Here is a 57,671-nt window from a genome sequence, read left to right as displayed (position 1 = left end):
CGAGAACAGATCGGCCGCCGGGGTCGGCGGCCCGCCCGTGGCCCGCTCCGGCGCCAGATACCCCGCCGTGCCGACCAGCACGGACGTCAGCGTGTACCGCGTCTCTCCCGCGTCCGGCTGCACCGAGATGCCGTAGTCGGTGAGCAGGACCCGGCCGTACGGCGACCCGGTGCGGTCCGGCGCCAGCAGGATGTTCGCCGGTTTCACATCCCGGTGCATCACGCCCCGCTCGTGCCCGGCGGTCAGCGCGTCCAGCACCGCGAGCCCGATCCGGGCGCCCTCCGCGGGGCCCAGCGGGCCGCGCCGGGTGACCAGGTCGCGCAGGTCGACCGCGCCGGGCACGTACTCCATGACGATCCACGGCAGCCCGTCGTGCTCCAGCACGTCGTGCACGGTCACCACATGCGGATGGCCACGCAGCCCCGCCGCGTGCCGGGCCTCCGCACGAGCGCGCGCCACCCGCGCCTCCCGCTCGTGCCCCGCCTCCGCCGGGTCACGGAACACGATCTCCTTGAGCGCGACCTCGCACGCCAGTCTCTGGTCGTGCGCGAGCCACACATGGCCCATACCGCCGCTGCCCAGCTGGTTCAGCAGCAGATAGCGGCCGGCGATGACCCGGCCCACTCCCGACGTCGGTGATCCTGAAGGCATCCGCTGACTCCCGGGTTCTGCGGGGTGCTACGTGGTGGCGCCGGAGGCGGGCGGGCCGGTGACCGGGGCGCGGCTCTCCGGGGTGCTGATCGCGGCCGCGCCGGCGACCGGAGCACTGCCTGCCGGTTCACCGGTCACCGGCTCGCTTGTCGCCGGTTCGCTGGTGGCGGGCGCGCTGCTGGTGGCCGGGGCGCTGGGCGGGGGTGCGCTGGTGGTCACCGGGGGAGCGCTGCTGGTCGCCGGGGGTGGGGCGCTGGGTGGTTCCGGGGGCGCACTCGTCAGGGGCGGGGGCTGGCTGCTCGGCGGAGGAGCGGCGGGCGGCGGCGTGCTCGTGGCAGGCGGCTGGGAACTGGTCGGCGGGCTCGACTCAGGCGCCGGAGAACTGGGCGTCGTACCGGACGACGGCGGCGAAGACGATGATCCCGAGCTGCCACCGGGCGATGAGGGCGGCATGCTGCCAGGCCCGTCGGTCGACGGGGAGGACCCGGATGCCGGGGGAGAGGTCGACCCACCGGCCCCACCCGGCCCGTCGGACCCGCCGGAGCCTCCCGACTCAGCCCCGTCCACACTCAGCACCACATACTCCCCGAACCTCAGCTCGGTCCCCGCGGGCGGATCCGACGCCGTGACCCGCGCACCGTCCGGCGGCAGTCCCGTCCCGTCGAAGGCGACCGCCAGCCCCTTGTCGGCCAGCCGCCGGCTCGCCTCGCCGAAGGTCGTCCCGGCGACGTCCGGCACCGCCCTCCGCTCCCGTGTGTCGAAGGCGCGGTCCTTCTCGCCCGCCGTGCCGATCGGACGGTTGATGCCCCGGCCGGGATCCGCCACGTCGACGAGGGCGATCCGCTCCAGCGCACGCGGCGCCGGCCGCACCGCCACGACGGCGGAACGGTCGAATCCGGCCCACTGCTCATTCCCGTCCTCGAACTCGACGGAAATCCGACTGCTGTCCCCATCAAAAGGCCGCAACGGATTTCCGCATGAGCACTTGACGGCGGGCTGCCCCCGCGAATCCACGAGAACCGCGATTCCCGCCTGGAGCAATGAGTCGAAGGGGACGGCCTTTCCCTTCTTGTAGTCATGGTTCTTCACGAGAGTGTCGTGACGCAGCAGAACTGGTGTGAGCCGGTCCAGATAGGCCGGAATCCCGTCCGTCGTGATGCCGAGCGCCCGCGCCCACGCCCGCGCCTTCTGCTCATTCGCGGGATCAGTGAGAAACCGTTCGAGTTTCTCGGCATCACAGATCGTCGGCTGCTTCGAACCCCCGTACAGCCCAGGCGTGTCGCCCTGCTGAAGGCTGCCCCGGGCCGACTGCGAACGTATCTGTGCGTCGCGCCCCAGCCCGCTGCCCTCGTCGAAGAAAGGAGCGAGCGACGGAACTCCCGCCGCGACCGCTTTCACCACGCGCAACGGCGTATCCGCGTCGCACGCGCTCAAAGACAGAACGAAAATCAACAGGACGGCAATCCTGCGCAAAGTCATCACCGCTCCCCCCGGCGGTTCCCCCTATGCGCTTCATGCTACTGAACGAAATGCCGGTCAGTGTCCCCGTGCGTTCAATGAGGCCAAATAGGCGTTGTACGCCTCGAGTTCCTTGTCGCCGTCCCGGTCGGCCGCCCGGTCCTTGCGCCGCGCCTGCCGCTGCTCACTGCTGTGCCACTGGAACAACAACGCGAGCAGCACCAGCACCGACGGGATCTCACTGAACGCCCAGGCGATTCCGCCGGCCGCGTTCTGGTCGGAGAGCGCGTCGATAGCGAGGGAGGCGGGCGGGTTCTTGAACGTCTCGACCATCGGCGTGGACGCCATCATCAACGCGATACCGAAGAACGCGTGGAACGGCATGCCCGCGAACAGCTCCAGCATCCGCATCAGATAACCGGGCCGGTTGGGTCCCGGGTCGACGCCGATGATCGGCCAGAAGAAGACGACCCCCGCGGCCAGGAAGTGCACCATCATCGCGATGTGCCCCGTCTTGGACCCCATCAGGAAGTCGAAGAGCGGCGTGAAGTACAGCGCGTACAGGCTCGCGATGAACAGCGGAATGGTGAAGGCCGGGTGCGTGATGATCTGCATGTACCGGCTGTGCAGCAGCGCCAGCAGCAGCTCGCGCGGCCCCTTGCGGCCCTTGCCGGCGACGGGCAGCGCCCGCAGCGCGAGCGTGATCGGGGCGCCGAGCAGGATCAGGATCGGCGACAGCATGCTGATCACCATGTGCTGCACCATGTGCACGCTGAACATCACCATGCCGTAGTCGTTCAGCTTGGTGCACATCACGAGCGCGATGGTCAGCACACCGGCGACGTACGAGATCGTCCGCCCCACCGGCCAGCTGTCACCGCGCTGCCGCAGCCGCACGACGCCGTACGCATACAGCGCGAGCCCCACCAGACAGGCGACGAGGAAGAACGGGTCGGCCGACCACTGAAGACCCCGCCCCAGCGTGAACGGCGGCAGATCCATGGTCATGCCGTGCCCGCTGTGATCCATTCCGACGGCTCCTGATTCGTGGGGGTTGTGCGTGTCTGTCCGCACACAGACTAGAACTGCCCCCGGCCGCTGCTGCGGCCGGGGGCAGACTCTTCAGTTCGCCACTACCTGAGCTAAAGCACGCACTCGGCTTCTTCGTAGCGCTCTGCGGGAACCGTCTTCAGCGTCTCGACGGCCTCCGCCAACGGCACCATCTCAATGTCGGTCCCACGAAGCGCCGTCATCTTCCCGAACTCCCCGCGGTGCACAGCCTCCACCGCATGCCACCCGAACCGAGTGGCGAGCACACGGTCGTACGCGGTCGGCGTCCCCCCGCGCTGCACATGCCCGAGAATCACCGGCCGGGCTTCCTTCCCCAGCCGCTCCTCCAGCTCGATCGACAGCTGACGGGCGATCCCGGCGAAGCGCTTATGGCCGTAGATGTCCTCGCCGCCCTCGTCGAAGGCCATGGAGCCCGGCTTCGGCTTGGCCCCCTCCGCCGCCACGACGATCGCGAACCGCTTTCCGGCCTGGAACCGCTCCCCGACGACCTTGGCCAACTCCTCGATGTCGAAGGGCCGTTCCGGTACGACGATGGCGTGGGCGCCGGCCGCCATGCCGGAGTGGAGCGCGATCCAGCCGGTGTTGCGGCCCATGACCTCGACCACGAGCACACGCTGGTGGGACTCGGCGGTGGTCTTGAGGCGGTCCAGCGCCTCGGTCGCCACGCCCACGGCCGTGTCGAAGCCGAAGGTGACGTCGGTGACGGCGATGTCGTTGTCGATGGTCTTGGGCACGCCGACGATGGGCAGGCCGCTGTCCGACATCAGCCGGGCGGCCTTCAGCGTGCCTTCGCCGCCGATCGGGATGACGGCGTCGAGACCGAGCTCCGCGACATGGCCCTTCGCCCGCTCCACACCGTCCCGCAGGTGGGACGGCTGGACGCGGGAGGAACCGAGGATCGTGCCGCCGCGAGCGAGGATGCCGCCCACCGCGTCGAGGTCGAGCTTGAGGTAGTCGCACTCCAGGAGGCCCTTCCAGCCGTCCCGGAAACCGATGACCTCGTCGCCGTGGTCGGCGACGGCACGGTGCACGACGGACCGGATGACGGCGTTCAGGCCGGGGCAGTCGCCTCCGGACGTGAGGACACCAATGCGCATAGCCCGAAATACCTTCTCAACGTGGGCCGGGGACCGGACCACGTTGTCCGGTTCGATCCCCGCCACCCTAGCGGGAGGAAGGGGCGGGGCCGAAGCGTGCGTCCGCCTGCTGGACGACCCCGCTCACCTGTGCGGACACAGCGTCAGACGGGCTGGTAAAGCCTGGCTGGAGCCCAGGTGTACAGGCAGCTCAGGCAGGCTGCTGCGCCGCCGCGATCCGCTCGCCCCGCAGCGCCTCGTACCACCGGTCGTCGGTCGGCGGCAGCGCGTTCACGTCGAGCGCCAGCTTCAGCAGCAGGTCGGCGATGAGCGGGTTCCGGGCCAGCACCGGACCGTGCATGTACGTGCCGAACACCGTGTCGTTGTACGCGCCCTCAGTGCCGTCTCCCGTGCCGTTGCCCTTGCCCAGCTTCACCTGGGCGAGGGGGCGGGCGGTGGGGCCGAGGTGGGTGACGCCCTGGTGGTTCTCGAAGCCGGTCAGCTGCGGCAGGCCGAGGCGCGGGTCGATGTCCCCGAGCACGTCGCCGACGCACCGCTCACCCTCACCGCGCACGGACACCACGTCCAGCAGCCCGAGACCGGGCTCGCGCTGGCCGAGGTCGTTGATGAACTCGTGGCCGAGGATCTGGTAGCCCGCGCACACCGAGAACACGATCGCGCCGTTGCCGACGGCGCGCTGCAGTCCGCCGTCCCGCCGCAGCCGCTCGGCCGCGAGCCGCTGCGGCCGGTCCTCGCCGCCGCCGATCAGGTAGATGTCGCCGGACGTCGGGATCGGCTGGTCGCTGCGGACGTCCAGGCGGGCCACGTCGAGGCCGCGCTGCCGGGCCCGGCGCTCCACGACCAGGACGTTGCCCTGGTCGCCGTATGTGCTGAGCAGGTCGGGATAGATCCAGACGACCCGCAGGCTGTTGTCGCTCACAAAAGTCCCCTGTGTGTCAGTTGCCGACGCGGCGGCGCAGGTCCTGGAAGGCGGTGTAGTTGGCGATGACCTCGATCCGGCCGGGCGGGCTCATCTGCACGGCCTGGTCGAGGTTCTCGCAGACCTGGAAGTGCTGGTTCGCGACCTCCAGACGGACCGCGAGGTCCAGCCTGCGGTCGCCGATGACGCAGATCGGGTGCCCGGTCAGCCGCGTGTAGTCCACGTCCCACAGCCAGGAGGTGTCGGTGCCGTCGGCGCCGCGCGCGTTCACGGAGAGGATCACCGGGGTGGGCGGCGGGTCGATGAGCGAGAACGTCTCCAGCCAGCCGGCCGGGTTCTTCGCGAGCAGCAGTCGCAGATCGCGCTCCATGAACTGCACCACGTCGTAGCGCCCGGCCACGGCCTGCACCTGGTACATCCGTTCCAGCGCGACCTGCGGCGGCACCCCGAACACGGCGGCGACGGCGGCCGACGAGGCGGCGTTGGCCTTGTTGGCCCGCCCCGGCAGCTGAAGGTGAATGGGCCAGGCGGAGCCGTGCGGGTCGAGTACGTGGTCGCCCGACAGCGCCCAGCTGGGCGTCGGCCGTCGGAAACCGCACTCACTGCAGAACCAGTCGTCGCCCGGCCGCTGCATCACGCCACCGCAGGACGGGCAGGACCAGGCGTCGTCCTTCCACATCTGACCGGCGGCGACCCAGATCACGTTGGGGGAGGAGGACGCGGCCCACACCACGAGCGGGTCGTCGGCGTTGGCGACGACCACGGCCTTGGAGCCCGCGAGCCCCTCCCGCCAGTTCTCGGCGAGCATCCGGGTCTCGGCGGCGCGGTCGAGCTGGTCGCGGGAGAGGTTGAGCAGGGCGATGCACTTCGGGTCGGTGTCCCGGGCCACCCCGGCGAGGTACTTCTCGTCGACCTCGATCACGCCGTACCGCGCGTCGGATCCACCGGCCAGCGCGGAGGTGATACCGGCGGGCATGTTGGCACCGAGCGCGTTCGAGACGACCGGGCCCGCGGCGCGCAGGGCCTCGGCGATCAGCCGGGTCGTCGTGGTCTTGCCGTTGGTCGCCGACACCAGGATCACGTCCAGGTTCTGGGCGAGCCGGGCGAGGAGGTCGGGGTCGAGCTTGAGTGCCACGCGGCCGCCGATCACCGAACCGCTCCCGCGCCCCGCGGCACGCGATGCCGCCGCGACCGCCTTGCCCGCGGTCACGGCCAGCTTGGCCCGCGGCGTGAGCGGGTCCGAGTTGCCTGCCATCAGTTCTCGATCCTCCTTGCGTACGCGCCGCGCCTCTGCCTGACGGCAACGTGGTGGTGGTCAGCCTATCGAGATCCATTCGCACTCCCGAATCGCCGTACCCTTGCGGCCATGCGAAACGGCTCCATTCCGGGCGCGCACGGGCGCGTCCGGCCCCTCACCCTGCATGGCGCTCCGCTGCTGCGTGAGCGATGCCACGAGGTGACCGACTTCGGCCCGGCCCTCACGGCCCTCGTCGAAGACCTGTTCGCCACGATGTACGCAGCCCAGGGAGTCGGCCTGGCAGCGAATCAGATCGGCGAGCCCTTGCGGGTGTTCGTCTACGACTGCCCGGACGACGAGGACGTACGGCACCTGGGACATGTCGTGAACCCGAGGCTGGTGGAGGCGGACGGCGTGGTGATCCGCGGCCCCGAGGGCTGCCTCTCCCTACCGGGCCTGGAGGCAGGGACGGAGCGATACGACCACGCGGTGGTCGAGGGCTTCACGATGACAGGAGAGCCGATCACGGTTCATGGCACGGGCTTCTTCGCACGCTGCCTGCAGCACGAGTGCGACCACCTGGAGGGCAAGGTCTACGCGGACCACTTGACGGGCTGGCGCCAAAGACGCCTGACGCGACAGGTGGCCCGAGCCTCTTGGCGCAGGGTCACTGGTACCACTTAGGGGCGCGGGGAACTGCGCGACCAGCCCCCACCAACCCGCAGCCGACACACAACCGTCAGAACCCAGGACCGCCCACTTTGTCCCCGGCCGCTGCCAAGCGCCCCCACAACAGGTCGGCCAAACTCCGCACCAACTCAGCCCGAGAACAAGGCCGTTCCCCCAGCCACCAGTCACCCGCAGCGTGCATCATCCCGACGATCCCATGCCCCCACACCCGAGCCAACTGCTGGCTCCCCGGCCCGAGATCCAGCCGGTCCTCGATGACCTGGGCCAACTCCTCGCCCATCCGCCGCAGCAGCGGCCCCGACTGAACGCCGACATCGAACCCGTGGTCACTCGCCGACCCCTCGGACGGATGCATCAGGAACCGGTACACCTGAGGACGCGCCTCGATCGCCGCGAGATACGTGTCGAGCGTGGCCTCGACCCGCTCCCGCCGGTCCGCCGGGGCGTCCAGCGCGGCCCGCAGGGAATCCAGCAGCGCATCGGTATGCCGCTTGGCAAGGGCTGCGTAAAGCCCGCCCTTGTCGCCGAAGTGCCGGTAGAGGATCGGCTTCGTGATGCCCGCCTCCGCCGCGATCGCGTTCATCGAGGCCTGCGGGCCGTCGCGCAGCACCACTCTGTCCGCGGCCTCCAGCAGCTCACGCCGACGGCGGTCGGCGGAGCGCTGCTGATCGGTCCGCTGTGTGGTGTCCATGTGATCTCCCCCTGCTCGATCGGTGACGCCTGCGCAAACTAACACTCATTACGCTCCTGACATCGAACTGGCTGCCGAGCCGTCAGGAGTTGACTTTTCCTACCGGTCGGTAACAGACTTCGGTTACCGCAAGTAACAGGATAGTGCGCCACTGCTGGAGGGGACATGGCCGAGTTCACCATGGAGCTCAACGACGAACAGAAGGAGGTCCGGGACTGGCTGCACGGTTTCGCCGCCGACGTCATCCGTCCCGCAGCCGCCGAATGGGACGAGCGTGAGGAGACTCCCTGGCCTGTCATCCAGGAGGCCGCCAAGGTCGGCATCTACTCCCTGGACTTCTACGCCCAGCAGTACTTCGACCCCACTGGCCTCGGCATCCCCATGGCCATGGAGGAGCTGTTCTGGGGCGACGCGGGCATCGCCCTGTCCATCGTCGGCACGGGCCTCGCCGCCGTCGGCGTCCTCGCCAACGGCACCGAGGAACAGATCGGCACCTGGATTCCCCAGATGTACGGCGATGCCAACGATGTCAAGGTCGCCGCGTTCTGCTCCTCCGAGCCTGACGCCGGCTCCGATGTGGCCTCCATGCGGACGCGTGCCGTGTACGACGAGGCCAAGGACGAGTGGGTGCTCAACGGTACGAAGACCTGGGCGACCAACGGCGGCATCGCCAACGTCCACGTCGTCGTCGCCGTCGTCGACCCGGACCTCGGCTCCAAGGGCCACGCCTCCTTCATCGTCCCGCCGAACACTCCTGGCCTGTCCCAGGGCCAGAAGTTCAAGAAGCACGGCATCCGCGCCTCGCACACCGCCGAGGTCGTCCTGGACAACGTGCGGGTTCCCGGCTCCTGCCTGCTGGGTGGGAAGGGGAAGCTGGACGAGCGGCTGGCGCGGGCGAAGGCCTCCGGCGGTGAGCGGGTGAGGAACGCGGCGATGGCGACGTTTGAGGCTTCGCGGCCGGCGGTGGGTGCGATGGCGGTGGGCACCGCTCGGGCCGCGTACGAGGTGGCCCTCGACTACGCCATGACGCGTGAGCAGTTCGGACGTCCGATCATCGACAATCAGGGTGTGGCTTTCCAGCTTGCGGACATGCGTACGTCCATTGATGCGGCGCGTCTACTCGTCTGGCGGGCCTCCTGGATGGCGGTCAACGGGAAGCCGTTCACCGCTGCCGAAGGCTCGATGTCGAAGCTGTTTGCGAGCGAGACGGCCAAGAAGGTCACCGGGCAGGCAATTCAGATCCTGGGCGGCAACGGATACACGCGGGAGTATCCGGTGGAGCGGATGCATCGCGATGCCGCGATTTACACGATCTTCGAGGGGACCAGTGAGATTCAGCGGCTGGTGATTGCTCGGACGATCTCGGGGATGTCCATTCGGTAGTACGCGGGCTGCGGGTCGTGGGGGCTGGTCGCGCAGTTCCCCGCGCCCCTGAGGTCGGTCACCTGTGCCGGAGTGGAGTTAGTTGCTCAATGTCGTACCGTCTCCGCAACTCCTCGATCGCCGCATGATCCGGCGGGCCCCCGTTCCCCAGGATCTCCAGCAGCTCCTCGAAATACCGCTCGTGGTCCGGCGGTGGGGACGCCTGGAAGAACATCTTGGCCTGGGTGTTCGTCGGGTTGGCGAAGGCGTGCGGGCAGCCGGGTGGGACGACGATGAGTGTGCCCGGGGTCGCGCGTACGACTCTGTTGCCCGAACTCGACTCCCACTTCTGCCAGTTGTCGGGGGTGCGGATGCGCGGCTCGAAGGCGAGTACGTCCAGCTCGCCTTCCAGGACGTAGAACAACTCCTCGCTGCGCGTGTGGACATGGGCGCCGACGTCGAAGCCCGGGGGGACGAGGACCTCGAAGGTGGAGGCCGTTCGGGAGTGCGTGCCGGTGACCTTGAAGGTCACGTGCTGGGCCGGTGTCTGGACGACCCGGCCGTGGCCCGGTGGTACGAGGAGTCCCTCCGTCGCCGTCATCGGTGTCTCACCAGGTGACCGGCAGGGCCTCGGGCCCGCGGATCAACGCGCCCTTTTTGAAGGGCACTTCCCGGGGCGGCACGGCGAGCTTCAGTCCCGGTACCCGGTCGAGGAGCGCGTCGACGAGGAGTTCGGACTCCAGCCGGGCCAGCATGCCGCCGGGGCAGTAGTGCGGGCCGAAGCCGAAGGAGACGTGGGGGTTGGGGTTGCGGGAGAAGTCGATCATTTCGGGCTGCGGGAAGACGTCCGGGTCGCGGTTGGCGGCGAGGTACGACACGTAGATCGCGTCGCCCGCCCGGATCCGTACGCCCTTGATGCCGACGTCCTCCATCGCGATCCGGGACAGCCCGACGGCGTTGCGGTGCGGGATGTAGCGCAGCAGTTCGTCGATGGCCTGGGGGCGGATCTCCGGCTCGGCGCGCAGCCGTGCGGCGAGGTCGGGGCGGGTCAGCAGGATGTAGAACATCTGCCCGCTGTTGTTGGTGACCGCCTCGCCGCCGATCTGGAGGAGCACCGCGAGTCCGACGGCCTCCTCCAGCGTCACCTCGCCCTTGCCGACCGCCGCGCCGAGCAGTGAGGTGACGTCCTCGCCGGTGCTGCCCTCGCGCATGCCGATGAGGTCGGCGAAGTAGGCGCCCATCTCGTTCTTGGCCTTCTCGCTGACGTCGGCGCCGTGCGAGGAGGACAGGATGAGCTGGGTCCAGGTGTGCATGCCGTGCCGGTCGGCGGCCGGGACGCCCATCAGCTCGCAGATCACGGCGATGGGGAAGGGGCTGAGCACCGTCTCGGTGAGGTCGGCGGGCGGGCCGTCCTGAAGGAGCTCGTCGACCAGCTCGTCCAGCATGCGGCGGGACTTCTCCCGCACCCGCTCCACGCCCTTCGCGGTGAACGCGGCAGCCACCGAGCGGCGCAGCCGGGTGTGGTCCGGCGGGTCCAGGAAGCCGACGGCGCCGCGGGCCGGGATGAAGTGCGGGGCGAGCCGGGTGACCTGCCGATCCATGACGGCCTCGCGGCTGAACCGGGGGTCGTTGGTCACCATGCGTACGTCGTCGTAGCGGGTGACCAGCCAGGCCCAGCCCTCGCCGTTGGGCAGCTGGATCCGGGTGACCGGGCCCTCGTCCATCAGCTGGCCGAGGATCGGGTCGAAGTCCACGCCCGACAGGTCGAGCGCCGGCCAGTGCCGGACGGGAGGAAGGGTTTCGGTGATCGTCTCTTCGGTCATCTCACGTCGTCTCGTCAGTTGCGGTGCCAGCGGCCCAGGGCCATCTCGGCGGTGATACCGGGACCGAACCCGGCGAGGAGCCCGCGCGCCTTGTGTTCGGCGCCGCCCTCCTCGAACAGCCGGCGCAGCGCGTCCAGGACGACGGCGCTGGCGATGTTGCCGTACTCGGTGAGCGTCGACCGGCTGAACCGGAACGCGTGCGGGTCGACCTGCAGAAACTTGCTGAGGTCGTCGAGTATTCGGGGCCCGCCCGCATGGACTATGTAGAAGTCCAGGTCGGCGGCGTCCCAGCCGTGCATGCCCGCGAGGTCCTGCAGCGCCGGGGCGAGCGGCTCCATGGTGGCCGGCACCCGCTTGTCCAGCAGGAAGTGGAATCCGGTGGCCCGGACGTCGTACATGATCCACTCTTCGGTCTTGGGGATCAGGTACGAGCCGTTGCGCTCCAGCGTGATCCCCTCGCCGCCGCGCCCGCGGACCGCCGCGGCGGCGATGCCGTCGCCGAACAGGCCGTTGGACAGCAGCGAGCCGACGCCGATGTCGGTGGGCTGGTAGCACAGCGAGCAGAACTCGCAGGCCACGATGAGCGCGTTGGCCTCGGGGTAGGCCGTGCAGAAGTCGTGCGCCCGGTTGATCGCCGCCCCGCCGGCCGCGCAGCCCAGCTGGGCTATGGGGATCTGGCGGGTGGTGCTGTCGAAGTCCATCTCGTTGATCAGCCAGGCCGTGAGCGAGGGCATCATGAAGCCCGTGCACGACACGTAGATGATCACGTCGATGTCGGTGGTGAGCAGCTCAGCGTCGTCGAGGGCCCGCTGTATGACCGCGGGGACCCGGGCCTTCGCCTCGGCCTCGTAGACCTTGTTGCGGTGCTCGAAGCCGGGGTGCTTCAGGGTCTCCTCGATCGGCTGCACGATGTGCCGGGTGCGTACGCCGGTGTTCTCGATCAGCCGGAGGGCCAGCGGCAGTTGGGGGTGGTCGGAGTGGCGGGAGCGAGCCAGCTCCAGCGTCTCCTCCATCGTGATCACGTGCTCTGGAACGGACACCGAGGGTCTGCACAAAGTCGCCATGAACCGTGCCTGCTTTCGCCTTCCGGAAGGCCTGCGCCCCCCGGTCAGAAGGTTGTGCATTCACGATCACCCGACGGGGCGACTATCTCGCGCCGGACTACTCCAAATTGGGGATCACTGGATTTGCCCAACGCCTACGGCGTGCCCCCGCTGCTGTGCGCGATACAGGCGACATCGATACGGTCGGCCAGCTTGGCCAGCTCGATCGTCAGCGCCGCCACCGTGTCCTCGTCCAGCTCCTCCTGCCCGGCCTCGACAAGGTGCAGCCATCGCGCACCCACCGTCCGCAACAACTTGCTGACGTCGGCGGCAGCCACCTGCAGGGTCCCGCGGTCGTCGACGATCAGAGGCAGAGTCACTTCGCGGTTCACAAAGGGGATCGTAGCCGCGGAACCCTCACGCTCCGTGCCATACGGTCGTGATGTTGCAGAACTCGCGGATTCCGTGCCCGGACAGCTCACGCCCGTACCCGGACCGCTTCACTCCGCCGAACGGGAACGCCGGGTGGGACGCCGTCATCCCGTTGACGTACACGCCACCCGCCTCCAGGTCCCGTACGAACCGGTCGACCTCGGCCCCGTCGCGCGTCCAGACGTTGGAACTCAGCCCGAACGACGAGTCGTTGGCGATGAGCACCGCCTCGTCCAGGTCACCCGCGCGATACAGCGTGGCCACCGGCCCGAACGCCTCCTCGCGGTGGATCCGCATCTCGCGGGTGATGCCGGTGAGGACGGTCGGCGGGTAGTACCAACCGGGCAGCTCGGGTCGCCGGAGCCGGTGGCCGCCGCACAACACCGCCGCACCGCTGCGCGTCGCGTCATCCACCAACTCCTCCAGGTCGGCCCGCCCCTGCTCGCTCGACAGCGGCCCGACGTCCGTGTCCTCCTCCATCGGGTCGCCGACCTTCAGCGCTTTCATGCTCGCGACGAACCGCTCGGCGAACGCGTCGTACACATCGGCGTGCACGATGAACCGCTTGGCGGCGATGCAGGACTGGCCGTTGTTCTGCACCCGTGCGGTGACCGCGACTTGGGCGGCCCGGTCGACGTCGGCGGAGGGCATGACGATGTACGGGTCGCTGCCGCCCAGCTCCAGCACCGTCTTCTTCACCATCTCCCCGGCGACGGACGCGACCGCGCGGCCGGCGGGCTCGCTGCCGGTGAGGGTGGCCGCCCGGACGCGCTCGTCGCGCAGGATGTCCTCGACCGCGTCGGCGCCGATGAGCAGGGTCTGGAAGCAGCCCTCGGGGAAGCCCGCGCGGTGGAACAGATCCTCCAGGTAGAGGGCGGTCTGCGGGACGTTCGAGGCGTGTTTGAGGAGGCCGACGTTGCCCGCCATCAGTGCGGGCGCGGCGAAGCGGATGACCTGCCAGAGCGGGAAGTTCCACGGCATGACCGCGAGCACCGGGCCCAGCGGCCGGTAGCGGACGAGGACGCGGGAGGCGCCGGAGTCCCGCACGTCGGAGTCGGCGGGTTCCTCGTCGGCGAGGAGCCCGGCCGCGTGGTCGGCGTACCAGCGCATCGCCTTGGCGCACTTCGCGGCCTCCGCGCGGGCCTGCTTGACCGGCTTGCCCATCTCGGTGGTCATGACACGGCCGATGTCCTGCTGGTCCTCCTCGAGGAGATCGGCGGCCCGGCGCAGCAGCAGGGCGCGCTCGGCGAAGCCGGTCGCCCGATAGGTGCGGAACGTGGCTTCGGCGAGCTGGAGCCTGCGTTCCAGTTCTTCGGCGCCCATGGCCTCGTACGTCTTGAGCGTCTCGCCGTTCGCCGGGTTCACCGTCGCGATGGGCATGGCTGACCTCCTGAGGGCGGCTTTGGTTCGACCTTCCCGCGCGCCGCCGGGGACCGCAACGCGTAGGCCGCTGTTCAGCCCGAGTGCTCCGCCAGCCGGTCGAGAAACGCGGTCTGCGCCTTCACGATCAGGGCCCGGGCGCGGTCGAGCCCGAACCACTCCACCCGGTCCAGCTCGGGGAACTCCTGGGTCTGCCCGGACCTCGGCGGCCACTCCATCCGGAAGGTGCCGGGGACGACGGCAGCCGGGTCGAGGTCGGCCTCCACCGCCCATACGGTGACGATCTTGCCGCCCGTCTGCCGGACCTCGCCGAGGTCGATCGCCTCACCGTCGGGCGGCGGCAGCCCCAGCTCCTCCTGGAACTCGCGGCGGGCGGCGTCCCAGGCGGGCTCGTCGGGTTCGTACTCGCCCTTGGGCACGGTCCACGCCCCTTCGTCACGGCGCGCGAAGAACGGGCCGCCCATATGCCCGAGCAACACCTCCACACCTCGGTCCGTGTGGCGGAACAACAGCAGGCCGGCGCTCGTCCTCATGGCGTCACCTCGGGATGTGCGGCCAGCAGCGTCTCCACCGTGTCGGCCTCCTCCGGCCGCTTGTCCTCGCGGTAGCGGACCACGCGGGCGAAGCGGAGGGTGACGCCGGCCGGGTAGCGGGTGGACTTCTGCAGACCGTCGTAGGCGATCTCGACGACGAGTTCCGGGCGTACGGTCACGACCCAGCCGTTGTCCTCGACGGCCAGCTCCTGGAGACGCTCCGTCTGCCAGGTCAGCATCGCGTCGGTTAGACCCTTGAAGGTCTTGCCGAGCATGGCGAAGGAGCCGTCGGGCTTGCGCGCGCCCAGGTGGAGGTTGGAGAGCTTGCCGGTGCGGCGGCCGTGGCCCCACTCGGCGGCCAGGACGACGAGGTCGAGCGTGTGCACCGGCTTGACCTTCAGCCAGGACGCGCCGCGCCGGCCCGCGCTGTAGGGGGCGTCGAGGGCCTTGGCGACGATGCCCTCGTGGCCGCGTTTCAGGGTCTCGGCGAGGAAGGCGTCCGCCGCGTCGATGTCGTCGGGTCCGTCGACGAGCGTCCGGCGCACCCGCATCGGCTCGGGCACCAGCCGGGCCAGCTCCGCGTGCCGCTCGGCGAACGGCAGGTCGAGCAGGTCGCGGTCGCCGACGGACAGCGCGTCGAAGAAGACGGGGGAGACGGGGACCTCCTTGGCCGCCGTCGCCACGTCCACGCGGGAGCCGACGCGCCCGGCGGTCTCCTGGAAGGAACGGGGCCGTCCGTCCGCGCCGAAGGAGATCACCTCACCGTCCAGGATGAAGCGCTCGCCGTTCAACTCCAGGGCCGCCGAGGTCAGTTCGGGCAGCCGGTCGGTGATGTCGTCGAGGGTGCGGGTGTAGATCCGTACGGTGTCGCCGTCCCGGTGCACCTGGACGCGGATGCCGTCGAGCTTCTCCTCGACCGCGCATGCGCCGAGCTTGTCGACCGCCTCGGCCACCGAGGACGCGCTGTGCGCCAGCATCGGCAGGACCGGGCGGCCGACGGTGAGCCGGAAGCGGTCCAGTGACGCCGGACCGTCCGCGAGCAGCGCCTGGGCGACGGTCTGGAGGGACCCGGCCAGCATCACCGCCCGCCGTACGTCCGCCGGCGGCGCCCCCGTCGCCACCGCGAGGCCCTCGACCGCCACCGCGTCCAGCGCGCCCTGCCGTACCTCACCGGTGATCAGCCCGAGCAGGAAGCGCTGCTCGTCCTCGGTGGCCGCGCCCATCAACTCGCCCACCAGCCGGGCCCGTTCCGCCTGCGAACCGGGCCCGGAAACCTTGCCCAGCTCGCTGAGCAGGGCGTCCACCTCGCGCACGCTCAGGGTCGGCTCGGCGGCCGGGGCGACCGGGCGGCTCAGCGCCTTCCAGCCGACGCCGAGCCGCCCCTGCGGCAGCCTTCCCGCCAGATACGGGATCACGATCGGCACGTCGTCCGCCTCCGCGTCCCGGAACAGCTCCGCGAGCAGCGCGATCTTCCGGGAGCGCGCCGAGGTGGCGGCGACCTCGCGGGACACGTGGGCCAGGCGGGTCAGCAGCATGCAGCCCATGTTGCAACGGGCTCCGTCGGTATACACCCCGACAAACGGGTTGTCGTTCGTCTGCGGGTTTGTTGTGGCTGGTCGCGCAGTTCCCCGCGCCCCTTAGGGCGCTGCATCGAGGTCGGCCATGAGCAGCTCCCCGTTGATCGTGGCGCCCGCACGGTAGCCGCCGCTCGCCGCGTTCACGACCTGCTCGCCGAAGCCCATCGCATTGCCCGCGGCCCACACGCCCGGCACGGTCGTCAGCCCCGTCCAGTCGACCACGGGATAGGAGCCGAAGGGGGTCTCGTTCATCTCGGCGCCGAGCTTCTCCAGCAGGCCGGTCTGCGGGATCGCGCGCGGTGCGACGAACAGCGCCTGGCGGTCGTACGTCGAACCGTCCGCAAGGCGTACGCCCGTCAGTCGGTCGTTCTCGACCAGCAGTCCCGCGACCTCGCCCGGGATGACGTGCACACCGGCCGCGGCCAGTCTGCGCAGGTCGTCGTCGGACAGTTCGTCCTCGGTGACCTTGTGCAGGAAGAAGGTCACGTCCTTGGACCACTGGGAGACGATCAGGGCCTGGTGCACGCTCATCGGGCTGGTCGCCAGCACGCCGAAGGCCTGGTCGCGTACCTCCCAGCCGTGGCAGTACGGGCAGTGCAGCACATCGCGGCCGAAGCGGTCGGCGACGCCGGGGACGTCCGGCAGCTCGTCCTTGAGGCCGGTGGTGACGACGAGACGGCGGGCACGCACCGTGCGTCCGCTCGCGAGCTCGACCGTGAAGTCGTCGGCCTTGGTGACGTCCACGGCTGTGTCACGGACCAGCTCGACTCCGTACCGGGCGATCTCCTCGCGGCCGATCGCGAGGAACTCGGCGGGGGACATGCCGTCGCGGGACAGATAGCCCTGCATGTGCGCGGCGGGGGCGTTGCGTGGCTCGCCCGCGTCGACCACCAGCGTGTGGCGCCGGGCCCGGCCCAGGACGAGCGCGGCGGACAGGCCCGCCGCGCCGCCGCCGATGACGACCACTTCGTATGTGTCGCTGTATGTCTCGGTCATGGTGACCACCTCCACGCCAGACGGTCGCGCCACCACTGCCACATTGACAAACGCATTTGCCGAAACTGCAATGGACTCCATGAGTGACGACGACATGGACGAGGTGCTCGCGGAGGTCGGTCCGCGGCTGCGGCGGATCCGCAAGGAGCGGGGCGCCACGCTGGCGGGGCTCTCCGAGGCGACCGGTATCTCGGTGAGCACGCTCTCCCGGCTGGAGTCAGGGCTGCGCAAGCCCAGCCTGGAGCTGCTGCTGCCGATCGCGCGGGCGCACGAGGTGGCGCTGGACGAGCTGGTGGGCGCGCCCGCGGTGCGCGATCCGCGGGTGCGGGCCGAGCCGATCAGGAGGCACGGACGTACGTACTGGCCGCTGACGCGCCAGCCCGGCGGCCTGCAGGCCTTCAAGGTGCTGGTGCCGCAGGAGGAGGCGGAGCCGGTGGAGCCGCGGACCCATGAGGGCTATGAGTGGCTGTATGTGATGTCGGGGCGGCTGCGGATGGTCCTGGGCGATCACGACATCGTGCTGAACGCGGGGGAGGCCGCCGAGTTCGATACGCGGGTGCCGCACTGGTTCGGGTCGACGGGGGAGGGGCCGGTGGAGTTCCTCAGTCTGTTCGGGCCGCAGGGGGAGCGGATGCATGTGCGGGCGCGGCCGAAGCGGGCGTGACGGACGCGACTGTTCCCTGATCGGCAAGCGACCGCTTAGTATGCGGGGGACCTGGTCGGACGAAGCAGTCTGTGGAGGCCCCGCATGCAGGCATGGCAAGTGCACGAGATCGGTGAGCCGGGCGAGGTGATGCGGCTGGCGGACGTGGAGCGGCCGACGCCCGGCGACGGCCAGGTCCTGCTGAAGGTGCGTGCTGCCAACATCAACTTCCCGGATGCCCTGATGTGCCGGGGCCAGTACCAGGTCAAGCCGCCGCTGCCGTTCACGCCGGGCGTCGAGATCTGCGGCGAGACCGAGGACGGGCGCCGGGTGATCGCCAACCCCGCCCTGCCGTACGGCGGCTTCGCCGAGTACGCCGTCGCGGATGCGGCGGCCGTGCTGCCCGCGCCCGATTCTCTGGACGACGCCGAGGCCGCCGCGCTGCACATCGGCTACCAGACGGGCTGGTTCGGTCTGCACCGGCGGGCCCGGCTGGAGGCCGGCGAGACGCTGCTCGTCCACGCTGCCGCAGGAGGGGTCGGCAGCGCGGCCGTGCAGCTCGGGAAGGCGGCCGGGGCCACCGTCATCGGAGTCGTGGGCGGCGCCGAAAAGGCGGCTGTCGCCCGGGGGTTGGGCTGCGATGTCGTCGTCGACCGCCGTGCCGAGGACGTCGTCGCCGCCGTGAAGGAGGCCACCGGTGGCCGGGGCGCCGACGTGATCTACGACCCGGTCGGCGGCGCGGCCTACACCCAGTCCGCCAAGGTCGTCGCCTTCGAGGGACGGATCGTGGTCGTCGGCTTCGCCAGCGGGACGATCCCCAGCCCGGGCCTCAACCACGCGCTGGTGAAGAACTACGCCATCCTCGGCCTGCACTGGGGCCTGTACAACACCAAGAACCCGAAGCTGGTCCAGCACTGCCACGAGCAGCTCACCGAGCTGGCCGCGCGGGGCGCGATCAAGCCGCTGGTGAGCGAGCGGGTGCCGCTGGCGGGGGCCGCGGCGGCGGTGCAGCGGGTCGCCGACGGGGCCACGACGGGCCGGGTCGCCGTCGTTCCCTCCCTGGAGCCCTCGCTGGAGAACGGAGCTGCCGCATGACCGACGCCGCAGAACTGCGCAGCCGCACACGCGAGTTGCTGGCCGCGCACCCGCCCGCCGACACGGAACGCATCGACTTCCTCAAGGCTCGCTTCGACGCCGGACTCGCCTGGGTGCACTACCCGGAGGGCCTCGGCGGACTCGGTGCGCCGCGTTCCCTCCAGGCCGTCGTGGACGCCGAGTTGGAGGCGGCGGGCGCCCCCGACAACGACCCGCGGCGCATCGGTATCGGCCTCGGGATGGCGGCGCCGACGATCCTGAAGTACGGCACCGAGGAGCAGAAGCAGCAGTTCCTCAGGCCGCTGTGGGTGGGCGAGGAAGTCTGGTGCCAGCTGTTCAGCGAGCCGGGCGCCGGATCCGACCTGGCCGCGCTCGGCACGCGAGCCGTCAGGGAAGGCGATGACTGGGTCGTCAACGGGCAGAAGGTGTGGACCTCCAGCGCCCATCTCGCCCGCTGGGCCATCCTCATCGCCCGCACCGACCCGGACCTGCCCAAGCACGCGGGCATCACGTACTTCATCTGCGACATGACCGACCCGGGCGTCGAGGTCAGGCCGCTGCGCCAGATCACCGGCGAGGCCGAGTTCAACGAGGTGTTCCTCACCGACGTCCGCATCCCGGACGCGCACCGCCTCGGCGCGGTCGGCGACGGCTGGAAGGTCGCGCAGACGACGCTGATGAACGAGCGCGTCTCCATCGGCGGCATGCGCATCCCGCGCGAGGGCGGCATGATCGGGCCGATCGCGAAGACCTGGCGCGAACGCCCCGAACTGCGCACCCACGACCTCCACCAGCGCCTGCTGAAGCTCTGGGTCGAGGCCGAGGTCGCCCGCCTCACCGGCGAACGCCTGCGCCAGCAACTCGTCGCGGGCCAGCCCGGCTACGAGGGCTCCGGCATGAAACTGTCCTTCGCCCGCCTCAACCAGGAGATCAGCGGCCTGGAGGTCGAACTCCTCGGCGAGGAGGGCCTGTTGTACGACGACTGGACCATGCGCCGCCCGGAACTGGTCGACTTCACCGGCCGTGACGCCGGCTACCGCTACCTCCGCTCCAAGGGCAACAGCATCGAGGGCGGGACCAGCGAGGTCCTGCTGAACATCGTCGCCGAGCGCGTCCTGGGCCTGCCCGCGGAGCCGCGCACCGACAAGGACGTCGCGTGGAAGGACCTGGCCCGATGACCGCACAGCGTGACCTGCTGTACTCGGAGGAGGAAGAGGCGCTGCGCGCAGCCGTCCGTGACCTGCTCACCGACCACTGCGACGCGGCGGGCGTGATCACCCGCACCGAGTCCGAGGCCCCGCACGACCTCTCCCTGTGGAAGTCCCTCGCCGACGGCATGGGACTCGCGGGCCTGCTCGTCCCCGAGGCGCAGGGCGGCCAGGGCGCCACCCACCGCGAAGTCGCCGTCGTCCTGGAGGAGTTGGGGCGGTCCGTCGCCCCCGTGCCGTATCTGACGAGCGCCGTGGTCGCCACGGAGGCCCTGCTGGCCTGCGACGCCGGCGACCTGCTCGCCGAGCTGGCGTCCGGGCGGCGGATCGGCGTCCTCGCCGTCGCCCTGAACGTCGCTCCGGACGGCGCCTTCAAGGCCGTACGACAGGAAGACGGCGCCCTGCACGGCGAGTTGACCGGCATCGCTGACGCGTCGGCTGCAGACGTGCTGCTCGTGCCCGCGGACGACGGTGGGCTGTACGCCGTGGACGCCGATGCCGTCACCGTCGTACCGCAGGTGTCGCTGGACCTGACGCGGCCGGTGGCGCGCGTTGTGCTGGAGGGCGCTCGCGGGCGTCGGCTGGGCGATGCCGAACCCGCCGTACGACGCGCTCTGCGGGCCGGAGCCGGGCTGCTCGCGTCCGAGCAACTCGGGCTCGCCGACTGGGCGTTGACCGAGACGGTCCGGTATCTCAAGGAGCGCAAGCAGTTCAACCGGCCCCTTGGCGGGTTCCAGGCGATCAAGCACCGGCTCGCGCAGCTGTGGCTGGAGGTCGTCAACCTGCGCGCTGCCGCCCGGAACGCGGCGGACGCGCTCGCCACCGGCGAGGACGCCGAGGTGGCGGTCGCCGTCGCGCAGGCCTATGCGGCGGGCGTCGCCGTCCACGCCGCCGAGGAGGCGGTGCAGTTGCACGGCGGTCTCGGGATGACCTGGGAGCACCCGGTGCATCTGTATCTGAAGCGAGCCAAGGCGGACTCGATCGCGTACGGCACCGCGGGCGGCCACCGTGCCGCGCTCGCCGAACTGGTCGACCTACGCGCCCCCTGACGTACACCTGGGAGTAGACCGAGAGAAGCCCGTCCCACCAGGGGCGGGCTTTTCGGTGTGTCTTCGGCCAAGGAAGTGAACTCACGGCGGCAGTCCGGCCAACTCACTTTCTCAGGCGGTTTCTTGGGCCCCCCACGAACGCATACTCGCTGAGGTTTCACTTCAGAACACCTCGGGGAGAGAGCATGGCCCACACCACCCGTCGCAGAGTCCTCACCCTCGGCGCCGCCCTCGCGGGCGCGGTCGTGGTGCCCGCCTCGCAGGCACTGGCGGGCGAGCAGAAGAAGCACCCGCGCCCGCTCTGGCGCGCCCACGCACACAACGACTACGAGCACCCCCGTCCCCTCCTCGACGCCCTCGACCACCGCTTCGGCAGCGTCGAGGCCGACATCTGGCTCGTCGGCGACCAGCTCCTCGTCGCGCACGACCAGGTGGACCTCGACCCCGCGCGCACCCTCGAATCCCTCTACCTGAACACGCTCGCGTCCCGCGTGAAGGCCAACCACGGTTCCGTCTACCGGGGATACCGCGGCTCGCTCCAGCTGCTCATCGACATCAAGACCGAGGGCTCCTCGACGTACCTCGAGCTCGACCGGCACCTGCGGCGCTACAAGGGCCTGTTCACCACGTACGCGCACGGCCGGGTGTACCCCGGTCCCGTCACCGCGGTGATCTCCGGCGACCGCGCGGCCCGCGTCCCCATGGAGGCCCAGACCGTCCGCCGGGCCTTCTACGACGGCCGGCTCACCGACCTCGGCACCTCCGCACCCGCCTCCTTCGTCCCGCTGATCAGCGACAACTGGACGCGCAACTTCACCTGGCTCGGGGTCGGTGAATTCCCCGCAGCCGAGCGGCAGAAGCTGCACACCATCGTCCAGGCCGCGCACGCCCGCGGGCAGAAGGTCCGCTTCTGGGCCACCCCGGACATCGCGGGCCCCGCCCGGGACGCCCTGTGGACGGAACTCCTCGCCGCCGACGTCGACTACCTCAACACCGACGACCTGATCGGCCTGGAAGCCTTCCTGGACGCACACCGGTCGGCCTAGACACCACACGTTCGGCGGACACGCCAGCCGCCCGGACGAACCCTCCGCTACGCCACACTCGTGGCCGAACGCCGCGAAGCGGACGTGGCGGAGGAGGTTTTCGATGGCCGTGTCCATCTCTGTGGTGCTGTTGCTGTTGGTTCTGGCGGTGATCTTCCTGCGGCACGGCGGGCTGAAGCCCAGCCATGCGATCGTCTGCGCGCTGCTCGGGTTCTACATGGCGAGCTCGAGCATGGCGCCGACCATCGAGAGCGGCCTCACGGCGACCGCGGACATCGTCAGTAGTCTGAGACCGTGAGGCCACCGCGGCGGTCAGCCGGCCGAGAAGACCCCGATGCCGTTCGGGACGGGGCGTTCCGCACCGCCGGAGGGATGGTTGCGTACGGTCACGGCGGCCGCGCCCGGCGCGCGGGCGACCAGCGTCGTTGACCCGCCGCCGTCCAGGTTGAACGCGTCGACCGAGCCCAACTTCCGCATGGCGTCGGCGACTTCCGCGACCGTCAGGCCCGTGCGGTACTCGGCGGCGCCGTCCAGCGCGAGCAGAATCACCCGCCGCCCGCCGTCCGCGATGCCCACGGCCGTGCGCACCGCCGCGGTCCTGTTGTCCAGTCCGGGCAACGGCTGTCCGTCCGTCAAGACCGGGAAGCCGCCCAGGGCGAAGCTGAACGGTTTCCGGGACCCGGCCGGCACCAGCTTGTGCTGCACCGTGACGCGCTCCCCCTTGGACAGCTTCCGCAGCTGCTGCGCCCCCGCCTCCCGGCCGACCAGCACGGTGGTGTCCTTGGCGATGGTGCCGCTGCCCGGGGAGTCGGCGGTCGACACCACGCGTCCCCCGCGGACCGTCACCTCGTATGTGTCGGTACTGCATGGCGCGGCCCGGTTGGTGTCCGTGCCGCACGTCGCGCGCACCCGGGAGACGCTGCCCCACTTGGCGGTGTAGGCGCCGACCGAGCCCACCGGCAGCGCGTACTGATTGAGCCCGCCGAGCGGCACCTTCCCGTCGGGCGTGCCGATCGACCCGGTCAGGGAGAGGCTGTCCAGCCGGGCCCGCCGGTCGTCGCCGACTCCGAACACGTCCTTCGTGCTCGTGCCGGGCGGCAGCGCGGGTCCGAAGCGCTGGCCGTTGGGCACCGCGGCGCTCAGGGCGCGGCCCTTGGCGATTGCCGGTCCCACGCTCGCGCCGGTCGCCTGCACGCCGGGGTGCTGGGTCTCGGTGAGGTTGAAGAAGTCGCCGTTGACGCCCCCCACGGCGCCCTGGGCGTCGGCCAGCCGGGACACAGTCCCGCGGGCGGCCACCGCCCCCGGAGACAGCAGTCCGAGCCGGACCTTCGGATTGCGCAGGTCGACGCTGAGCACATGCGCCCGCGTCAGACCCTTGGACGCCTGGATGTCGAACTGCTCGTAGGTGACACCCGGCGCGATCCGCGTGCCGCCCTCAACGGCGCCGGCCGGTGCCGCCCCCACCAGGGCCGCACCGGCCAGCGCGCCGAATGCCGTGAGAAGCGTGAGAACCGTTCTGCCTGCTCCGAACCGTTTCTGACGACGCGTCACCGTGCCCCCTGAGGTCTCGTCACATGTCGTGGAACTCAGGGGAATTGGAACAGAGGGCGGTGACCGCCGGGGTGCCTAAGCGCCGACTACGCGCGAACGGATCAGAAAACGCACCCCCTCGGGTGCCTCCAGGGAGAAGCCGCTGCCCCGGCCCTCGACGACGTCGACGATCAGCCGGGTGTGGCTCCACACCTCGTACTGACTCCTCGACATCCAGAAGCCCACCAGCTCCTCGACCCCGTCCACCGCCAGCTCCGCCAGCAGCACGTCCGAGCCGCCGGTACGGAACTCGCCCTCCGGGTAACACATGGGCGCACTGCCGTCGCAGCAGCCGCCGGACTGATGGAACATCAGCGGACCGTGCGCCTGCCGCAGCCGACGCAACAGATCGGCGGCCGCGGGCGTGAGCTGGACACGCGGGGTCTCTTCATCCATGCCGACAGCGCAGCACGCGGGAGGTTGCGAGAGGGTTGCAGGGGCCGGCGACCTGTGTGCCGGCCCCTGCCCTTCCGTACCGCTACACGATCTCCACGAGCAGGTCTCCGCCCTCCACCTGCTGGATGCGGTTGATGGCCAGCCGCGTGACCCGGCCCGCCGTCGGCGCGGTGATGGCGGCCTCCATCTTCATCGCCTCGATGGTGGCCACGGTGACGCCGGCCTCCACCACGTCGCCCTCGGCGACCGCGAGCGTCACCACGCCCGCGAACGGCGCCGCGACATGCCCGGGGTTGGTCCGGTCGGCCTTCTCGGTGACCGGGGCGTCCGAGGCGGCGGCCACGTCGCGGACCTGGATCGGCCGCAGCTGGCCGTTCAGGCCGGCCATGACGGTGCGCATGCCGCGTTCGTCGGCCTCGCCGATGGCCTGGAGCTCGATGAGCAGGCGTACGCCGGGCTCCAGATCGACGGCGTATTCCTTGCCGGGGCGCAGACCGTAGAAGAAGTGCCTGCTGTCCAGGACGCTGGTGTCGCCGAACGACTGACGATGCGTCTCGAACTCGCGCGTCGGGCCCGGGAAGAGCAGCCGGTTGAGGGTGGCGCGGCGGGACTTCTCCAGGCCGTCGCGGTCCTCAGTGGTCAGCTCCTGTACGGGCCGTGCGTCGGCGCGTCCCTGGAGCGCCTTGGTGCGGAACGGCTCCGGCCAGCCGCCCGGCGGGGTCCCCAGCTCGCCGCGCAGGAAGCCGATGACCGAGTCGGGGATGTCGAACCGGTCGGGCGTCGCCTCGAAGTCCTCCGGTGTCACACCGGCTCCCACCAGGTGCAGGGCCAGGTCGCCGACCACCTTCGACGAGGGAGTGACCTTCACCAGCCGGCCGAGGATGCGGTCGGCGGCGGCGTACATCGCCTCGATGTCCTCGAAGCGGTCGCCGAGGCCGAGCGCGACGGCCTGGGTGCGCAGGTTGGACAGCTGACCGCCGGGGATCTCGTGGTGGTAGACGCGCCCGGTGGGGGAGGCGAGGCCCGCCTCGAACGGCGCGTACACACGGCGGACGCTCTCCCAGTACGGCTCCAGGTCCCCGACGGCCTGGAGGTCCAGGCCCGTCGGGCGTTCGGAGTGGTCGGTGGCGGCGACGATCGCGGACAGGGACGGCTGCGACGTCGTACCCGCCATCGAGGCCACCGCCCCGTCCACCGCGTCCACGCCCGCCTGGGCCGCCGCGAGGTAGGTGGCGAGCTGGCCGCCCGCCGTGTCATGGGTGTGCAGATGGACCGGCAGGCCGAACTCGCGGCGCAGCGCCGAGACGAGGGTCGAGGCGGCGGGCGCGCGCAGCAGGCCCGCCATGTCCTTGACGGCCAGGACGTGGGCGCCCGCCTCGACGATCTGCTCGGCGAGGTGCAGATAGTAGTCGAGGGTGTAGAGCCGCTCGGAGGGGTCGGACAGGTCCGCGGTGTAGCAGAGCGCGACCTCGGCGATCGCGGTCCCCGTCTCGCGTACGGCGTCGATGGCCGGGCGCATCTGGCCGACGTCGTTGAGCGCGTCGAAGATGCGGAAGATGTCGATACCGGTGGCCGCGGCCTCCTGCACGAACGCGTCGGTCACCTCGGTGGGGTACGGGGTGTAGCCGACGGTGTTCCGGCCGCGCAGCAGCATCTGCAGGCAGACGTTGGGCACCGCCTCGCGCAGGGCGGCCAGGCGTTCCCACGGGTCCTCGGCGAGGAAGCGCAGGGCGACGTCGTAGGTGGCGCCGCCCCAGCATTCCAGGGACAGCAGCTCGGGCAGGGTGCGCGCGACGAGGGGGGCGACGGCCAGCAGGTCCTTGGTGCGTACCCGGGTGGCCAGCAGGGACTGGTGGGCGTCACGGAAGGTGGTGTCGGTGACGCCGAGCAGCGGCGACTCGCGCAATGCTCGGGCGAAGCCCTCGGGTCCCAGTTCGGCGAGCCGCTGCCGGGAGCCGGCGGGCGGCTCACCGGCCGGCCCGGACGGCAGCTTGGTCGTGGGATCGATGAGGTTCGGCCGCTCGCCGTGCGGCTTGTTGACGGTGACGTCGGCGAGATAGGTCAGCAGCTTGGTGCCGCGGTCCGCGGAATGCCGTGCCGTCAGCAGGTGCGGCCGCTGCTCGATGAACGACGTGGTGACCCGGCCGGCCTGGAAGTCGGGGTCATCCAATACGGCCTGCAGGAACGGGATGTTCGTGGCGACGCCGCGGATACGGAACTCGGCGACCGCGCGCCGGGCCCGGCCGATCGCGGCGGTGAGATCCCGGCCCCGGCAGGTCAGCTTCACCAGCATCGAGTCGAAGTGCGCGCTGATCTCCGTACCGGCATGCGTGGTTCCGCCGTCCAGCCGGATGCCCGAGCCGCCCGGTGAGCGGTAGGCGCTGATCCGGCCGGTGTCGGGGCGGAAGCCGTTGGCCGGGTCCTCGGTGGTGATACGGCACTGGAGAGCCGCGCCGCGCAGGGTGAGGGTCTCCTGGGCGAGCCCGAGGTCGGCGAGGGTCTCGCCGGAGGCGATGCGCAGTTGCGCCTGGACCAGGTCGACGTCGGTCACCTCCTCGGTGACCGTGTGCTCGACCTGGATGCGCGGGTTCATCTCGATGAAGACGTGGTTGCCGTCGCGGTCGAGCAGGAACTCCACGGTGCCGGCGTTGCGGTAGCCGATCTCGCGGGCGAAGCGCACGGCGTCCGCGCAGATCCGCTCCCGCAGGTCCGGGTCGAGGTTGGGCGCGGGCGCCAGCTCGATCACCTTCTGGTGGCGGCGCTGCACCGAGCAGTCACGCTCAAACAGGTGGATGACGTTGCCCGCGCCGTCGGCGAGGATCTGCACCTCGATGTGGCGGGGCTCCACAACGGCCTTCTCCAGGAAGACCGTCGGGTCGCCGAACGCGGACGCCGCCTCGCGCGAGGCCGCCTCGATGGACTCGCGCAACTGGGCCGGCGTCCCCACGCGCCGCATGCCACGCCCTCCGCCGCCCGCGACGGCCTTCACGAACACCGGGAAGCCGACGTCATCGGCGGCACGGACCAGTTCGTCGACGTCGTTCGAGGGCTGCGAGGAGCCGAGCACCGGTACGCCGGCCGCCCGCGCGGCGGCAACCGCACGGGCCTTGTTACCCGTCAGCTCCAGCGTGTCCGCGTCCGGCCCGACGAAGGTGATGCCCGCGCTCTCGCAGGCACGGGCCAACTCCGGGTTCTCGGAGAGGAAGCCGTAGCCCGGGTAGACGGCGTCCGCTCCGGCCCGCTGAGCCGCTCGTACGATCTCGTCGACCGAGAGATACGCCCGCACCGGGTGGCCCGGCTCGCCGATCTCGTAGGCCTCGTCCGCCTTGAGCCGGTGCAGCGAGTTGCGGTCCTCGTGCGGGAACACGGCGACGGTGCGCGCCCCCAGCTCAAAGCCGGCGCGGAACGCACGAATGGCGATCTCGCCTCGGTTGGCGACCAGTACCTTGCGGAACATCCTGGATCCCTTCGCGGCCTGCCCGTGACGAGGACCATGGTGTCGGCGACGCCGCGGTCATGCCATGTGAGCCGGGACACCATTGTGGGAGATGGCCGGCCTTGATCCCTGCCCTGCGAGCAGCGTCCGTATGACTGCTTCACTGCTCACGGCGTCCGGAACCCTCGAAAGGTCACGTGGGCGCGGGTTGCGAAGCCGAGCCGTTCGTAGAGTGCGATCGCGGCGGTGTTCGTCTCGGCCACGTGCAGGAAGGGACGTTCGTTCCGGGAACGGATGCCTGCGATGAGCGCGCTCGCCAGGCGGGCGGCATGGCCTTGCCCGCGTGCCTCGGGTGCCGTGCACACTGCGCTGATCTCGGTCCATCCCGGAGGGCGGAGCCGTTCGCCCGCCATCGCCACCAGCCTGCCGTCCGCGCGGATGCCGAGGTAGGTACCGAGTTCATGGGTGCGCGGCCAGAACGGCCCGGGCTGGGTTCGCGCGGCGAGGTCGAGCATCTCGGGCACATCCGCCGGACCCAGTTCGACCATGTCGGTGCCGATCGCGGCACGCGGCTGGACGGGCCGGTCGCCTGGCCAGATCATCTGCCGGCCTTCCAGGACGAAGACCGGCTCCCAGTCCGGTGGAGGGGTCGCCGGGCAGCTGAACATGTCGGCGAACTCGCCCGGTCCGAGCAGCCGGGCGAGGTCGGCCCAGTCCGCCGGGTCCGGAGCGGGGGACACCGCCGAGAAGGTCGCGACTCCCGGCACGTACGTGCCGGCCCGGCCGAGTCGGCGGGCGAGGGCCGCGTGGTGGCCGCGCAGCGACTCGCCCACCGGATCGTCGAGTACGGCGACGTCCTCAGTCTTCATCGTGCCGTGCCTTTCCCTCCGGGTCGGCCGCGAGCGGGGTGCCATTGTCACGGGAACTGCTGTCGTCCTGCTTGAGGCGGCGTCATGGGCGTCGATCCGTCGATGCGGTTCGCGAACGGCAGCTGTAGGCCGCGGGGTGGTGGTGTGTGTGCGGCATGTGGGACGTGTGGGGCGGACACATGGGATCCCCTTGAAGTGAAGACGCAAACACTTCGAAGCGCTTCGATGACGTCAGGCGCCGGAGCGAGCTCCAGTGTTCGACGTCGCTGTATCAAGCAGGGCACGCCAAGCGCACCTTCCCGGCCTCTGAGGAATCTTGGAAGCGACCCTTGTGCGCCTATAGGCGTTCACTTAACCTCACAGCAACATCGAAGCGCTTCGACTGCGAATCGTGTCGCAGTGATTGGATGTCCGCTCAGCTCAGCCAGTCCAGTCTCGGCACCGCAGCCGACGGCCCACCGCCGGGTGTCCAGGTGCGCCACGAAGGGTTGACGCAATGACGCCGAACGCCGCCTCCGCCCCCTCCGGACCCAGCAGGAGAAGCTTCCTCGCCTCCACGGCGGTCGCCACCGCAGCGGTGGCCGGTGGGGTGCCACTGCTCTCCGCCTGCAGCGGTTCGGAAACCGGCTCGCGCGAGGGCACCACGTCGGGCAAGGCCGCCGACAAGCTGCTCCCGACCTACGTCGCCAGCGAGATGGCCGATCCGGACATTCCCTCGAAGAACGGTTCGGCGGCCGGCTACACCAGCAAGGTCGACCTCGCGGCCCTCACCACCTCGGTACCGGACAAGCTCGGCACCGGCGCCCCCGTCAAGATCATGTCTCCGTTCTGGGGCACCCCGCCGAAGCCCGGCTGCGCGTACTACAAGGCAGTCGACGCGGCGGCGGGCACCAAGGTCACCTGGCAGAACCAGAACGGCATGACGTACGGCCAGAAGCTCGGCGCGATCCTGGCCTCCAGCTCCTTGCCCGACATGGTGGTCGTGCCCAGCTGGGAACTGAACAACAGCAAGATCGGGAGCGCGGTCGCCGCGAAGTGCCTGGACCTCGGCCCCTACCTGGCGGGCGACAAGGTCAAGAAGTACCCGAACCTGGCCGCGATACCGTCCGACGCCTGGCGGATGGGCATCTTCGGCGGCGCGCTGCGCGGCATCCCGCTGCCCACCGCCCCGGCCAGCATGATCGTGCCCTATTACCGGAAGGACATCTTCGAGAAGAAGGGGTACTCCGTACCCAAGTCGGCCGACGAGTTCCTCAGTTGGGCCAAGGACGCCACCAGCGCCAAGGCCAAGGTGTACGCCTGCGGTGACATCTCCTGGATCGCGGGCGCCGTCTTCAGCGTCGCGCCCAACTGGAACATCGACGACGACGGCAAGCTGCGGTACAGCATCGAGCGTCCCGAGTACCTCGAATCCCTGGCGTGGCTCCGCAAGCTGTTCGACGCCGGCGTGGTCCACCCCGACGACAAGGCGCGCACCGGCGACGAGGGCCAGCGGTTCACCGCCGGACAGATCCTGGTCTGCAAAGGCGACATGTCCTTCTGGTACGTCAAGGCCGCCGAACAGGCCCAGGCCAACCCGGAGTTCCAGATCGACGGCATGGACATCTTCGGCGCCGACGGCGGCAACCCGACGACGTACGCGTCCGCGCCCGCCAACATCTGGTCGATGATCCGCAAGGGCGCCTCCAAGGAGACGGTCGAGAACGCCCTGGCCGCCGCCAACTTCGCGGCAGCGCCCTACGGCACCAAGGAGCGGATGCTCGTCGACTACGGCGTCGAGGGCAGCCACTACACGGTCAAGGACGGCGCCCCGGTCAAGACCGACCAGGGCAACACCGAGGTGATCAACGCCTGGTCGATGCTGGCGGCCCCGGCGCCCTACCTCGCCCACCCCGACCTCCCCGATATCGCCCGCGCGCAGGTCGAGTGGCAGCAGCGGATGGGTGCCTTCATGAAGAAGACGTCCATCTACGGCATGACCATCATCGAGCCGGCCCGCTACGCCAACCTCTCCAGCCAGCTCGAGCAGCTGCAGATCGACTACGTGCGTGGCCACAAGAAGATGTCCGACGTCCAGGCCTTCATCGCCAACTGGAAGTCGTCCGGCGGTGACAAGCTGCGCGACTGGTACAAGGAGCTCATCGACAAGAACGGCAGTGGGAACTGATGTCGCTCACCACCGGGAGCAGGCCGGACGGGACCCGTCCCCCCGCGGCCGTCGAGGAGCCGGCGGCCGCGGTCGCCGCCGTGGAGGCGACGAAGGGGCGGGCGACGCGCGGGAGGGGCAAGGCAGGCAAGGTCCCGTTCCGGGTCCGGTGGCACCGCGACCGCGCGCTCATCCTGATGACGCTGCCCCTCATCGCGCTGCTCCTTGTCTTCCACTACGTCCCGCTGCTCGGCAACGTCATCGCCTTCCAGGAGTACGACCCGTACATCGCCGGCAACGGAATCACGGCGATCTTCCACAGCCCGTGGGTCGGCCTGGAGCAGGTCGAGCGGATGGTCGAGGACCCGCTGTTCTGGGACGCCACGCAGAACACCCTCGTCCTGTTCGTGATCCAGCTCGTGCTGTTCTTCCCCGTGCCCATCGCCCTCGCGCTGCTCATCAACAGCGTGATCCGGCCCCGGGTGAGGGCCGTGGCACAGGCGATCATGTACCTGCCGCACTTCTTCTCCTGGGTCCTTGTGATCACCGTCTTCCAGCAGATCTTCGGCGGCGCGGGCATCATCGCCCAGACCCTGGAGGACCACGGCGTGAGCGGCTTCGACCTGATGACCGACGCGGACCTGTTCAAGTGGCTGGTCACCGCGGAGGCCGTCTGGAAGGACGCCGGCTGGGGGATCATCGTCTTCCTCGCCGCGCTCTCCGCCGTCAGCACGGATCTGTACGAGGCCGCCGCCATGGACGGCGCCGGGCGCTGGCGGCGCATGTGGCACGTGACGCTGCCCGCACTGCGTCCGGTGATCGCGCTCCTGCTGGTCCTGCGGGTGGGCGACGCGCTGAGCGTCGGCTTCGAGCAGTTCCTGCTTCAGCGGGACGCGGTCGGCGCGGGAGCCGCCGAGGTCCTCGACACCTACGTATGGAACATGGGAATCCAGAACGGCGACTTCAGCTACGCGGCAGCGGTCGGCCTCGTCAAGGGGCTCATAGGCGTCGCTCTGGTCCTGGGCGCGAACAAGTTCGCGCACCTCCTGGGCGAGCAGGGGGTGTACAAGAAGTGAGTCTCAACACCACGCTCATCCGCAGCCTCAAGGCGCCGCCCCGGCCGGTGTGGGAGGAGCCGCCCAGCAGGACCGGATTCACCGCGAAGGGCGGCCTGCTGGTCCTGTGCTGCCTCGGCGTACTCGGTCCGCTGTGGATCGTCATCGTCACCAGCCTCTCCCCGAAACCGGTGATCGACCAGGCCGGCGGCCTGGTCGTGATCCCCCGCGGCATCACCTTCATCAACTACACGGAACTGCTCAGCGGCGGCCAGGTCAGCCGGGCGATCATGGTCTCGGTCGGGGTCACCTTCTTCGGCACCCTGTTCTCCATGGCGGTGTCGGTCCTCGGCGCCTACGGCCTGTCCCGGCCGGGGAGTCTCGGGCACCGGTACTTCCTGATGACCATCATGGCCACCATGTTCTTCGGGGCAGGCCTCATCCCGACGTACCTCCTCGTGCAGGCGCTCGGACTCACCGACACCTATCTGTCGCTGATCCTGCCGAGCGCGGTCAGCGTCTTCAACGTCCTGGTCCTGCGGGCCTTCTTCATGGGGATCTCCCCCGAACTCACCGAGTCCGCGCGCATCGACGGGGCCGGCGAACTGCGGATCCTGCTGACCATCATCATGCCGTTGTCGCGTGCGGTGGTCGCGGTCATCTCCCTGTTCTACGCGGTCGGTTACTGGAGCGCCTGGTTCAACGCGTCCATCTACCTCACCGATCAGGAGATGCTGCCGCTGCAGAACGTGCTCATCCAGTTGGTCCAGAAGGGCAGTGAGGCGCCGACCGGTCTGCAGCAGGCGGTCCGTACCGGTGAACTCTCCAGCTTGGGGCTGCAGATGGCCGTCATGGTCCTCGCGCTGATTCCTGTTGCGGTTGCTTCTCCCTTTGTCCAGCGGCACTTCAAGAAGGGCATGTTGACGGGGGCGATCAAAGGCTGACGGGTTCTCGCCGTTGGGCTGTCTGTTGTACGCCGTCTGATGGCTTCGTTGTGGCTGGTCGCGCAGTTCCCCGCGCCCCTGAGGTAGGTATCCGCACCCCCTTTTTATAGAGCGAGGTATGTCATGTACACGTCTCACCTCAGCAGGCGAGCCGTTCTTGCCGGGACCGCGGCCGTCGCCGCGCTTACCACCGTCCCCTTCCTCCCCGGGCGGGCACAGGCCGTCGAGCCTGCCACCGGCTACCGCTGGCGCAACGCCGTTATGGGTGGCACCGGGTTCATCACCGGGGTGCTGTTCCATCCGTCGGTGCGCGGGCTTGCCTACGCCCGGACCGATATCGGGGGTGCCTACCGCTGGGACGACCGGACCGACCGCTGGGTCCCGCTGACCGACCACATCGGCTGGGACGATTCGAACCTCCTCGGCGTCGAGGCCATGGCCGTCGACCCCGCCCACCCCGACCGGGTCTATCTCGCCCTCGGTACCTACACCCAGTCCTGGGCCGGCAACGGAGCCGTGCTGCGTTCCGACGACCGGGGTGCCACCTGGAAGCGCACCGACCTCGCCGTGAAGCTCGGTGCCAATGAGGACGGGCGGGGATGCGGGGAACGGCTGCTGGTCGATCCGCGGAACTGCGACACCCTGTGGCTCGGCACCCGGCACGACGGGCTGCTCAAGTCGGTGGACCGGGGGGCCACTTGGAAGGCCGTGAGCTTCCCGGCCGCCCCGAGCGCCACCGGCCAGGGCATCACTCTCCTCGTCGCCGCGGGCCGCAGCGTCTACGCCGGCTGGGGCGACTCCGACGGCACCGCCGACCACCCCAACCTGTACCGCACGTCCGACGGAAAGACCTGGGAGCCCGTCCCCGGGCAGCCCACCGGCACCGCCGCCAAGGTGCCCGTGCGCGCCGCGTACGATCGCCTCACCCGCGAGCTGTACGTGACGTATGCCAACGCCCCCGGCCCCAACGGGCAGTCGGACGGCAGCGTGCACAAACTGCGTACGACGAACGGGAAGTGGACCGAGGTCACCCCCGTGAAGCCCGGCGGGGCGTCGAGTGATGGCGGGACCGATTCCTTCGGCTACGGCGGTGTCGCCGTCGACGCCCGTCGGCCCGGGACGCTCGTCGTGTCCACCAACAACCGCTGGGCCGAGGTCGACACCGTGTTCCGTTCCACCGACGGGGGCCGCAGCTGGACGTCCTTGAAGGACACGGCCGTCCTCGACGTCTCCGAGACCCCCTACCTCAAGTGGGGCAACGATCAGCCCAAGTTCGGCTGGTGGATCCAGGCCATCGGTCTCGACCCGTTCGACTCCGGGCACGTCGTCTACGGCACCGGCGCGACCCTGTACAGCACGCGCGACCTCAAGCGCTGGGCTCCGCAGATCCGCGGTCTTGAGGAGGCGTCCGTGGTGGCGCTCGTGTCGCCTCCGACCGGAGAGGCCCACCTGATCAGCGGGTCGCGGGACATCGGCGTGCTCTACCACGAGCGGCTGACCGCCTCGCCGTCGCGCGGCATGGCCACGAACCCCGTTTTCGGGTCCGCCATCGGACTCGCCCAGGCCGCGGCCAAGCCCTCGTACGTCGTGCGCACCGGCTCGGGCGAGAACGGCAACGGTGCCTGGTCGAACGACGGCGGTAAGACCTGGGCGCCCTTCAAGGCCCAGCCCGCCGTCGCCAAGGACGCGCCCGGCCCGATCGTCACCAGCGCCGACGGCAGTGTGCTGCTGTGGTCGCTCGCGCACTGGGACGGCACCGTGTATCCGGCGCACCGCTCGGCGGACAACGGCGCCACCTGGTCCGAGGTCACCTCCCTGCCGAAGGGTGCGGTCCTGGTCGCGGATCCCGTGGACCCGACGTGGTTCTACGCCTTCGACACGAGCGCCGGCACGCTCTACGCCAGCACCGACAGTGGTCTGACCTTCACCGCCCGGGCCACCGGACTGCCCTCCGGCGACGCGGGGTTCCAGCTGGCCGCGGCCCCGGGACGCTCCGGTGACCTGTGGCTCAGCGCCAAGGCGAACGGGCTCTACCGCTCCACCGACGGCGGGGCGAGTTTCACCAAGGTCGGCAGTTGCCGGGCCTCGCACACCCTGGGCTTCGGGAAGGCCGCCGCGGGCGCCTCCTACCCGGCGGTCTACATGGCCGGCGGCATCGAGGACTTCAACGCCGTCTACCGCTCCGACGACGAGGCGAAGACCTGGACGCGGATCAACGACGACCGGCACCAGTGGGGCTGGACCGGAGCGGCCATCACCGGCGATCCGCGCGTGTACGGCCGGGTCTACCTCGCCACCAACGGGCGCGGCGTGCAGTACGGGGAGCCCGCCTGATGCCCGGCCGCCGTATCGAAGTCAGGACTTCTTCCGGTGACGCGCAGCCGATCGAACTCGTCGCCGGAGAGGACCACGTCCTCAGCCAGGGGGCGTGGTAGCACTCCCGCAATTCCCCCACCCCCACAATTCCCCCCACCCGTGGAAGGGACACCATGGTAAAAAGCGCGATCCGCAAGGTCAGCATGGCGGTGCTGGCGCCGGCGATGGCTCTCGGTGCCACCGTCGGCCTGGCCTCCGCCCCCGCTTCGGCAGCAGTCTGGAACTCCTGCGACCAGTGGGGCAGCACCAGCCTGGACGGCTACAAGCTCTACAACAACGTCTGGGGCTCCGGCGCCGGCAGCCAGTGCGCCTGGGCCAACTCCGGGACCAACTGGGGTGTCTGGGCCGACCACCCCAACACCGGCGGCATCAAGTCCTACGCCAACTCAACGAAAACGATCAACAAGACGATCGACTCCCTCGGCTGGCTCACCAGCGACTACAACGTCAGTGTCCCGTCGTCCGGCGCCTACAACACGTCGTACGACATCTGGGACACCGACCACGACTACGAGATCATGCTCTGGGTCAACTACAACGGAGCCGTCGGCCCGATCGGCGGCTACGAGGGCAACGTCTCGCTCGGCGGCCACAACTGGAACGTCTACAAGGGCACCAACGGGTCGAACCAGGTGTTCTCGTTCCTGCGGACCTCCGACTCCAACTCCGGCACCGTGGACGTCAAGCCGGTACTCCAGTGGATCGCCTACACGAAGGGCTGGATGCCCGGCAACGAGATGATCGGCGACGTCCAGTTCGGCTATGAGGTGACCTCGTCGTCCGGCGGACTCAACTTCAACACCAACAACCTGACCATCAACGGCGGCTGACCCGGCATCAGGGCCGAGGCCGGTCCGCGTCCTTCCACAGGAGCGGTCGACCTCGGCCCGCACCCGGATCAGTAGCCGTAGATCATCTTGTAGGCGACCTCCGGGAGGAACTGTCCGGCCGAAGAACCGCTGCCCACGCCGCAGTTGCCGTCGGACTCACCCGGGACCTTGATCCACAAGAGCATCTCGGCGCCTCCGCCCAACTGGGTGGGGGTTCCGATACGGCGGCCTGAAGGGTTGCACCACTGGCCGTTGGAGCCGTTGCCGTTGCGGCTGGTGTCCACGACGAACGGCTTGGTGTAGCCGTACCGGGTGCGCAGCTCACTGTTGACGGCGTTGCCGTAAGCGGTGTTCTCGGCCGTGGTCAGGTAGTTGGAGACGTTGAGTGAGAAGCCGTGGGCCTGTTGGACGCCGGCTTCGTGGAGGCGCCGGGCCATCGTCGCGGCGCTCGCCCAGGCAGGGTTGCCGGCGTCGAGATAGACCCAGGTGTTGGAAGCCTGGCGGTTGAACTCGGCGAGCGCGCCGGTGAGCATGCCCTCGCGTTCGTCGATCTGGGCCTGGTTCATACAGCCGTAGTCCCCGAGGGAGTCAGGCTCGAGGACGACGACGGCCGGGCGGCCCGCGATCCCGCCCGCGAACTGGGCGATCCAGTTCGCGTAGGCGGACGGCGAGGAGGCTCCGCCCGCGGAGTGCCCGCCGCAGTAGTCGCGGTTGTAGATGTTGTAGGCGACGAGGATGGGCAGCTTGTCCTGGGCGTCCGCGGCGCCCACGTACGCGCCGGTCGCCGTGCCGATGGGGCCGCTCCAGGAGCCGAACCAGCGGGCCGTCGGTGTGTTTGCGATGGACGCGTTGATCGCGGGGGCCCGGCCGTCACCGGAGTTGGCGGCGACCCACCGCTTCGCGCTGGAGTCGGGGTCCACGTAGAACCCGTTGGTCATGGTCGTCGGGTCGGCCGCGTGAGCGGGCGGCGCGGCGGCGAGCGCCAGCGGCAGCGAGGAGAGCGCTGCCACCAGGGCGAGGAGTCTGCGGCGCATGACGGTACCTCGGTTTCTGACAGGGATGCGTCGGATGGTCGCCGGTGAGCATGGGAGCGCTCCCATCGGACGCGCTCCCCACGGCACGGTCGGTCAGCAGGTCCAGTTGGTCTGGTACCGGAGCCGGTCGTTCAGGGCGTGGACAGCTCGAACCGCGTGACGCGGACCGCGCCGCCGAGTGCCTGTGTGGCGTGGTTGAAGAGGGCGAATCGGTAGCCAATGAAGAACCGCCAGTCGTTGCCCATGGAGAAGGCGGGCCCGAGGCGGGTGAACGTGGTGCCGTCGGTGCTGTAGGAGAAGGTGCCGGGGCGTGCCGCGCCGGGGCGGATGTCCGCGGCCGCGCGCAGCCAGATCCGGCCGCCCGAGACGGGCGCGCTCGCGACCTCGGTGCCGGTGCCGGTGGTGTTCCAATTGCCGTCCATGGTCAGCCCGTTGACCATCACCACCCGCGTCGCGCCGCCGTCGCGCTTGAGGCCGATCCAGGCGGACGAGTCACGCAGCAGGGCGAGTCCGGCCCGGTCGCCGTCCCGCATCGCGGAGTGGTCGAGCTGGACCGTGGCGGTGGAGGTGGGGCCCTGGATGCGGTGGGTGAGGGTGTTGCGGGCCCAGTACAGGTCGTTGGTGACGGTCGCGGTCCGCAGGGTCAGGCCGTTGTCGACCGACCACTTGGTGTTGTCCGGGTTGTGGTTCCACTCCCACCTCGGTTTGAGGGTCGTGCCGTCGAAGGTGTCGACGCCGGTCATGGGGGTGACCTGGCGGGGCGGGGTGGGCACGGCCGGACTGGGATACGAGGTGCCCCACGCGCCGTTGACCAGTTGCACGACGGGCCAGCCGTCCGAGGTCCAGGTGATCGGCGCCAGGGCGGGCATCCGGCCGCCGGGGTACGCGTCGACGAAGGCCATGTAGTACCAGGCGCCGCCCTGCGTCCGCACCAGCCCGCCCTGGTGCGGGACGCCACCGCCGGGGATCGGCCCGCGCAGGTCGAGGAGTACCTGCCGCATCGTGTAGGGACCGAAGGGGCCGCTCGTCGACTTCAGGATGTACTGCCCGTTCGCGGGGCGGGTCAGGAAGATGTAGTACTGCCCGTTGATCTTGTAGAAGCGGGCGCCCTCCAGCGTGCCGACACTCGACGGTGTGGTGAACACCTGCTGCGTGCGCACCTGGTTGCGGCCGTCGGGCGAGAGCTGGGCAACGCTGATGGTGGTGTTCCCGTAGGCCACGTACAGGGTGTCGTCGCTGTCCACGAGCAGACCCGCGTCGTAGTACGGCGTGCTGATCGTCGTGTGCCTGCTCCACGGGCCCTCGACGGCGGTGGCGGTGTAGATGTAGGTCCGGGCGAAGTCGATCTGGCCCAGCCAGTAGAACGTCCTGTTGCTCGGACGGTAGGCCAGCGACGACGCCCAGACGCCCCGGACGTAGCCACGGGCGCCGTTCAGGTCGTACTTGGCGCCGAAGTCGAGGACGGGCACCGAGTGGCCGGCGATCTCCCAGTTCACCAGGTCGTACGAGCGCAGGACGGGCGCGCCCGGCGAATAGTGCATCGTCGAGGCCGAGGCGTAGAAGGTGTCGCCGACGCGGATGATGTCGATGTCCGCGAAGTCCTGCCAGATCACCGGGTTCGTGTACGCCGCGGCGGCTGCGCGGGCCGGTCCCTGGGCTGCGGCCAGAGGGAGGACCGAGCCGGTGGTCAGGCCGGTGGCGGCCGCCAGCGCGCGACGACGAGAGAGGTGTTGATGAGGCCATGACATATCCATATGCGGCGTGCTCCTTGCGGCTCGGCAGTGGAGCGGCTCTCGTGTGTTCGTGATCTCGAACGCAAGTCGAGTTGTCGAGCAACCTGGATGATAGGGGCCCCGTGAGTGCCGTCAAGGCTTCCCGCATGATTCGTGGGATGTCTCGAAACATTCGAGCCCTTTAGATGTGAATCGGTGCAGGTCAGTCAGTCGGGTGAGCGAGGATGTGTCCCATCCTCAGTCCTTGCCGTGCAAGGTGTGGCAGGTTTAGCCGGACGTGTTGACATGACCGCTCGCCTCTCTAGTATCCGTGAGGTTCTCAGTTTCCGAATGACATCCGAAATTTCGGACCCCTTTGCGTGATCCACCGGAAAAGGAGCCCAGGTGCCCAGACGATCAGGTGGACGATTGCTCCGTCTCCTCGCGACCGTTGTGCTGACGATCATCGCGTCCGTGACGGCCTCCTCTCAAACCACCGCCTCGGCCGCGCCGGGCAGCCCGGCGCTCACCCCGCCTCTCGGGTGGAACAGCTGGAACAGCTTCGGGTGCGGGATCACCGAGGCGCAGGTCCGCCAGGCCGCCGACGCGATGGTGTCCTCCGGCATGCGCGACGCCGGCTACCGGTATGTCGTGGTCGACGACTGCTGGTTCGACCCGCAGCGCGACGCGGCAGGCAACCTGCGGGCCAATCCGACCAAGTTCCCGAGCGGGATGAAGGCACTCGGGGACTACATCCACAGCAAGGGCCTGAAGTTCGGCATCTACCAGGTGCCGGGCGAGCGCACCTGCGCGCAGACGACCGGCGCCTATCCCGGGGCGACGGGCAGCAGGGGGCACGAGGTCCAGGACGCCAACACGTTCGCCTCCTGGGGCGTCGACTACCTCAAGTACGACTGGTGTTCCTCCGAGGGCACCCGTGACGAGCAGGTGGCGCGGTTCTCGCTCATGCGCGACGCCCTGCGCGCCACCGGGCGGCCGATCGTCTACAGCATCAACCCCAACAGCTTCCACGCCATCACCGGCGCCACGTACAACTGGGGCGAGGTCGCCGACCTGTGGCGGACGACCGAGGACCTGCTCGACATCTGGCAGAACGGCAACACCAACAGCTATCCGATGGGCGTCGGCAACGTCCTGGACGTCAACGCGCCGCTCGCCGCACAGTCGGGTCCGGGCCACTGGAACGACCCCGACATGCTGGTCGTCGGCCGCCCCGGCCTGTCACTGACCGAGTCCCGCTCCCACTTCGCCCTGTGGTCGCTGATGAGCGCCCCGCTCATGGCCGGCAACGACATCCGCACCATGTCCGCCGACGTGAGCGCGATCCTGCGCAACCCGCGTCTGCTGGCGGTGAACCAGGACGCGCTGGGAGCGGGCGGGCGCAGGGTGCGCGACGACGGCGCCACCGAGGTGTTCGCCAAGCCCCTGTCCGACGGCTCGGTCGCGGTGGGCCTGTTCAACCGGGGAGGTAGCACCGCGACGGTCACCACCACGGCCGCGCAAGTCGGCCTCGCCGGAGGCTCGTTCACCCTCACCGACCTGTGGACCGGCGGCACGTCCAGCACGTCCGGGCAGATCTCGGCGAGCGTCCCCGCGCACGGGGTGGCCGTGTTCCGGGTGACCGGCGGCAGCCCGCTGGCCGCCACCACCTCGCGGCTGCGGGGCAACGCATCCGGACGCTGCGGGGACGTGGACAACGCCTCCACCGCCGCCGGGGCCACGGTTCTGCTGTGGGACTGCCACACGGCCGCCAACCAGCTGTGGACCACGTGGGCCGGCGGCGAGATCCGCGTCTTCGGCGACAAGTGCCTGGACGCCTACAACCAGGGCACCACCAACGGCACCCGGGTCATCACCTGGTCCTGCAACGGCCAGAACAACCAGAAATGGACCGTCGGCTCCGACGGATCGATCCGCAACGTCCACGCCGGGCTGTGCCTCGACGTCAATGGCGCGGGCACCGCCAACGGAACCCCGCTGGTCCTGTGGACCTGCAACGGCCAGGCCAACCAGAAGTGGACCCGGGTGTGACCTGCCGGGTCACCGGCGGCACCGCCTGTGCCGACGCAGGGAGTTGAGCAGACGGTGTGTCTCCTGGGCACCATCCGCGGTGAGGGCCGTCGCCGCGGATGGCTGTCATGGCGCCGGACGGCACGCAAGCGTCCGGCGCCGGTGACGTCACGTCCTGGTGCAGGCGGTCCCGTTCAGGCTGAACCCGCCCGGCGCGGCGAAGGTGCCGCTGTAGGTGCCCTGGAACCCGAATGTCCGGCTGCCGCCGGGGGCGATGCTCGCGTTGTGCGCCAGGCCGCTCGCCGTGACGGATCCGGAGGACGGGGAGACGGAGGCGTTCCAGGCGCTGGTGATCTGCTGGCCGGAGGGCAGGGCGAAGGCGAGGCGCCAGCCGTCGACGGGGGCCGAACCGGTGTTGGTGACGGTGACGTCCGCGGTGAAGCCCCCCTGCCACACGTTCGTGGCGTACGACACCCCGCAGGTCGTGGCGCCGCCCGGGCCGCCCGGTCCACCCCCCGTGTCGACGGTCGACGAGAACGAGTTCACGGTCAGCCCGGTGCCGTTCTGCCAGGGTTCGAAGCCGGCCTGAACGCTGGTCAGGTACCAGTCGCTCTGCGCCAGTCCGCGGGCCACGGCCTGCCGGACGAAGTCCATCACGTCGAAGCTCCAGCCGCCGATCGCCGACGGGGCGACGAAGGACAGCACGTCGTTGGAGCCGTTGCTGCCCGACCACACCTGCCAGGTGCGTCCGCCGACGGTGGCCGTGCCGACCTGGGAGCCGATGGGCTGGATCGGGCCCACCTTGTTGAACCAGATCATGATCTCGGTCCGGTTCACGCCGTCGGTGCGGGGCGTCGGGTCCAGCCAGATGTCGTACGAGGCGTTGTACACGGCGTCGCCGACGTAGCCGTACGAGATGCTGCTCGGCGCGCTGGAGATGCCGGAGAGCTGCGCGGGGAGGTTGGTCCCCGGCGAGCAGTTGGTGTAGTGGCAGCCGTTGAAGAGGGACGGGTACGACTTCGGAGCCCCGTTGGTGGGCACCGAGCCGTCGGCCCGGCTGAGCCGGAAGCCGGTGTCGGTGGCGGTGACGCACTGAGGGTCGTTGGTGCCCCAGCGGTTGTTCTGGACGACGTATCGGCCCTGGATGACGGTCGAGCCGTACTGTTCGCAGACCGTGGTGTCGGCCTGGGCCGGGGGTGTGGCGACGAAGAGCGCACCGACGGTGGCGAGCGCGGTGATGAGCGCGCCCCATGTGCCGCGCACGGTGCGGGGAAGGTGCGGTAACGGTCGCATGGTGAACCCTCTTTCGAAGATTGGGAGCGCTCCCATGAGCTGTTTCCGGCGGACTGTAGGGCGCTTGCATGCCCATGACAACCCTCTTCGTCGGAGCTGTGTCCGACGCGCTGTGCCGCTTCCTCCGCCGGCTGCGAGAATGGCAGCGGCAGCAGGCGAGGGGATGGGGAAAGGCGACTGTGCCGGACAACCGAACGGGAAGACCTTCGACGGAGGACCACTCAGAGCGCGGCGGGGGACCCGCGTCGGTGACGATCGCCTATATCGCCGAGTCCGCGGGCGTCTCCGTGCCCACCGTGTCGAAGGTGCTCAACGGCCGGTCGGGGGTGTCGGACGAGACCCGCGCCCGCGTCGAGGAACTGATCCATCAGCACGGTTACCGCAAGCCCCCGAAGAGCCGCAGCAACCTGGTGGAACTCGTGTTCCGCGAGCTGGAGAGCATGTGGGCCGTGGAGATCATCCGCGGTGTCGAGCGCGTGGCCCGCAGAAACCGGATCGGTGTGCTGGTGTCGGAGTTCGGTCTCCATGACACGGTGGGCATGACCATGGACGACACGGTCGGCAGGCGCCCCCGATGTGTCCTGTCGGTCGCTCAGCTCTCGGAAGCCGAGCGCGACCAACTGGCGGCCAAGGGCATCCCGTTCGTCGTCTTCGACCCGATCGACGAGCTGCCCGACGACGTTCCGTTCGTGGGTGCCACGAACTGGCGGGGCGGTCAGACGGCGACCCGGCATCTGGTCGACCTGGGGCACCGGCGCATCGCCATGATCAGCGGACCTGACCACTCCTTCTGCCTCGCACGGCTGTCCGGCTACTCTTCCGCTCTCGCGGAAGCCGGACTGCCGATGGAACCCAGCCTGGTGGTGAAGACCCAGCTCACGCGCGAGCACGGATACGCCGCGGCACGAGAGCTGCTCACCCGCCCCGACCGCCCCACCGCCGTGTTCACCGCCAACGACATGCAGGCCCTCGGTGTCTACCAGGCCGCGCGCGAGCTGGGCCTGCGCATCCCGCACGATCTCAGCGTGGTGGGTTTCGACGACGTACCGGCCGTGGCCTGGATGGACCCGCCCTTGACCACGGTCCATCAGCCGCTGGCCGAGATGGCGGCGGCCGCCACCGAGCTGGCTCTGACGCTCGGCCGCGGCGAGGAAGTGCCGCAGGTGGGACTGGAGATCGCGACCACCCTCACGGTCCGGGAGAGCACGGCTCCGCCGAAGGAGGAGTGAGGGAGCCTCGGACACGTGTGCCCTGGCTGCCGGGAGCGGCAACCAGGGCGAGGGGCCGGTCGGTCAGGCGACTGTGCCGGTGACCGAGCTGCCGGACTTCGTGATGTGGTACGTGACGGTGCTGCCGCTGTAGAAGTGGAAGACCAGCGTCGCCGGTTCCCCGTCGCGGAGCGTCTTGAGGAACTCGGGGGTCAGGATGATCGTGCCGTTCGGGTAGTCGGGCGAGAAGGCCTTGTTGAACTCCTGGTACGGGGTCCAGTCGGTCGGGCCGGCATTGGTGCCGTCGGCGTACGTGGCGTGCATGGTCGCCAGGTCGTTGCCCCGGTACTGGGTGGGAACGGCGAACGACTCGTTGGTGCCGGAGGCGTTCGTCAGGACAGGGACGTCGTTGGTGACGATGTCGATGTTCCAGGGCAGCCCACTGGTGAACCGGGCCTGGAGCGTCGAGTTGACGCCGTACTCGCGGTTGCCGACCAGGCGGGTCAGCGCCGTGGCCGTGAAGGTCAGCCGGCTGCCGGAGACAGTGTAGTCCCGTCCCGCGGCCAGCTTGGTGTCGCCCTGCCACACCCCGCGGAACTTGGTGCCGTTGAGGTTCAGGGTGAGCGACTTGGCGGTGATCGCGCCGGACTTCGGCACGAAGACCTTGTCGAAGGAGGCCGTGCCCGAACGGGTGGTCCAGCTCGACTTGATCCAGTTCATCAGGGCCGGGTCACGCCATTGCAGGGTCTCGCGGTTCAGGTACGAGAACGGGTCCCACAGGGCGGTGGTGAGGCCGTACTTGCGCGCCGTGTATCCCACATGCTCGAAGTACTTCAGCGCCTCGCCCCGCTCGACGCGGGAGGGGTGGAAGTGGTTGGGCCACTCGAGCAGGCCGTACTCGCCGATGTAGAGCGGGATGCCCTTGGCGACGAAGGTGTTGTGCATGTTGGTGAAGGTGTCGTCCAGGTGCTTCTGCGCGGTGGCGTCGTAGAGGGTGCCGCCCGCGACGTTCACGCTGAACGGGTACCAGCTGTAGAAATGCACCTGCGCCACGAGCTGATCGTCGTTCAGCGAGGTGATCGTCTTGTACAGGTCGTCCATGAAGGCCGGGTCGGGGCTGCCGGCCGGCGTGGTCAAGCTCAGCAGGCGGTTCGCGTTCGCGCCGCCCGAGGCGCGGACCAGGGAGTGGAACGAGATCTGCAGCTCCCTCAGGTACTGGAACTTCTGCGCATCCGTGGCGCCGGCGAAGCTCGGCTCGTTGATGCCCTCGAAGACCAGAGTGCGCGGCGCATCACGGAAGGTCGTGGCGATCTGGGACCAGGTGGAGTTGAACCGGGCCATCACGTTGTCGTGATCGCTCGTGATCTTCTCGACCCACTGCCACGAGTCGTGGTGGACGTTGAGCACGACGTACAGTCCGCTGTCCAGCGCCCAGCCGACGAGCTGCTTGACGCGGGCCATGTAGGTGGCGTCGATGGTGTACGGCGCGGTGGCGGACTGGTGCGCGTTCCATGTCACCGGGATGCGGACGCTGCGGTAACCCTCCGCGGCGACTTTCTCGAACGTCGCCTTGGTGGTCTGCCCGTTGCCCCAGGAGTCCTCGTTGGGAATCGCGTCCAGCGTGTTGCCCAGGTTCCAGCTGGGCTGCATCGCGGCGACGGCGTCCATCGCGCGGGCCGGAACTCTGACGGTGGACCCTGTCGGCTCCGCCGCGGCGTCGGGCGCAGCGGTCGAGGTGCCGCCGGCCAGTCCCAGCATGACGGCGAGCACCAGGAGCAGAGAGGCCAGGCGGCCGGGGGCGCGGCTGCGATGGTGTGCGGGGTGCCGTATGTCCTTCATATGTCGTCCCTTTCGGTCGGTCGTGTCCTTCGGTTTCGGTCGTGCCGTTCGGTCGGTTCAGCCTTCGAGGGGCTCGTAGTCGAACCAGTCGAAGTGGACGGTGCCTGCGGTGGCGTACATGCCGATGACCCGGCCGGTGAAGCCGCCGGCGACCTCGGTCGACAGGTAGCGGCCGTCGAGGGCCGCGAACTCGGTGAACGTGCCGTCGGGTTGTTCGATGCCGAGGGAGACGACGTCGGGTCCGGTGCACGGTCCGTGCGGAGGCGGTGGGTCCGTGATGGTGAGGGCGAGGACCAACCGCCCGGCGGGTACGGAGCGTTCGGCCACGACCGTGCGCAGGGAGCCGACACGCGCGATCACCCGTACGTCCGTCCCGGACGCCTCGATCGCGTAGTGATGCCGCTCGTCCAGCCGGACGGCGAGGCCGCCGCGCCCCTGCTCCGGGTCGGCCAGGGTGCGTGCCCGGCAGGTGAGGTGCTGCTGGCGCCGGCCGGTGAACACCACGTCGGGCTCGTCCAAGGAGTCGCCCCGCGCGCGGAGCGTCAGCCATCCGGGGCGCTCCTTGGTGGTGCAGAGCTCGGCGGGGCGGTCCCGCACGGAGATCCAGCCCGGACCGAGTTCGCTCAGCTCGAAGTCGTCGCGCCGTTCCTCGGCGGGGGCGGGGGAGAGCGGCCAGGGGAGCGCGGACAGGTCCAGGGTGACCTCGCCGACGACCGGCCAGCCGTCCTCCCAGGTCACGGGAGCCAGGAAGGTCTCCCGGCCGAGCACGTGCCAGCCGGGGGTGCCGCCGCGCGGACGTACGCCGAGAAAGACCATCCACCAGGAGCCGTCGGGGCCTTGGACCAGGTCCGCGTGCCCGGTGTTCTGCACGGGATGGTCGGTGCCGCGGTGGGTGAGGATCGGGTTGGCCGGACACGGCTCGAACGGGCCCTGAGGCGTGCGGCCGCGAGCGATCGACACGCCGTGGCCGCGTTCCGTGCCGCCCTCGGCGATGAGCAGGTACCAGTAGTCGCCGATCCGGTACAGGTGCGGCGCCTCCGGAGCCTTCGCGCCGGGGCCGCCCGACCAGAGCTTGTGCGGTATGCCGTACGTCTGGCCGGTGGACGGGTCGATGCGGACCTGCGACACCCCGGCGACCGTGCACCAGCAGGTGCCGTCCTCGTCCCAGGCCAGGTCCGGATCGATACCGGGCACGCCTGGTGCCGGGATCGGATCCGACCAGGGTCCGGCCGGGTCGGTCGCCGTGACGATCAGGTTGCCGCCGCCCTCCCGGGCATTGGTGACGATCAGCCAGAAACGGCCGTCGTGATGGCGCAGGGTGGGGGCGTAGATGCCGCCCGAGGACGGCATGGAGGCCGGCAGACGCAACTGCTCCGGCCGGTCCAGTACGTTGCCGATCTGCCGCCAATGCACCAGGTCACGGCTGTGGAAGAGGGGTACGCCGGGGAAGTACTCGAAGCTGGAGCAGGCGAGGTAGTAGTCGTCGCCGACCCGGCAGACGCTGGGGTCGGGGTGGAAGCCGGGGAGCACGGGGTTGGCGGCGCGGGCAGGCCGGTTCTGAGCGGGCACCCTTGGTCGTCCTTTCGTCGGGGGAGCAGCAGGGCGGCGCTCAGCGAGCGTCCGGCTCCGTGCGAGTGATGCGCACCAGCGCCGCGGACGGCGCGGTGGGCAGGGTCACGGTGGCCTCACCGCCCGGGCGGCGCCAGACGGTGAGGTAGGTGGTGGCAGGGGCGTGCAAGGCGAGAGCGATCCAGGGGTCGTCCCAGCCCGGCAGCCCCAGGGGCCAGGACGGCACGGCCCGGGGCAGGTCGGCGCGGATGGCCTTGTACGTGGCGACCGCTTCGTGGACCAGTTCGCGGGCCTCGGGCCCCAGTTCCGGCAGGCGGCCGGAGCGCCCACCGCCGCCCGCACCCCGACCAGCCGCGCCCGTGCCCGTGGCCGTCACCTCGACCAGAGGCAGGGACCCCTGGGGGCCGCTGCTCGCCTCTCCGGGCAGTCCGAGGTGCGTCAGGCGGGCGTTGCCGTCGTCACCGAGAACGAACTCGAGTTCCAGGGCCTCGTGACCCCAGCGGAAGCTCCGCTGTTCCTTGTCCATCGTGGCCTTCCAGGTCAGTGGCCGCGCAGCACCGCGCAACCGCCGGGCGGCAGTTGGTGGGCCGTTGCGCCGGACAGCACGTCGTGGGCGGGCTCCGGGAGGGGCAAGGCGTCCGCGGTGTGGTTGATCAGGACGTGCCAGCGGCGGCCGTCGGCCGCGTGCCGGGTGACGGCTTCGACACCGGCCGGCAGGTCCGGCAGCTCCGGCTCGACGCCGGCCTCCTTCAGGAGCCGTCCGACCAGGGCGCCGTAGTCGGCGTCGTCCAGGCGGGTGGAGAGATACCAGCCCTGTCCGGTGCCGGAGCGGTGCCGGGTGAGGGCGGGGCTGCCCGTGAGCATGCCGTGGGTGTAGGAGGCGAGCGTTTCGGCGCCTTCGGTGCGCAGCGACTCGCTCCATACGGTGCCGTGCGAGCCGTCCGACAGGGCGATCCGCTGGTCCGTCCGCAGCGGCCGGTGCTCCTCGACGCGGATGCCCAGCGCCTCGCGGAGCGGCCCGGCCGGATAGCCGCCGAGGCGGGCGTGCATACGGTCGTCGACGTATCCGGTGGCGTGCTGCACAAGGAGCGTCCCGCCGCCGGCGACGTAACGGCGCAGGTTCTCGGCGCCCTTGTCGGACAGCAGGAACAGAGACGGAGCGATGACCAGCCGGTAGCGGCTCAACTCGTGCTCGGGGTGGGCGAAGTCGACCGTGACGCCCGCGTCCCACAGCGCCCGGTGCGCCTCGGCGAGCGGCGCGTGGTAGTCGAGGCGGGCGGAGGGCAGGCCGTCCACCTCGAGCGCCCACATGGCGTCAGGGTCGTCGAGTACGGCCACCTGTGCGGTGACCGTCGATCCCGCCAACTCGCCGAGCCGGGCCACCGCTTCGCCGGTCTGCGTGACCTTGCGGAAGATACGGCTGTCGGGACCCGCGTGCGGCAGCATCGCCGAGTGCCAGGTCTCGGCGCCGGCCCGGGACTGCCGCCACTGGAAGAACAGGGCGCCCTCCGAGCCGCGCGCGATGTGGCCGAGGCTGTGGCGCAGGACCTCCCCGGGCTCCTTGCCGAGCACCTGCTCGCCGTCGTAGACCGTGCTGGTGCCCTGCTCCATCAGCAGCCACGGGCGACCGCCGGCCAGGGAGCGGGAGCGGTCGGCGTAGAAGGCGACGTGGGCGGCGGAGTCCAGGCCGAGTTCGGACGGATACTGGTCGGAGGTGACGACGTCGAGCTCGCGGGCGAACGCCCACACGTTGAGCCTCAGGTAGTAGGGCAGCATCAGGTTCGTCGTCACCGGACGGTCGCTGTGCTCGCGGATCGCGTCGCGCTGCTCGCAGTAGGCCGCGATGATCTCGTCGCCCCAGAAGCGGTGGAAGTCCACCGTCTGCCCCGGGTTCTTGTGGTACTGGGTCGCGCGCGGCGGCAGCACCTGCTCCCAGGAGGTGTACCGCTGGCTCCAGAAAGCCGTGCCCCACGCCTCGTTGAGCGCGTCGAGCGAGCCGTGCCGGGCGCGCAGCCACACCCGGAAGGCCGCGGCGGCATGGTCGCACCAGCAGAGCGTGCCGTACTCGTTGTGCACGTGCCACAGCGCGAGAGCCGGGTGTTCGCCGTACCGTTCGGCCAGCGCGGAGGCGATCCGGCGGGCCGCGCTGCGGTAGGCGGGCGAGGCGAGGCAGTACGTGTCGCGGCTGCCGTGCACGAGACGACTGCCGTCGGCCTTGACCGCCAGCGCCTCGGGGTGGGCGAAGGTGAACCAGGGCGGCGGGGAGGCCGTCGGGGTGGCGAGGTCGACGGCCACGCCGTTCGCGTGCAGGCGCTCGATGTGGGCGTCGAGCCAGGCGAAGTCGTAGCGCCCCTGCTCCGGTTCGAGCAGGGCCCACGAGAAGACGCCCACCGTGGCCAGGTTGACCCTGGCCCGGCGCATGAGCTCGTCGTCCTCCTTCCAGACCGGCTCGTCCCACTGCTCGGGGTTGTAGTCCCCGCCGAAGGCGAGGCCGCCCAGGCGGTCGGTGATGCTGCGTGCCGACATGACAGTCGCGGCCCTTCCCTCGAAGCTGTCGAAGCGCTTCACTTGATGGGGAAGGTAACGGACTTGTTTCTTGCGAAACAAGAGCCTGAACACAAGGAAAGTTTCTTTGTCAGGCGGCAATTGGCTGCCAAACAGGGACAACGCTGACCGTCGATGCGCTTCGACAACTCACGTGCACACGAGGACGGCGGGATCAGCGCTGGGCGAACTGAACCTGGGTCGGTTGCACGACGTTCGGCCGCACCGCGATCCCGGCGATGGTCAGTTGCTCTCCGTAGATGTCCGTGATTCTGATCGAGCTGCCGCAGCCGCTGCCGTTTTCGGAGAGGAAGTAGTTGTATTCGGTGCGCGGCAGCTGCCGCCAGCCGTCGCCGGTCCGGACCTCCAGGCGCGCGACCGGATTCCGGTGCCCGATCGCCTGGATGCCGCACCAGTACTGGCTGGACCCGGTCTTGTACCTGATGGAGATCGTCTCGGACGTGCTGGGGCTCAGCAGCTGCCAGGTGATCGGGATCCGGCCGACCTTGAGGTCGGCGAGTTTGGCGAAGGCCTGTTGGCTGAGGTCGATCTGCCCGGGTGCGCAGGGCAGGGGGCATTCGTTGGTGATCCGTACCGTGATCGACTTGCCGTTGGCCGCGCGGACGAGCACGTACGCGCCGCACGCCCTGGACGTCTCGTAGTCCGTGGTGTTCATCGCCGCGATCATGAGGTCGGGACTCGGGCCGAACAGACAGGCGCCGTTTCCGTCGGCGGCCTCGTAGGCGGTGGCGACTCCTTGGTAGGTGGTCTTCGGCTGAATGCGTCCGGTCGACGATGCCGTGCCGGCTGCCGTTCGCGGAGGCCGAGGCGTGGCTTTCGGTGACGGCCGTGCTGCCGGGGTGGTCGCACTGCGTGTGGGGGACGGGGTCTTGGTCGCGGTCGGTTTCGCCGTCGCGGTCGGAGTGGCCGTCCCAGTCGCGGTGGCTGCCTCTTGGGTGGTGGCGATGGGCGTCGCCGCGGCAGTCCCCGCATCGGCCTTGCGGTCCTGCGGCAACGCCATGACCAGGTAGGCGAGCACGCTCACGGCGGTCACCGCCACGGTGGCGCCCAACACGAGCTTGCGCCTCTGCCTGCGCTGCCGCGCGGCCTGCCTCGCTGTCTTCATTACCCGTCCGTTCGGAAGCTCGAGCTGATGGTGCACTGCTCAGTGACCGCCGGAGCCGAAAAGGTTGCCGACGACTTCTTGAGGAACGGTGAGGCGCAGCCGGCCCGCGCATGATCACGCGCGTGAACCGTCGGGGTGGCGCGGCTCCTTCTCCGGGATGGCCGAGTCCGGCCTGTCGGCGGGGGTGGCCCCGCTGACCGGCGGAGTGAAAACGAGAGTGGCCGGCGATGGGATGGAGGTGTCAGAACCGCCGACGCGGTGCCGGGCAGACCGTACAAGAGGAGAACCTCGTGAACGCCCTTCCCGGCACTGCGCACGCGGAGATCTCGTCGTACGTTGCCGGCGGATGCAACGTCGTGGTGCTGCTGTGCTGGGGCCTCCTCGTGGGCATCGCCTTGGTCGGTACACGGTTGAAGTAGCGGATCAGAGGGCCGCGAAGGTCCACAGCAGGTTGGTGCTGCTGCCGTACGTCCACTGCTTGGTGACGGAGCCCGAGTCGACCTTGCCGCCGCCGTCGAGGACCAGACCGGTCGTGCGGTTGGCGATCGAGTAGCGGTCGCCGCCCCGGTGGGTGATCGTCCACTGCTGGTTGGTGCCGCCGTTCCAGGGGGCCTGCCTCGCCGGGGAGCCGTCGGCGGTGGCGCCCCGGCCGTCGGCGACCATGCCGTTCGTGCGGTTGACGAGCCTGTAGTAGCCGCCCGAGACCGCCTCCGCGTGCCACTGCAAGTTGGAACTGCCGTCCCAGGTCCACTGCTTGAGGTTGGACCCGGAGGCCACGTTGCCGCCGCTGTCCAGGGCGAGTCCGTTGGCGGCGTTGGTGATCCGGAAGTACGTCGCCGGGTTGAACCGGACCCTGAGCGAGGTGATCTGGTCGTTGTTGCCGGTGCCCCGCAGGTCGGGGTTGTCGGCGGTGAACGTCCAGGAGGTGCCGGTGAAGTCGTCCCCGGAGTAGCCGATGACCTGGTAGCCGGGAGCCGGCCGGAGGGAGGAGAGGGTGCGCGGGCCCAGTCCGGCGGCGGTCAGGTCGGCCGCGGTGTGGTCGCCGACGGTGAACACGCTGGCGTTGCCTGTGTAGTTGACGTCCGTGAAGGCGATGGCACCGGCGAGCGGCCGCAGGCCGGGGATCGTGCCGGAGAAGGCGAGCTTCAGGACGTAGGCGCCCGCGCTGTACGGCGCCGACGACGGCAGGGCGACCGTGAGGCCGGACGCGTTCTGGGCCGGCGTGGGCAGGTCGATATAGGTGCCGGCGGTGGTACCGAGGAGCTTGACCGAGGTCAGCGATGAGAGGTTGATCCGGTCCGAGCCGAGCGTCTTGATCGTCAGCGAACTGCCGGGCCATCCAAGGACGGTGGCGTACAGGACGGTGCCCGCCTTGTTGCGGGTGAAGCGGATGTCCTGCGGAGTACCGGCGTGCGGAGTGGTGAACGAGCCGCCGCCCATCTTCGTCGGGCCCTCGCCGTACGCCGTCCAGGCACGCGTCCCGTACACCGACTCGCCGAAGCGCTTCAGGTGGTCTCCGATGCCGAGCAGGATGTCCTTCTGCGCCTGGGGGATGGTGCCGTCGGCCTTCGGCGCGATGTTCAGCAGCATGTTGCCGTTCTTGCTGACCCGGTCGATGAACGAGTGCAGCATCTGCTGGAGGGTGTAGTAGCCGATGCCCTGGGTGTAGCACCAACTGCTGCTGGAGATGCTGTCGTCGGTCAGCCAGTACGGAGTGGTGAGGTCGGCAGGGCCGCCGCGCTCGTAGTCGAAGACCTCGCCCTTGCCGTGCATGCCGTCCTTGTACGTGGTGACGACCTCGCGGCCCCAGGCGTTGGCCTGGTTGTAGTAGTACGCCAGGAAGTTCAGGCGCTGTTGCTCGTCGACGGCGTCCAGATTGAAGTCCTGCCAGAGGATGTCGGGCTGGGCGCGGTCGATGACCTCCTTGAGCTTGTCGAACCAGAGCTGGTTCTCCGCCGCCGAACCCAGCTGCCCGTAGAGCTTCTTGAGGCTGGGGTCCGTCTGGGCGGGGACATGTTCGTAGAAGCCGGTGAAGTTGTACGCATGGTGCATGGACACCAGCAGCTTCAGGCCCTTGGCGCGGATGGCCGTGGAGAAGAGTCGCAGCAGGTCCAGTCCCGGGCCCTTCTTCACCGAGTTCCACTCGTTGACCTGGCTGTCCCACATGGAGAAGCCGTCATGGTGCTCGGCCACCGGGCCGGCGAACCTGGCGCCGGCGTCGACGAACAGCTGCGCCCACTCGTCGGGGTCGAAGTTCCCGCCGGCGGACTTCAGCTTCGGCGCGAACTTCACGGTGTTGCCCGCCAGGTTCCGGGCTCCGTTGATGAAGTTGTGGTACGGCCATGCTGACGGCTGGCCGTAGGTCGCGATGTGGTGCCGGTTGGCGTTGCTGCCCGCCTCGTGCATGTTCCGCGGGTACCACTCGTTGTCGTAGGCGGGGACGCTGAAGGCGCCCCAGTGGAAGTAGATCCCGAACTTCGCGTCCTGGAACCACTCCGGGGCCGGCGGGTGCTGGTCGACCGAGTCCCAGTCGGGCGTGTAGATGCCGGGCGTAGCTTGAGCGGCGCCGGTACCTAACACACCTCCGGCAACGGCCGCCGCGGCCACGCAGGTGGCGCCGGCCAGGAAGTTGCGTCTGTTGATCGAACTCGACATGGAGACATCCCTGATGCGGAGGGGGACAGAGGAATGCGGGGTGTCGCTCGTTACGCATGAAGGTCTGCCATGTCTCACGGGGATGTCAACGGGTGTGCAGGGATGAAAGGCGCCACAGGGTAAGGCAGTTGGGCCTGTTCATGGCGTGTTTGGTGTGATTTGAGACTTCGCAAACATGGCATGTTTGTGCCCTGACGACGCGTGCGCGAGTCACCAGTCCGTCATGGCATGCCCAAGCGCTGGCGGTAGGCCGGGAGAGGGCCGGCGTTCGCCAGGACGGCGGCGCAGGCCGGGTTGGTGGCGCAGGCCGGGCCGGGGTTGCGGGGAGGCAGCAGGGTGTTGTCGGTGAAGGTGAGGCGGTGGGGGTCGCCGCACCCCTCCTCCAGGTTCTGCGCGTCGGCCGGGGGCCAGGCCCCGGGGAACTCCCGTCGTTCGAGCCATTCGGGCACGGCGTCGTCCCAGAAGTTGCCGCGGTAGCGCACGTTCTGGACGGGGCGGTTACCCCATTCCTCGCTGCAGCCGCCGATGGAGGCGACGTAGTCGTAGACCGTGTTGCGGTCCACGGTGACCCAGTTGGTGCTGTCGTCGGTGTAGATCCCGACGTTCCAGTCGCCGTACTTGCTGTCGGTGATCGCGTTGCCGCTGATGACGGCTCCGTCGGCGAAGGAGCTGCCCTGTTCGCCGCGCAGGTAGATGCCGCCGCCGTCCTCGAGGAGTCGGTTCGTCGCGAAGACACGGTTGTCGAGGATGCGGTTGCCGTGCATGATGCCGCGCAGGTCGTCGCTGGGGCCGGACAGGATGCCGGTGTAGGGCACGTCGTTGACCTGGTTGTGCGCGATGGTGGTCTCCTGGGTCGCGGTGTCCCAGATGCCGGAGGCCGCGTGGTACTCGGCGCCGATGTGGTGGATCCAGTTGTTGGTGATCCGGTTGCCGCGGTTGGTCCCCTTCTGGTCGGGCGGGACCACCCCCATGAGGATGCCGCCGTCGGAGACGTCGCTGATGACGTTGCCGTCGACGACGTTGTACGAGCTGTTCTCGGACAACTCCAGCGCTTGGGCGCCGAGATGGGTGAAACGGTTGCCCTCGAAGGTGATCCGCTCGGCGGTGCGGAAGGCGACCGCGCCGGGCACCGTGAGCAGCCTCGCGTCTTCGCCCTTCCCGGGCCGCAGGTACATGCTCCACGCGGCGGGAAACCCGGCGGGTTCGCTGGGCGCCAGCCAGGTGGCGTACGCGAACGTCAGGCCGCGGAAGACGATGTCGTGGAGAGGGCGGCCAGGACGGCCGGTGCCGGTGACCAGGTTCTCGAGGACCGGGGCGACCACCCTGGCCCGGCGCATGTCCTCCCCGGGCCGGGGGAAGTAGAGCAGCTCGTGGTGTCCGGGCCGGGAGCGGTCGAGATACCAGCTGCCGGGCTCGGGCGCGAAGCTGGGGGAGTTCTCCACACTGTTCGGCGTTTCGAGCAACTCCGGGCCCTCGTACAGCTCCTGGGCCAGATCCCAGCACGGCTGGTCCATGGTGATGGTGGTCCGGCGGGCGCTGCCGGAGACCCCCGCGACTCCGCAGCGGCCCTCGACATAGCCGGATCGGTAGACGAACTCGATGTCGCCGGGGTTCCGCCAGGTTCGGGGGACGGCACTGGTGGTGACATAACCGGTCCTGGTTGTCTTCAGCGTGCCCGGGAAGCCCGCACCGTCGCGCGTGAGCCGCGTGGCGCGCCGGCCCTCGACGTAGAGCTGGCGGGTCTCGAGCCCGCCCACGTCCGCTCGCCAGAATCCCCTGAGCCGTCGGTCCGGCCGCCAGTCGGAGATCTGACGGCCGCCGCTGATCGTCACCCGCTCCTGTCGGGGTGTCCCGTGGCCGTACGCCTGGTAGATCACCCGGTGGCCGCCCCGGCCGGAGTCCCCCGCGGCCTCCGACAGGCGCAGCGGCGCCTTCAGGTGGTACGTCCCACCGCGCAGGTTCACCACCAGGTCCGCCGTCATCCGTGGCGCCCGGGCGCGTACGGCCTGTTGCGCGCGTGCCGGTGTGGCGAAGGGTCGGTCCAGGGTGCCGGGCCAGGAGTCCTTGCCCCAGGGAGCGACGTACAGCTGGGTGGGGGTCGCCGTCGGGGCCGGTAAGGCCGTCGCCGGAGACGGTACGGCCGCCACGGCCGCTACCGAGAGCCCGATCGCCACCGCCGCCCGCATCACGGCGCCTGCCCTTGTCCGTGTCCGGAAGATCGCCACGCTGCCTCCTCGATGTACGGAGCTCCACCCTGGGGGCAGCATCAGATGGTGCGCAGTCGTCCTGAGGTAGCGGCATCGTCGACCAAAGTCGGAATCATCGGCATCCCAGTATCATCAACGTCACTCGGGGGCTGATCAGGTCGGACGTGCTCGCGGGGCACGGTGGGGGAGGGCTGAGCGGTGTCTCTGACGGACAAAGCCATCAAGCAACTGCGTGAGCTGATCCTTACCGGTGCCCTGCCGCCGGGCTCGAAGCTGCCACCGGAGCCGGACCTGGCCGCTCAGCTGGGGCTCTCCCGCAACCTCGCCCGGGAAGCGGTCAAGGCGCTGGCCGTCGCGCGGGTCCTGGAGGTCCGGCGGGGCGACGGCACGTATGTGACCAGCCTGCAGCCGAGCCTGCTGCTGGAGGGGCTCGGCGGCGCGGTCGAACTGCTCCAGGGCGACTCGGTCGCCCTGCAGGACCTCATGGAGGTACGGCGGCTCCTCGAACCGATGGCCACGGCACTTGCCGCCACCCGCATCTCCGACGCCCAACTGGCCGAGGTGAAGCGGCACTTGGACGCCATGCGCGAGGCCCGCGACGACGTCGAACGGCTCAACGCCCACGACGCCGCCTTCCACCGCGCCGTCGTCTCGGCCACGGGCAACGAGACCCTCCTCACCCTCCTGGAAGGCATCTCCGGCCGCACCTTGCGCGCCCGCATCTGGCGCGGTCTGGTCGACGACAAGGCCGCGGGCCGCACCCTGGCCGAACACGAGGCGATCTTCAACGCGCTGTCCACCCGTGACGCCGCCCTCAGCCAGGCCGCCGCACTGCTCCACGTGAGCAACACCGAGCAGTGGCTGAGGGAACACCTGCGCTCCCGTGAACCCGTCCCCTCCACGCGGCCGGCGTCCTCAATCCTTGAGTAGCGGCAAGTCGAACCGGTTCGGCGAAGCTAGCACCGGCGCTTGCGGCCATCAATCCCTCCGACATCACTTCCTAATCACTTCCGAGCCCGCTCCATCCGGTCGCAAGAGATTTCGTCACGGCTGTTGACAGGGGTTCGGGTGCTTCCTACCTTCACTTCACGCGAACCGGTTCGACAACCGACGCTCGCTTCGTTCGTTCCACTCCACACATCCGTTCCACACCGACACGACCGGCGGTCGCCCCCTCCTCCGAGGGGTCGAACCGGTTCGAGCAAGGAGTCGCCGTGAACATCGGTGAGATCGCCCGGCGGGCCGGTGTCTCGCGGAGCACCGTGTCCTACGCGCTGAGCGGCAAGCGCCCCGTGTCGGACCAGACCCGGCGGAAGATCCAGGAGGTGATCGACGAGCTGGGCTACCGCCCCAATGCGAGCGCCCGTGCCCTCGCCAACGGCCGGACCAGCACGATCGGACTGGTCTTCCCGCCGGCCGGGAACCACTACACCGGGATGCAACTGGACTTCATCGGCAGCGTGGTGGAGGCCGCGGCGGCCTACGACTACGACGTGCTGCTGTCGCCGAGCGGCATGGACAGCGACCGCTCGTTCCAGCGGCTGCTGGGTGAGCGGCGCGTGGACGGCGCCATCCTGATGGAGATCAGACTCCAGGACGACCGGGTCGACCACTTGACCGAACTGGACTTCCCCTTCGTCGCCATCGGCCGCACCGCACATCCTGAGGGCAGCTGGTGGGTCGGCCTGGACCACACCGCACTGGCGGCGGCGTGCGTCCACCACCTCGCGGACCTCGGCCACCGCAGGGTCGCCTTCGTCAACCGACCGGAGCAACTCCTGCGGGCCGGCTACGAGTCCGCACACCGAGGACTGGACGGCTTCACCAAGGCCGCCGCCGAGCGCGGGCTGACGGTGCGCACGTACTGCTGCGGGGACGATGCGGCGTCCGGCCAGGCATGCCTGGAACAGATCCTGCACGACGACCCGGCCACCACGGCCGTGGTCACGCTGAACGAGGCAGCCCTCGGGGGCCTGTACGGAGGGCTCGCCCAGGCGGGCCGCCATGTGCCGCGCGACTTCTCCGTCACCGGGGTCGTGGCCGGCCGGTGGGCGGAGACGGTGACCCCGCAGCTCACCGCCGCGAACGTACCGGCGGAGGAGATGGGCCGCCGCGCCGTGGACCTGCTCATCGAGCGGATCGACCACCCCGACGCCCCACCCCGCCACCACCTTCTCGCCCCGCCGATCTCGCTGCGGGCCAGCACCGGCCCTGCGGGCGGCACGCCCGCCTGACCACGCTCGTACCCCCCGACTTCTTCACTTCACCGGACACCCGTTCCCTCACCGTCCCCGTCCGGCCTGCCCGCTTCCCCCCTCGTCACCCCTCCCACGGCACCCGTGTGCCAAAAACGAAGGATCCACCATGCACAGCTCCTCGAGGCGGCTCCTCGCCACCGTGGCCCTGTCGACCGTCGTAGCCGTCACCGGCACCGCCTGTTCCTCCGGCTCGGGCGGCACCGCGGACAAGGGCGCGGACAGCGGCACGTACACCGTCTGGGACCCCTACCCGCAGTTCGCCAAGGGCTCGGCGTGGGCGAAGCTGCTGGACAAGTGCGGCACCGAGGCCGGAGTGACGGTCAAGCGGACCGCCTTCGACACCAGCGACCTGGCCAACAAGACACTGCTGGCGGCGCAGCAGGGCAACTCCCCGGACGTCCTCATCGTCGACAACCCGATGGTCTCCACCCTGGCCGAGGCGGGCGTGCTCACCACTACCGAGGAGAACAAGCTGGACACCTCCAAGGCGGACGCCAACCTGCTGGGGGCCGGCCAGGCGGGTGGGAAGACGTACGGCACACCGATCGGCGC

47 protein-coding genes and 1 pseudogene (1 of these 48 running past the window's edge) are annotated in these 57,671 nt (G+C 69.7%); 19 read left to right on the top strand and 29 right to left on the bottom strand.

The window, feature by feature from the left end; translation table 11 throughout:
- From AB0I98_RS21305 to AB0I98_RS21280, 6 genes are all read right to left on the bottom strand, one after another.
- Positions 1-651, bottom strand: the start of a protein-coding gene (locus tag AB0I98_RS21305) for a protein kinase (protein ID WP_362943991.1). Its footprint begins 1,167 nt before the window's first position; only the first 651 of its 1,818 coding nucleotides appear in the window; its start codon is at positions 649-651; its stop codon lies beyond the left edge, outside the window.
- Positions 652-678: 27 nt separating this feature from the next.
- Positions 679-2,130, bottom strand: a complete 1,452-nt coding sequence (locus AB0I98_RS21300; RefSeq protein ID WP_362943989.1) for a DUF6777 domain-containing protein — start codon at positions 2,128-2,130, stop codon at positions 679-681.
- A gap of 57 nt (positions 2,131-2,187) precedes the next feature.
- Entirely contained in the window at positions 2,188-3,138 is a 951-nt protein-coding gene (locus AB0I98_RS21295) for a cytochrome c oxidase assembly protein (RefSeq protein ID WP_362943987.1), read from the bottom strand.
- 113 nt (positions 3,139-3,251) lie between these two features.
- On the bottom strand, positions 3,252-4,277 hold the full coding sequence (locus tag AB0I98_RS21290; RefSeq protein ID WP_362943985.1) for a 6-phosphofructokinase: 1,026 nt from the start codon (positions 4,275-4,277) through the stop codon (positions 3,252-3,254).
- Positions 4,278-4,467: 190 nt separating this feature from the next.
- The gene (locus tag AB0I98_RS21285) at positions 4,468-5,196 is read right to left on the bottom strand and encodes a glutamine amidotransferase (protein WP_362943983.1); all 729 of its coding nucleotides are present in this window, start codon (positions 5,194-5,196) and stop codon (positions 4,468-4,470) included.
- Between the two features lie 16 nt (positions 5,197-5,212).
- Positions 5,213-6,451: a MurT ligase domain-containing protein gene (locus tag AB0I98_RS21280; protein WP_362943981.1), complete on the bottom strand. Its 1,239-nt coding sequence runs from the start codon at positions 6,449-6,451 to the stop codon at positions 5,213-5,215.
- A 111-nt stretch (positions 6,452-6,562) separates the two neighbouring features.
- Between AB0I98_RS21280 and def the strand changes: the two genes are divergently transcribed.
- Entirely contained in the window at positions 6,563-7,117 is a 555-nt protein-coding gene (def, locus tag AB0I98_RS21275) for a peptide deformylase (protein WP_362943979.1), read from the top strand.
- Positions 7,118-7,172: 55 nt separating this feature from the next.
- On the opposite strand, the gene AB0I98_RS21270 is transcribed toward def, so the two are convergent.
- A complete protein-coding gene (locus tag AB0I98_RS21270) occupies positions 7,173-7,814 on the bottom strand; it encodes a TetR family transcriptional regulator (RefSeq protein ID WP_362943977.1) in 642 nt (213 codons plus the stop codon).
- A 165-nt stretch (positions 7,815-7,979) separates the two neighbouring features.
- On the opposite strand from AB0I98_RS21270, the gene AB0I98_RS21265 reads away from it, so the two are divergent.
- Positions 7,980-9,197 carry an acyl-CoA dehydrogenase family protein gene (locus AB0I98_RS21265; RefSeq protein ID WP_362943975.1) on the top strand — a complete coding sequence of 406 codons (1,218 nt, stop codon included), beginning with the start codon at positions 7,980-7,982 and terminating at the stop codon, positions 9,195-9,197.
- A gap of 58 nt (positions 9,198-9,255) precedes the next feature.
- On the opposite strand, the gene AB0I98_RS21260 is transcribed toward AB0I98_RS21265, so the two are convergent.
- The 8 genes from AB0I98_RS21260 to AB0I98_RS21225 all read right to left on the bottom strand — a co-directional run bounded on the left by AB0I98_RS21260 (position 9,256) and on the right by AB0I98_RS21225 (position 16,960).
- On the bottom strand, positions 9,256-9,777 hold the full coding sequence (locus AB0I98_RS21260) for a cupin domain-containing protein (RefSeq protein WP_362943973.1): 522 nt from the start codon (positions 9,775-9,777) through the stop codon (positions 9,256-9,258).
- A 7-nt stretch (positions 9,778-9,784) separates the two neighbouring features.
- On the bottom strand, positions 9,785-10,999 hold the full coding sequence (locus tag AB0I98_RS21255; protein WP_362943971.1) for a cytochrome P450: 1,215 nt from the start codon (positions 10,997-10,999) through the stop codon (positions 9,785-9,787).
- Between the two features lie 14 nt (positions 11,000-11,013).
- Positions 11,014-12,123, bottom strand: coding sequence for a type III polyketide synthase (locus tag AB0I98_RS21250; RefSeq protein WP_362943969.1), 1,110 nt, complete (start codon positions 12,121-12,123; stop codon positions 11,014-11,016).
- A gap of 74 nt (positions 12,124-12,197) precedes the next feature.
- Positions 12,198-12,434, bottom strand: a complete 237-nt coding sequence (locus AB0I98_RS21245; RefSeq protein ID WP_210571140.1) for a DUF6213 family protein — start codon at positions 12,432-12,434, stop codon at positions 12,198-12,200.
- Between the two features lie 25 nt (positions 12,435-12,459).
- Positions 12,460-13,854, bottom strand: coding sequence for an NADP-dependent succinic semialdehyde dehydrogenase (locus tag AB0I98_RS21240; protein ID WP_362943967.1), 1,395 nt, complete (start codon positions 13,852-13,854; stop codon positions 12,460-12,462).
- A 74-nt stretch (positions 13,855-13,928) separates the two neighbouring features.
- Entirely contained in the window at positions 13,929-14,387 is a 459-nt protein-coding gene (locus AB0I98_RS21235; RefSeq protein ID WP_362943965.1) for an NUDIX domain-containing protein, read from the bottom strand.
- Positions 14,384-15,922 carry an ATP-dependent DNA ligase gene (locus tag AB0I98_RS21230; protein ID WP_362943963.1) on the bottom strand — a complete coding sequence of 513 codons (1,539 nt, stop codon included), beginning with the start codon at positions 15,920-15,922 and terminating at the stop codon, positions 14,384-14,386. Before AB0I98_RS21230 ends, AB0I98_RS21235 begins: the two co-directional genes overlap by 4 nt.
- A 102-nt stretch (positions 15,923-16,024) precedes the next feature.
- Entirely contained in the window at positions 16,025-16,960 is a 936-nt protein-coding gene (locus AB0I98_RS21225; RefSeq protein ID WP_362943962.1) for an NAD(P)/FAD-dependent oxidoreductase, read from the bottom strand.
- Positions 16,961-17,039: 79 nt separating this feature from the next.
- Between AB0I98_RS21225 and AB0I98_RS21220 the strand changes: the two genes are divergently transcribed.
- The 6 genes from AB0I98_RS21220 (at position 17,040) to AB0I98_RS21195 (ending at position 22,299) form a co-directional block, all read left to right on the top strand.
- On the top strand, positions 17,040-17,624 hold the full coding sequence (locus tag AB0I98_RS21220) for an XRE family transcriptional regulator (protein ID WP_362943960.1): 585 nt from the start codon (positions 17,040-17,042) through the stop codon (positions 17,622-17,624).
- 84 nt (positions 17,625-17,708) lie between these two features.
- Entirely contained in the window at positions 17,709-18,698 is a 990-nt protein-coding gene (locus AB0I98_RS21215) for an NADPH:quinone oxidoreductase family protein (RefSeq protein WP_362943958.1), read from the top strand.
- Entirely contained in the window at positions 18,695-19,876 is a 1,182-nt protein-coding gene (locus AB0I98_RS21210) for an acyl-CoA dehydrogenase family protein (protein ID WP_362943956.1), read from the top strand. The genes AB0I98_RS21215 and AB0I98_RS21210 overlap by 4 nt, the downstream gene beginning before the upstream one ends.
- Entirely contained in the window at positions 19,873-20,955 is a 1,083-nt protein-coding gene (locus AB0I98_RS21205) for an acyl-CoA dehydrogenase family protein (RefSeq protein ID WP_362943954.1), read from the top strand. The genes AB0I98_RS21210 and AB0I98_RS21205 overlap by 4 nt, the downstream gene beginning before the upstream one ends.
- Positions 20,956-21,140: 185 nt before the next feature.
- Complete coding sequence (locus AB0I98_RS21200) at positions 21,141-22,001, top strand: phosphatidylinositol-specific phospholipase C/glycerophosphodiester phosphodiesterase family protein (RefSeq protein ID WP_362943952.1); 861 nt, start codon at positions 21,141-21,143, stop codon at positions 21,999-22,001.
- 103 nt (positions 22,002-22,104) lie between these two features.
- Positions 22,105-22,299, top strand: a complete 195-nt coding sequence (locus AB0I98_RS21195) for a hypothetical protein (protein WP_362943950.1) — start codon at positions 22,105-22,107, stop codon at positions 22,297-22,299.
- 14 nt (positions 22,300-22,313) lie between these two features.
- On the opposite strand, the gene AB0I98_RS21190 is transcribed toward AB0I98_RS21195, so the two are convergent.
- The 4 genes from AB0I98_RS21190 to AB0I98_RS21175 all read right to left on the bottom strand — a co-directional run bounded on the left by AB0I98_RS21190 (position 22,314) and on the right by AB0I98_RS21175 (position 28,292).
- A complete protein-coding gene (locus AB0I98_RS21190) occupies positions 22,314-23,552 on the bottom strand; it encodes a phosphodiester glycosidase family protein (protein WP_362943948.1) in 1,239 nt (412 codons plus the stop codon).
- A 75-nt stretch (positions 23,553-23,627) separates the two neighbouring features.
- Positions 23,628-23,987, bottom strand: coding sequence for a DUF779 domain-containing protein (locus tag AB0I98_RS21185; RefSeq protein ID WP_362943946.1), 360 nt, complete (start codon positions 23,985-23,987; stop codon positions 23,628-23,630).
- An 82-nt stretch (positions 23,988-24,069) separates the two neighbouring features.
- Positions 24,070-27,444, bottom strand: a complete 3,375-nt coding sequence (locus tag AB0I98_RS21180; RefSeq protein WP_362943944.1) for a pyruvate carboxylase — start codon at positions 27,442-27,444, stop codon at positions 24,070-24,072.
- 146 nt (positions 27,445-27,590) lie between these two features.
- Positions 27,591-28,292 carry a GNAT family N-acetyltransferase gene (locus AB0I98_RS21175; RefSeq protein ID WP_362943942.1) on the bottom strand — a complete coding sequence of 234 codons (702 nt, stop codon included), beginning with the start codon at positions 28,290-28,292 and terminating at the stop codon, positions 27,591-27,593.
- Positions 28,293-28,788: 496 nt separating this feature from the next.
- Here AB0I98_RS21175 and AB0I98_RS21170 point away from each other — a divergent pair, with 496 nt between their 5' ends.
- From AB0I98_RS21170 to AB0I98_RS21150, 5 genes are all read left to right on the top strand, one after another.
- Positions 28,789-30,459 (top strand): extracellular solute-binding protein, encoded by a 1,671-nt coding sequence (locus AB0I98_RS21170; protein ID WP_362943941.1) that lies wholly within the window; start codon positions 28,789-28,791, stop codon positions 30,457-30,459.
- Positions 30,459-31,514: an ABC transporter permease subunit gene (locus AB0I98_RS21165; RefSeq protein WP_362943939.1), complete on the top strand. Its 1,056-nt coding sequence runs from the start codon at positions 30,459-30,461 to the stop codon at positions 31,512-31,514. Before AB0I98_RS21170 ends, AB0I98_RS21165 begins: the two co-directional genes overlap by 1 nt.
- Entirely contained in the window at positions 31,511-32,437 is a 927-nt protein-coding gene (locus AB0I98_RS21160) for a carbohydrate ABC transporter permease (RefSeq protein WP_362943937.1), read from the top strand. Before AB0I98_RS21165 ends, AB0I98_RS21160 begins: the two co-directional genes overlap by 4 nt.
- Positions 32,438-32,560: 123 nt before the next feature.
- Positions 32,561-34,771 (top strand): 1,4-beta-glucanase, encoded by a 2,211-nt coding sequence (locus AB0I98_RS21155; protein ID WP_362943935.1) that lies wholly within the window; start codon positions 32,561-32,563, stop codon positions 34,769-34,771.
- A 155-nt stretch (positions 34,772-34,926) separates the two neighbouring features.
- Positions 34,927-35,643 carry a hypothetical protein gene (locus tag AB0I98_RS21150; protein ID WP_362943933.1) on the top strand — a complete coding sequence of 239 codons (717 nt, stop codon included), beginning with the start codon at positions 34,927-34,929 and terminating at the stop codon, positions 35,641-35,643.
- A gap of 68 nt (positions 35,644-35,711) precedes the next feature.
- Here AB0I98_RS21150 and AB0I98_RS21145 read toward each other — a convergent pair whose 3' ends face one another.
- Both AB0I98_RS21145 and AB0I98_RS21140 read right to left on the bottom strand, forming a co-directional pair.
- Positions 35,712-36,677: a glycoside hydrolase family 6 protein gene (locus AB0I98_RS21145; RefSeq protein ID WP_362943931.1), complete on the bottom strand. Its 966-nt coding sequence runs from the start codon at positions 36,675-36,677 to the stop codon at positions 35,712-35,714.
- Positions 36,678-36,808: 131 nt separating this feature from the next.
- On the bottom strand, positions 36,809-38,425 hold the full coding sequence (locus tag AB0I98_RS21140) for a glycoside hydrolase 43 family protein (protein WP_362943929.1): 1,617 nt from the start codon (positions 38,423-38,425) through the stop codon (positions 36,809-36,811).
- Positions 38,426-38,794: 369 nt separating this feature from the next.
- Between AB0I98_RS21140 and AB0I98_RS21135 the strand changes: the two genes are divergently transcribed.
- The gene (locus AB0I98_RS21135) at positions 38,795-40,441 is read left to right on the top strand and encodes an RICIN domain-containing protein (RefSeq protein ID WP_362943927.1); all 1,647 of its coding nucleotides are present in this window, start codon (positions 38,795-38,797) and stop codon (positions 40,439-40,441) included.
- Positions 40,442-40,588: 147 nt separating this feature from the next.
- On the opposite strand, the gene AB0I98_RS21130 is transcribed toward AB0I98_RS21135, so the two are convergent.
- Positions 40,589-41,713: a cellulose binding domain-containing protein gene (locus AB0I98_RS21130; RefSeq protein WP_362943925.1), complete on the bottom strand. Its 1,125-nt coding sequence runs from the start codon at positions 41,711-41,713 to the stop codon at positions 40,589-40,591.
- Between the two features lie 248 nt (positions 41,714-41,961).
- Between AB0I98_RS21130 and AB0I98_RS21125 the strand changes: the two genes are divergently transcribed.
- On the top strand, positions 41,962-42,942 hold the full coding sequence (locus tag AB0I98_RS21125) for a LacI family DNA-binding transcriptional regulator (protein ID WP_362943924.1): 981 nt from the start codon (positions 41,962-41,964) through the stop codon (positions 42,940-42,942).
- Positions 42,943-43,005: 63 nt separating this feature from the next.
- Here the strand turns inward: AB0I98_RS21125 and AB0I98_RS21120 are convergent, their stop codons facing one another.
- The 5 genes and pseudogenes from AB0I98_RS21120 to AB0I98_RS21100 form a co-directional block, all read right to left on the bottom strand.
- Positions 43,006-44,760: a cellulase family glycosylhydrolase gene (locus AB0I98_RS21120; RefSeq protein ID WP_362943922.1), complete on the bottom strand. Its 1,755-nt coding sequence runs from the start codon at positions 44,758-44,760 to the stop codon at positions 43,006-43,008.
- A gap of 57 nt (positions 44,761-44,817) precedes the next feature.
- A complete protein-coding gene (locus AB0I98_RS21115) occupies positions 44,818-46,329 on the bottom strand; it encodes a glycoside hydrolase family 43 protein (protein WP_362943920.1) in 1,512 nt (503 codons plus the stop codon).
- 40 nt (positions 46,330-46,369) lie between these two features.
- Positions 46,370-46,651 (bottom strand): annotated as a pseudogene (locus AB0I98_RS21110) (alpha-galactosidase); the annotation flags it as partial.
- Between the two features lie 218 nt (positions 46,652-46,869).
- Positions 46,870-48,855 carry a beta-galactosidase gene (locus AB0I98_RS21105; protein ID WP_362943918.1) on the bottom strand — a complete coding sequence of 662 codons (1,986 nt, stop codon included), beginning with the start codon at positions 48,853-48,855 and terminating at the stop codon, positions 46,870-46,872.
- A gap of 193 nt (positions 48,856-49,048) precedes the next feature.
- A complete protein-coding gene (locus tag AB0I98_RS21100; protein ID WP_362943916.1) occupies positions 49,049-49,999 on the bottom strand; it encodes an expansin EXLX1 family cellulose-binding protein in 951 nt (316 codons plus the stop codon).
- Positions 50,000-50,289: 290 nt separating this feature from the next.
- Here AB0I98_RS21100 and AB0I98_RS21095 point away from each other — a divergent pair, with 290 nt between their 5' ends.
- A complete protein-coding gene (locus AB0I98_RS21095) occupies positions 50,290-50,418 on the top strand; it encodes a hypothetical protein (RefSeq protein ID WP_362943914.1) in 129 nt (42 codons plus the stop codon).
- Positions 50,419-50,422: 4 nt separating this feature from the next.
- On the opposite strand, the gene AB0I98_RS21090 is transcribed toward AB0I98_RS21095, so the two are convergent.
- Together AB0I98_RS21090 and AB0I98_RS21085 are read right to left on the bottom strand one after the other, a co-directional pair.
- Positions 50,423-52,654: an alpha-L-fucosidase gene (locus AB0I98_RS21090; protein WP_362943912.1), complete on the bottom strand. Its 2,232-nt coding sequence runs from the start codon at positions 52,652-52,654 to the stop codon at positions 50,423-50,425.
- Positions 52,655-52,875: 221 nt separating this feature from the next.
- Positions 52,876-54,879: a right-handed parallel beta-helix repeat-containing protein gene (locus tag AB0I98_RS21085; RefSeq protein ID WP_362943910.1), complete on the bottom strand. Its 2,004-nt coding sequence runs from the start codon at positions 54,877-54,879 to the stop codon at positions 52,876-52,878.
- A 180-nt stretch (positions 54,880-55,059) separates the two neighbouring features.
- Here AB0I98_RS21085 and AB0I98_RS21080 point away from each other — a divergent pair, with 180 nt between their 5' ends.
- The 3 genes from AB0I98_RS21080 to AB0I98_RS21070 all read left to right on the top strand — a co-directional run.
- Positions 55,060-55,791: a FadR/GntR family transcriptional regulator gene (locus AB0I98_RS21080; protein WP_362943908.1), complete on the top strand. Its 732-nt coding sequence runs from the start codon at positions 55,060-55,062 to the stop codon at positions 55,789-55,791.
- A 284-nt stretch (positions 55,792-56,075) separates the two neighbouring features.
- Positions 56,076-57,095, top strand: coding sequence for a LacI family DNA-binding transcriptional regulator (locus AB0I98_RS21075; RefSeq protein ID WP_362943906.1), 1,020 nt, complete (start codon positions 56,076-56,078; stop codon positions 57,093-57,095).
- Between the two features lie 130 nt (positions 57,096-57,225).
- The coding region (locus AB0I98_RS21070) for an extracellular solute-binding protein (RefSeq protein WP_362943904.1) at positions 57,226-57,671 on the top strand (446 nt) is incomplete at its 3' end.

The sequence above is a fragment of the Streptomyces sp. NPDC050211 genome, from assembly GCF_040656035.1.
Classification (GTDB): Bacteria; Actinomycetota; Actinomycetes; order Streptomycetales; family Streptomycetaceae; genus Streptomyces.
This window is presented reverse-complemented; position numbering and strand designations above follow the sequence as displayed.

What these genes read in the sequence shown, in the direction of transcription:
- AB0I98_RS21300 (WP_362943989.1), bottom strand. Translation starts at nt 2,130, where the DNA reads ATGACTTTGCGCAGGATTGCCGTCCTGTTGATTTTCGTTCTGTCTTTG.
- AB0I98_RS21295 (WP_362943987.1), bottom strand. Translation starts at nt 3,138, where the DNA reads ATGGATCACAGCGGGCACGGCATGACCATGGATCTGCCGCCGTTCACG.
- AB0I98_RS21290 (WP_362943985.1), bottom strand. Translation starts at nt 4,277, where the DNA reads ATGCGCATTGGTGTCCTCACGTCCGGAGGCGACTGCCCCGGCCTGAAC.
- AB0I98_RS21280 (WP_362943981.1), bottom strand. Translation starts at nt 6,451, where the DNA reads ATGGCAGGCAACTCGGACCCGCTCACGCCGCGGGCCAAGCTGGCCGTG.
- def (WP_362943979.1), top strand. Translation starts at nt 6,563, where the DNA reads ATGCGAAACGGCTCCATTCCGGGCGCGCACGGGCGCGTCCGGCCCCTC.
- AB0I98_RS21270 (WP_362943977.1), bottom strand. Translation starts at nt 7,814, where the DNA reads ATGGACACCACACAGCGGACCGATCAGCAGCGCTCCGCCGACCGCCGT.
- AB0I98_RS21265 (WP_362943975.1), top strand. Translation starts at nt 7,980, where the DNA reads ATGGCCGAGTTCACCATGGAGCTCAACGACGAACAGAAGGAGGTCCGG.
- AB0I98_RS21260 (WP_362943973.1), bottom strand. Translation starts at nt 9,777, where the DNA reads ATGACGGCGACGGAGGGACTCCTCGTACCACCGGGCCACGGCCGGGTC.
- AB0I98_RS21255 (WP_362943971.1), bottom strand. Translation starts at nt 10,999, where the DNA reads ATGACCGAAGAGACGATCACCGAAACCCTTCCTCCCGTCCGGCACTGG.
- AB0I98_RS21250 (WP_362943969.1), bottom strand. Translation starts at nt 12,123, where the DNA reads ATGCACAACCTTCTGACCGGGGGGCGCAGGCCTTCCGGAAGGCGAAAG.
- AB0I98_RS21240 (WP_362943967.1), bottom strand. Translation starts at nt 13,854, where the DNA reads ATGCCCATCGCGACGGTGAACCCGGCGAACGGCGAGACGCTCAAGACG.
- AB0I98_RS21235 (WP_362943965.1), bottom strand. Translation starts at nt 14,387, where the DNA reads ATGAGGACGAGCGCCGGCCTGCTGTTGTTCCGCCACACGGACCGAGGT.
- AB0I98_RS21230 (WP_362943963.1), bottom strand. Translation starts at nt 15,922, where the DNA reads ATGCTGCTGACCCGCCTGGCCCACGTGTCCCGCGAGGTCGCCGCCACC.
- AB0I98_RS21225 (WP_362943962.1), bottom strand. Translation starts at nt 16,960, where the DNA reads ATGACCGAGACATACAGCGACACATACGAAGTGGTCGTCATCGGCGGC.
- AB0I98_RS21220 (WP_362943960.1), top strand. Translation starts at nt 17,040, where the DNA reads ATGAGTGACGACGACATGGACGAGGTGCTCGCGGAGGTCGGTCCGCGG.
- AB0I98_RS21215 (WP_362943958.1), top strand. Translation starts at nt 17,709, where the DNA reads ATGCAGGCATGGCAAGTGCACGAGATCGGTGAGCCGGGCGAGGTGATG.
- AB0I98_RS21210 (WP_362943956.1), top strand. Translation starts at nt 18,695, where the DNA reads ATGACCGACGCCGCAGAACTGCGCAGCCGCACACGCGAGTTGCTGGCC.
- AB0I98_RS21205 (WP_362943954.1), top strand. Translation starts at nt 19,873, where the DNA reads ATGACCGCACAGCGTGACCTGCTGTACTCGGAGGAGGAAGAGGCGCTG.
- AB0I98_RS21200 (WP_362943952.1), top strand. Translation starts at nt 21,141, where the DNA reads ATGGCCCACACCACCCGTCGCAGAGTCCTCACCCTCGGCGCCGCCCTC.
- AB0I98_RS21195 (WP_362943950.1), top strand. Translation starts at nt 22,105, where the DNA reads ATGGCCGTGTCCATCTCTGTGGTGCTGTTGCTGTTGGTTCTGGCGGTG.
- AB0I98_RS21185 (WP_362943946.1), bottom strand. Translation starts at nt 23,987, where the DNA reads ATGGATGAAGAGACCCCGCGTGTCCAGCTCACGCCCGCGGCCGCCGAT.
- AB0I98_RS21180 (WP_362943944.1), bottom strand. Translation starts at nt 27,444, where the DNA reads ATGTTCCGCAAGGTACTGGTCGCCAACCGAGGCGAGATCGCCATTCGT.
- AB0I98_RS21175 (WP_362943942.1), bottom strand. Translation starts at nt 28,292, where the DNA reads ATGAAGACTGAGGACGTCGCCGTACTCGACGATCCGGTGGGCGAGTCG.
- AB0I98_RS21170 (WP_362943941.1), top strand. Translation starts at nt 28,789, where the DNA reads ATGACGCCGAACGCCGCCTCCGCCCCCTCCGGACCCAGCAGGAGAAGC.
- AB0I98_RS21165 (WP_362943939.1), top strand. Translation starts at nt 30,459, where the DNA reads ATGTCGCTCACCACCGGGAGCAGGCCGGACGGGACCCGTCCCCCCGCG.
- AB0I98_RS21155 (WP_362943935.1), top strand. Translation starts at nt 32,561, where the DNA reads ATGTACACGTCTCACCTCAGCAGGCGAGCCGTTCTTGCCGGGACCGCG.
- AB0I98_RS21150 (WP_362943933.1), top strand. Translation starts at nt 34,927, where the DNA reads ATGGTAAAAAGCGCGATCCGCAAGGTCAGCATGGCGGTGCTGGCGCCG.
- AB0I98_RS21145 (WP_362943931.1), bottom strand. Translation starts at nt 36,677, where the DNA reads ATGCGCCGCAGACTCCTCGCCCTGGTGGCAGCGCTCTCCTCGCTGCCG.
- AB0I98_RS21140 (WP_362943929.1), bottom strand. Translation starts at nt 38,425, where the DNA reads ATGTCATGGCCTCATCAACACCTCTCTCGTCGTCGCGCGCTGGCGGCC.
- AB0I98_RS21130 (WP_362943925.1), bottom strand. Translation starts at nt 41,713, where the DNA reads ATGCGACCGTTACCGCACCTTCCCCGCACCGTGCGCGGCACATGGGGC.
- AB0I98_RS21120 (WP_362943922.1), bottom strand. Translation starts at nt 44,760, where the DNA reads ATGAAGGACATACGGCACCCCGCACACCATCGCAGCCGCGCCCCCGGC.
- AB0I98_RS21105 (WP_362943918.1), bottom strand. Translation starts at nt 48,855, where the DNA reads ATGTCGGCACGCAGCATCACCGACCGCCTGGGCGGCCTCGCCTTCGGC.
- AB0I98_RS21100 (WP_362943916.1), bottom strand. Translation starts at nt 49,999, where the DNA reads ATGAAGACAGCGAGGCAGGCCGCGCGGCAGCGCAGGCAGAGGCGCAAG.
- AB0I98_RS21090 (WP_362943912.1), bottom strand. Translation starts at nt 52,654, where the DNA reads ATGTCGAGTTCGATCAACAGACGCAACTTCCTGGCCGGCGCCACCTGC.